The sequence below is a fragment of the Exiguobacterium sp. s28 genome (assembly GCF_018618135.1).
GTDB lineage: Bacteria > Bacillota > Bacilli > Exiguobacteriales > Exiguobacteriaceae > Exiguobacterium > Exiguobacterium mexicanum_A.
Genome location: NZ_JACSLL010000005.1, coordinates 113,375 through 171,045 on the forward strand (window position 1 = coordinate 113,375; position 57,671 = coordinate 171,045).

At 53.4% G+C, this 57,671-nt stretch carries 55 protein-coding genes, 1 tRNA gene and 2 riboswitches; of the genes, 21 read left to right on the top strand and 35 right to left on the bottom strand.

What is annotated here, in order from left to right; all coding sequences use genetic code 11:
- Window positions 1-38: 38 nt before the first annotated feature.
- Window positions 39-139, bottom strand: a riboswitch (TPP riboswitch).
- A 62-nt stretch (window positions 140-201) separates the two neighbouring features.
- From KNP78_RS07645 to KNP78_RS07665, 5 genes are all read right to left on the bottom strand, one after another.
- Window positions 202-1,395, bottom strand: a complete 1,194-nt coding sequence (locus tag KNP78_RS07645; RefSeq protein WP_214823564.1) for a GTP-binding protein — start codon at window positions 1,393-1,395, stop codon at window positions 202-204.
- A 102-nt stretch (window positions 1,396-1,497) separates the two neighbouring features.
- Window positions 1,498-1,761, bottom strand: coding sequence for a hypothetical protein (locus tag KNP78_RS07650; protein WP_034777704.1), 264 nt, complete (start codon window positions 1,759-1,761; stop codon window positions 1,498-1,500).
- Window positions 1,762-1,773: 12 nt separating this feature from the next.
- A complete protein-coding gene (locus KNP78_RS07655; protein WP_034777705.1) occupies window positions 1,774-2,655 on the bottom strand; it encodes an SMP-30/gluconolactonase/LRE family protein in 882 nt (293 codons plus the stop codon).
- Window positions 2,656-2,827: 172 nt separating this feature from the next.
- The gene (gene rlmN / locus KNP78_RS07660) at window positions 2,828-3,889 is read right to left on the bottom strand and encodes a dual-specificity RNA methyltransferase RlmN (RefSeq protein WP_034777707.1); all 1,062 of its coding nucleotides are present in this window, start codon (window positions 3,887-3,889) and stop codon (window positions 2,828-2,830) included.
- Window positions 3,890-3,958: 69 nt separating this feature from the next.
- On the bottom strand, window positions 3,959-5,362 hold the full coding sequence (locus KNP78_RS07665) for an amidase family protein (protein ID WP_251128490.1): 1,404 nt from the start codon (window positions 5,360-5,362) through the stop codon (window positions 3,959-3,961).
- A 111-nt stretch (window positions 5,363-5,473) separates the two neighbouring features.
- On the opposite strand from KNP78_RS07665, the gene KNP78_RS07670 reads away from it, so the two are divergent.
- On the top strand, window positions 5,474-5,635 hold the full coding sequence (locus KNP78_RS07670; RefSeq protein ID WP_034777709.1) for a hypothetical protein: 162 nt from the start codon (window positions 5,474-5,476) through the stop codon (window positions 5,633-5,635).
- Between the two features lie 44 nt (window positions 5,636-5,679).
- Window positions 5,680-5,780: riboswitch (SAM riboswitch) on the top strand.
- A 63-nt stretch (window positions 5,781-5,843) separates the two neighbouring features.
- The gene (gene msrA, locus KNP78_RS07675; RefSeq protein ID WP_034777710.1) at window positions 5,844-6,356 is read left to right on the top strand and encodes a peptide-methionine (S)-S-oxide reductase MsrA; all 513 of its coding nucleotides are present in this window, start codon (window positions 5,844-5,846) and stop codon (window positions 6,354-6,356) included.
- 28 nt (window positions 6,357-6,384) lie between these two features.
- On the opposite strand, the gene KNP78_RS07680 is transcribed toward msrA, so the two are convergent.
- The gene (locus KNP78_RS07680; RefSeq protein WP_034777713.1) at window positions 6,385-7,248 is read right to left on the bottom strand and encodes a GRP family sugar transporter; all 864 of its coding nucleotides are present in this window, start codon (window positions 7,246-7,248) and stop codon (window positions 6,385-6,387) included.
- A 133-nt stretch (window positions 7,249-7,381) separates the two neighbouring features.
- Here KNP78_RS07680 and KNP78_RS07685 point away from each other — a divergent pair.
- The 3 genes from KNP78_RS07685 (at window position 7,382) to KNP78_RS07695 (ending at window position 8,534) form a co-directional block, all read left to right on the top strand.
- Window positions 7,382-7,454 (top strand) — tRNA-Ala (locus tag KNP78_RS07685).
- Between the two features lie 114 nt (window positions 7,455-7,568).
- Entirely contained in the window at window positions 7,569-7,901 is a 333-nt protein-coding gene (locus KNP78_RS07690; protein WP_034777716.1) for a four-helix bundle copper-binding protein, read from the top strand.
- Window positions 7,902-7,967: 66 nt separating this feature from the next.
- The gene (locus KNP78_RS07695) at window positions 7,968-8,534 is read left to right on the top strand and encodes a 3'-5' exonuclease (RefSeq protein WP_214707664.1); all 567 of its coding nucleotides are present in this window, start codon (window positions 7,968-7,970) and stop codon (window positions 8,532-8,534) included.
- 43 nt (window positions 8,535-8,577) lie between these two features.
- Here the strand turns inward: KNP78_RS07695 and KNP78_RS07700 are convergent, their stop codons facing one another.
- From KNP78_RS07700 to KNP78_RS07720, 5 genes are all read right to left on the bottom strand, one after another.
- Window positions 8,578-9,636 carry a bifunctional glycosyltransferase family 2/GtrA family protein gene (locus KNP78_RS07700; RefSeq protein ID WP_214763172.1) on the bottom strand — a complete coding sequence of 353 codons (1,059 nt, stop codon included), beginning with the start codon at window positions 9,634-9,636 and terminating at the stop codon, window positions 8,578-8,580.
- 102 nt (window positions 9,637-9,738) lie between these two features.
- The gene (locus tag KNP78_RS07705; protein WP_034777723.1) at window positions 9,739-10,728 is read right to left on the bottom strand and encodes a sodium:calcium antiporter; all 990 of its coding nucleotides are present in this window, start codon (window positions 10,726-10,728) and stop codon (window positions 9,739-9,741) included.
- A 215-nt stretch (window positions 10,729-10,943) separates the two neighbouring features.
- Window positions 10,944-11,792 carry an HD domain-containing protein gene (locus KNP78_RS07710; protein ID WP_371819199.1) on the bottom strand — a complete coding sequence of 283 codons (849 nt, stop codon included), beginning with the start codon at window positions 11,790-11,792 and terminating at the stop codon, window positions 10,944-10,946.
- A 111-nt stretch (window positions 11,793-11,903) separates the two neighbouring features.
- Complete coding sequence (locus tag KNP78_RS07715; protein WP_214823565.1) at window positions 11,904-12,608, bottom strand: SDR family NAD(P)-dependent oxidoreductase; 705 nt, start codon at window positions 12,606-12,608, stop codon at window positions 11,904-11,906.
- Between the two features lie 52 nt (window positions 12,609-12,660).
- Window positions 12,661-13,206, bottom strand: coding sequence for a glycerol-3-phosphate responsive antiterminator (locus KNP78_RS07720; RefSeq protein ID WP_214823584.1), 546 nt, complete (start codon window positions 13,204-13,206; stop codon window positions 12,661-12,663).
- A gap of 127 nt (window positions 13,207-13,333) precedes the next feature.
- On the opposite strand from KNP78_RS07720, the gene KNP78_RS07725 reads away from it, so the two are divergent.
- Both KNP78_RS07725 and KNP78_RS07730 read left to right on the top strand, forming a co-directional pair.
- On the top strand, window positions 13,334-13,753 hold the full coding sequence (locus KNP78_RS07725) for a GNAT family N-acetyltransferase (protein WP_034777729.1): 420 nt from the start codon (window positions 13,334-13,336) through the stop codon (window positions 13,751-13,753).
- Window positions 13,754-13,790: 37 nt separating this feature from the next.
- Window positions 13,791-14,969 (top strand): cation:proton antiporter, encoded by a 1,179-nt coding sequence (locus KNP78_RS07730; protein ID WP_214823566.1) that lies wholly within the window; start codon window positions 13,791-13,793, stop codon window positions 14,967-14,969.
- A gap of 45 nt (window positions 14,970-15,014) precedes the next feature.
- On the opposite strand, the gene KNP78_RS07735 is transcribed toward KNP78_RS07730, so the two are convergent.
- Window positions 15,015-15,644, bottom strand: coding sequence for a DedA family protein (locus KNP78_RS07735; RefSeq protein WP_214823567.1), 630 nt, complete (start codon window positions 15,642-15,644; stop codon window positions 15,015-15,017).
- A gap of 103 nt (window positions 15,645-15,747) precedes the next feature.
- Here KNP78_RS07735 and KNP78_RS07740 point away from each other — a divergent pair, with 103 nt between their 5' ends.
- From KNP78_RS07740 to KNP78_RS07770, 7 genes are all read left to right on the top strand, one after another.
- The gene (locus tag KNP78_RS07740; RefSeq protein WP_214823568.1) at window positions 15,748-16,305 is read left to right on the top strand and encodes a DNA-3-methyladenine glycosylase I; all 558 of its coding nucleotides are present in this window, start codon (window positions 15,748-15,750) and stop codon (window positions 16,303-16,305) included.
- A 123-nt stretch (window positions 16,306-16,428) separates the two neighbouring features.
- A complete protein-coding gene (gene putP / locus KNP78_RS07745) occupies window positions 16,429-17,916 on the top strand; it encodes a sodium/proline symporter PutP (protein WP_214823569.1) in 1,488 nt (495 codons plus the stop codon).
- 125 nt (window positions 17,917-18,041) lie between these two features.
- The gene (locus KNP78_RS07750) at window positions 18,042-19,190 is read left to right on the top strand and encodes a CapA family protein (protein WP_251128491.1); all 1,149 of its coding nucleotides are present in this window, start codon (window positions 18,042-18,044) and stop codon (window positions 19,188-19,190) included.
- A 127-nt stretch (window positions 19,191-19,317) separates the two neighbouring features.
- On the top strand, window positions 19,318-20,529 hold the full coding sequence (locus tag KNP78_RS07755) for an argininosuccinate synthase (protein ID WP_029595378.1): 1,212 nt from the start codon (window positions 19,318-19,320) through the stop codon (window positions 20,527-20,529).
- Window positions 20,522-21,904 carry an argininosuccinate lyase gene (gene argH / locus KNP78_RS07760; protein ID WP_214823570.1) on the top strand — a complete coding sequence of 461 codons (1,383 nt, stop codon included), beginning with the start codon at window positions 20,522-20,524 and terminating at the stop codon, window positions 21,902-21,904. The genes KNP78_RS07755 and argH overlap by 8 nt, the downstream gene beginning before the upstream one ends.
- Before the next feature lie 112 nt (window positions 21,905-22,016).
- A complete protein-coding gene (locus tag KNP78_RS07765) occupies window positions 22,017-22,547 on the top strand; it encodes a biotin transporter BioY (protein ID WP_214823571.1) in 531 nt (176 codons plus the stop codon).
- Window positions 22,548-22,610: 63 nt separating this feature from the next.
- Window positions 22,611-22,805 (top strand): hypothetical protein, encoded by a 195-nt coding sequence (locus tag KNP78_RS07770; protein WP_034777742.1) that lies wholly within the window; start codon window positions 22,611-22,613, stop codon window positions 22,803-22,805.
- Between the two features lie 135 nt (window positions 22,806-22,940).
- On the opposite strand, the gene KNP78_RS07775 is transcribed toward KNP78_RS07770, so the two are convergent.
- The 5 genes from KNP78_RS07775 to KNP78_RS07795 form a co-directional block, all read right to left on the bottom strand.
- On the bottom strand, window positions 22,941-23,789 hold the full coding sequence (locus tag KNP78_RS07775; RefSeq protein ID WP_131435199.1) for a sulfite exporter TauE/SafE family protein: 849 nt from the start codon (window positions 23,787-23,789) through the stop codon (window positions 22,941-22,943).
- Window positions 23,790-23,860: 71 nt separating this feature from the next.
- Window positions 23,861-24,748 carry an alpha/beta hydrolase gene (locus KNP78_RS07780; RefSeq protein WP_052090130.1) on the bottom strand — a complete coding sequence of 296 codons (888 nt, stop codon included), beginning with the start codon at window positions 24,746-24,748 and terminating at the stop codon, window positions 23,861-23,863.
- A 40-nt stretch (window positions 24,749-24,788) separates the two neighbouring features.
- Window positions 24,789-25,571, bottom strand: coding sequence for an AAC(3) family N-acetyltransferase (locus KNP78_RS07785; RefSeq protein ID WP_214823572.1), 783 nt, complete (start codon window positions 25,569-25,571; stop codon window positions 24,789-24,791).
- A gap of 5 nt (window positions 25,572-25,576) precedes the next feature.
- A complete protein-coding gene (locus tag KNP78_RS07790; protein WP_214823573.1) occupies window positions 25,577-28,588 on the bottom strand; it encodes an SbcC/MukB-like Walker B domain-containing protein in 3,012 nt (1,003 codons plus the stop codon).
- A complete protein-coding gene (locus KNP78_RS07795; RefSeq protein WP_214823574.1) occupies window positions 28,585-29,691 on the bottom strand; it encodes an exonuclease SbcCD subunit D in 1,107 nt (368 codons plus the stop codon). The genes KNP78_RS07790 and KNP78_RS07795 overlap by 4 nt, the downstream gene beginning before the upstream one ends.
- 105 nt (window positions 29,692-29,796) lie before the next feature.
- Here KNP78_RS07795 and KNP78_RS07800 point away from each other — a divergent pair, with 105 nt between their 5' ends.
- From KNP78_RS07800 to KNP78_RS07810, 3 genes are read left to right on the top strand one after another with little or no spacing between them, the layout of a single operon-like run.
- Window positions 29,797-31,530, top strand: coding sequence for an ABC transporter ATP-binding protein (locus KNP78_RS07800; protein ID WP_214823575.1), 1,734 nt, complete (start codon window positions 29,797-29,799; stop codon window positions 31,528-31,530).
- Window positions 31,527-32,399 (top strand): NAD(P)-dependent oxidoreductase, encoded by an 873-nt coding sequence (locus KNP78_RS07805; protein ID WP_034777753.1) that lies wholly within the window; start codon window positions 31,527-31,529, stop codon window positions 32,397-32,399. The genes KNP78_RS07800 and KNP78_RS07805 overlap by 4 nt, the downstream gene beginning before the upstream one ends.
- Before the next feature lie 46 nt (window positions 32,400-32,445).
- Entirely contained in the window at window positions 32,446-32,679 is a 234-nt protein-coding gene (locus KNP78_RS07810; RefSeq protein ID WP_052090131.1) for a DUF2188 domain-containing protein, read from the top strand.
- 19 nt (window positions 32,680-32,698) lie between these two features.
- Here KNP78_RS07810 and KNP78_RS07815 read toward each other — a convergent pair whose 3' ends face one another.
- From KNP78_RS07815 to KNP78_RS07870, 12 genes are all read right to left on the bottom strand, one after another.
- Window positions 32,699-33,346 (bottom strand): DUF975 family protein, encoded by a 648-nt coding sequence (locus KNP78_RS07815; RefSeq protein ID WP_034777756.1) that lies wholly within the window; start codon window positions 33,344-33,346, stop codon window positions 32,699-32,701.
- 59 nt (window positions 33,347-33,405) lie between these two features.
- On the bottom strand, window positions 33,406-34,068 hold the full coding sequence (locus KNP78_RS07820; RefSeq protein ID WP_214711314.1) for a copper homeostasis protein CutC: 663 nt from the start codon (window positions 34,066-34,068) through the stop codon (window positions 33,406-33,408).
- 16 nt (window positions 34,069-34,084) lie between these two features.
- Entirely contained in the window at window positions 34,085-34,855 is a 771-nt protein-coding gene (locus KNP78_RS07825; protein ID WP_034777760.1) for a DeoR/GlpR family DNA-binding transcription regulator, read from the bottom strand.
- 246 nt (window positions 34,856-35,101) lie between these two features.
- Window positions 35,102-35,716, bottom strand: coding sequence for a glycerol-3-phosphate 1-O-acyltransferase PlsY (plsY, locus tag KNP78_RS07830; RefSeq protein ID WP_371743412.1), 615 nt, complete (start codon window positions 35,714-35,716; stop codon window positions 35,102-35,104).
- 11 nt (window positions 35,717-35,727) lie between these two features.
- A complete protein-coding gene (locus KNP78_RS07835; RefSeq protein ID WP_214753215.1) occupies window positions 35,728-36,624 on the bottom strand; it encodes a M15 family metallopeptidase in 897 nt (298 codons plus the stop codon).
- A 75-nt stretch (window positions 36,625-36,699) separates the two neighbouring features.
- Window positions 36,700-37,119 carry an acyl-CoA thioesterase gene (locus tag KNP78_RS07840; protein WP_034777763.1) on the bottom strand — a complete coding sequence of 140 codons (420 nt, stop codon included), beginning with the start codon at window positions 37,117-37,119 and terminating at the stop codon, window positions 36,700-36,702.
- A gap of 30 nt (window positions 37,120-37,149) precedes the next feature.
- Window positions 37,150-39,411: an AAA family ATPase gene (locus tag KNP78_RS07845; protein WP_214823576.1), complete on the bottom strand. Its 2,262-nt coding sequence runs from the start codon at window positions 39,409-39,411 to the stop codon at window positions 37,150-37,152.
- Between the two features lie 57 nt (window positions 39,412-39,468).
- On the bottom strand, window positions 39,469-40,152 hold the full coding sequence (locus tag KNP78_RS07850) for a hypothetical protein (RefSeq protein ID WP_034777768.1): 684 nt from the start codon (window positions 40,150-40,152) through the stop codon (window positions 39,469-39,471).
- Between the two features lie 102 nt (window positions 40,153-40,254).
- Window positions 40,255-41,820 (bottom strand): BCCT family transporter, encoded by a 1,566-nt coding sequence (locus KNP78_RS07855; protein WP_214797548.1) that lies wholly within the window; start codon window positions 41,818-41,820, stop codon window positions 40,255-40,257.
- A gap of 126 nt (window positions 41,821-41,946) precedes the next feature.
- Complete coding sequence (locus KNP78_RS07860) at window positions 41,947-42,435, bottom strand: DUF3939 domain-containing protein (protein ID WP_084592824.1); 489 nt, start codon at window positions 42,433-42,435, stop codon at window positions 41,947-41,949.
- A gap of 107 nt (window positions 42,436-42,542) precedes the next feature.
- Window positions 42,543-45,257 carry an aconitate hydratase AcnA gene (gene acnA, locus KNP78_RS07865; RefSeq protein WP_214797549.1) on the bottom strand — a complete coding sequence of 905 codons (2,715 nt, stop codon included), beginning with the start codon at window positions 45,255-45,257 and terminating at the stop codon, window positions 42,543-42,545.
- A gap of 193 nt (window positions 45,258-45,450) precedes the next feature.
- Window positions 45,451-47,046, bottom strand: coding sequence for a peptide chain release factor 3 (locus KNP78_RS07870; RefSeq protein WP_034777779.1), 1,596 nt, complete (start codon window positions 47,044-47,046; stop codon window positions 45,451-45,453).
- A gap of 193 nt (window positions 47,047-47,239) precedes the next feature.
- On the opposite strand from KNP78_RS07870, the gene KNP78_RS07875 reads away from it, so the two are divergent.
- From KNP78_RS07875 to KNP78_RS07885, 3 genes are all read left to right on the top strand, one after another.
- A complete protein-coding gene (locus KNP78_RS07875) occupies window positions 47,240-47,671 on the top strand; it encodes a DUF2621 family protein (protein WP_034777781.1) in 432 nt (143 codons plus the stop codon).
- A 295-nt stretch (window positions 47,672-47,966) separates the two neighbouring features.
- Window positions 47,967-48,299: a DUF485 domain-containing protein gene (locus tag KNP78_RS07880; RefSeq protein ID WP_214797550.1), complete on the top strand. Its 333-nt coding sequence runs from the start codon at window positions 47,967-47,969 to the stop codon at window positions 48,297-48,299.
- Window positions 48,296-49,858, top strand: a complete 1,563-nt coding sequence (locus KNP78_RS07885) for a solute symporter family protein (protein ID WP_138859341.1) — start codon at window positions 48,296-48,298, stop codon at window positions 49,856-49,858. Before KNP78_RS07880 ends, KNP78_RS07885 begins: the two co-directional genes overlap by 4 nt.
- Before the next feature lie 34 nt (window positions 49,859-49,892).
- Here the strand turns inward: KNP78_RS07885 and KNP78_RS07890 are convergent, their stop codons facing one another.
- Complete coding sequence (locus tag KNP78_RS07890) at window positions 49,893-50,345, bottom strand: CcdC family protein (RefSeq protein WP_034779932.1); 453 nt, start codon at window positions 50,343-50,345, stop codon at window positions 49,893-49,895.
- Window positions 50,346-50,365: 20 nt separating this feature from the next.
- Complete coding sequence (locus tag KNP78_RS07895; protein WP_114166290.1) at window positions 50,366-51,064, bottom strand: cytochrome c biogenesis CcdA family protein; 699 nt, start codon at window positions 51,062-51,064, stop codon at window positions 50,366-50,368.
- 192 nt (window positions 51,065-51,256) lie between these two features.
- On the opposite strand from KNP78_RS07895, the gene KNP78_RS07900 reads away from it, so the two are divergent.
- Window positions 51,257-51,436 carry an aspartyl-phosphate phosphatase Spo0E family protein gene (locus tag KNP78_RS07900; RefSeq protein WP_034777785.1) on the top strand — a complete coding sequence of 60 codons (180 nt, stop codon included), beginning with the start codon at window positions 51,257-51,259 and terminating at the stop codon, window positions 51,434-51,436.
- 83 nt (window positions 51,437-51,519) lie between these two features.
- On the opposite strand, the gene KNP78_RS07905 is transcribed toward KNP78_RS07900, so the two are convergent.
- The 4 genes from KNP78_RS07905 to tkt form a co-directional block, all read right to left on the bottom strand.
- On the bottom strand, window positions 51,520-53,283 hold the full coding sequence (locus tag KNP78_RS07905) for an ABC transporter ATP-binding protein (protein ID WP_214763194.1): 1,764 nt from the start codon (window positions 53,281-53,283) through the stop codon (window positions 51,520-51,522).
- Window positions 53,273-55,027 (bottom strand): ABC transporter transmembrane domain-containing protein, encoded by a 1,755-nt coding sequence (locus KNP78_RS07910; RefSeq protein ID WP_214763582.1) that lies wholly within the window; start codon window positions 55,025-55,027, stop codon window positions 53,273-53,275. The genes KNP78_RS07905 and KNP78_RS07910 overlap by 11 nt, the downstream gene beginning before the upstream one ends.
- Window positions 55,028-55,156: 129 nt before the next feature.
- The gene (locus tag KNP78_RS07915) at window positions 55,157-55,387 is read right to left on the bottom strand and encodes a YneF family protein (protein ID WP_021067584.1); all 231 of its coding nucleotides are present in this window, start codon (window positions 55,385-55,387) and stop codon (window positions 55,157-55,159) included.
- A gap of 123 nt (window positions 55,388-55,510) precedes the next feature.
- Window positions 55,511-57,502 (bottom strand): transketolase, encoded by a 1,992-nt coding sequence (gene tkt / locus KNP78_RS07920; protein WP_214823577.1) that lies wholly within the window; start codon window positions 57,500-57,502, stop codon window positions 55,511-55,513.
- Between the last annotated feature and the right edge of the window lie 169 nt (window positions 57,503-57,671).

The window sequence follows — 57,671 nt, forward strand, 5'->3', positions numbered from 1 at the left end:
CCATGAGAATGCGGCCACTCGTCCAATTTTAATCCATTAGAAAAAGTGCCACACTTCCTCACGCCGGTATTACCCGGATCGAGTCATAAGGGATTGGAGCCATGCTCACATCTCAGCCGAAGCACCCCTAGTGTAGTCCAATGTATGCGGTTGTTCATGCAAGAATCAGTATAGACGACCACTTTCATTTTGTAAACGGTCTTATGAGAACGTGACGACCTCGTTCCCCGGAAGTGTGTCCCGGAGCGTCGACCAATCCAGCGCCATCTCCTCATCTGTCAGCAGACAGTGATCGAGCTCTTGTTCGATGATGGCTCGATCCATCCGCTGCCCGATCAAGACGAGCTCCGTCTGTCGGTCACCGTACGGTTCGACATAGTCGGCGGCGAGTTCCGGTTCGGCCGCGAACATGTGACGACGCTCATCTTCCGGAAGCGTCGCGAGCCAGCGCCCGGCATGTTCGAGCGTCGAGGCGTAGCCCGCTTGTGAAAACAGACAGGCGAGGTCGTTCCGGGAAGCAATCCATAAGAACCCTTTCGCGCGGACGATTTCTTCCGGAAACGCCTCGATCCAGGCATGGAGACGCTCCGGGTGGAACGGCCGACGCCGACGATAGACGAATGAACTGATGCCGTATTCTTCCGTCTCCGGCGTGTGCACATCTGTCTCAAGTTCTTGAATCCACCCGGCCGCATGCATCGCCTGTTCGAAATCGAACAAATTGACATCCAACAGCTCGGTCAATTCCACGTTCGCATGGACAGACGTCAACAGCTTCGCGGTTGGGTTGAGCGCCTTCAACAGTCCGGTCATCTCGCCGAGTTCGGTCTCGGTCACGCGATCCGCCTTGTTCAAGACGATGATATCGGCGAATTCGACTTGGTCGACGAGCAAGTCGACGACTTCGCGGACGTCCGTCGCCTCGATCGCCTGCTTGCGTTCATGGAGCGACTCGCCCGAGTTGAAATCTGTTAAGAACCGAAACGCATCGACGACGGTCACCATCGCATCGATATAGACTCGGCTCGTCAAATCGATGCCGAGGGCGTCATCGGCATATGTAAACGTTTGGGCGACCGGGATCGGCTCTGAGATCCCGGACGACTCGATGATGATTCCGTCGAGGTCCCGGTCGTTCGCAAGCTCTGTTACCGCCTCGAGCAGGTCCTCACGGAGCGTGCAACAGATGCAGCCGTTCGATAGTTCGACCAACTTTTCGTCCGTCCTCGAAAAACCGCCCTGTTCAATCAATCGCTCATCGATATTCAACTCGCTCATGTCGTTGACGATGACGGCGTATTTCTTGCCCGTCCGATTGTACAATATGTGGTTCAATAGTGTCGTCTTACCGCTTCCTAAATAACCGGACAGCACGGTGACCGGGATTCGTCTCATTCTACCCACTCCTAAATCGTAATGATTACTTTTTAGATAATGACGGGTCGGTGACGTCTTGTCAAGAAAAAAACACGCCCGTTTCCGGACGTGTTCTCCTGCCTATTCCTCTAACGCCTTGCGTTCGGCCTCTGAGCGTGGATAGGCGTTCGCCTGCCATTCGGCTCGATAAATCGAGTCGAGCTGGGTCAGACCGACCTCATCCGCGTCCTTGTCGGCATCCACACTCGGCGTCTCATCCCACCGCGGATTCAAATACGTATGATCGTCTTCCCGGTTCGCCTCCAACAGCTTTTGAATCCCGACCCGGGCGACCGCCGCGAGCGCCAAACCGATTCCCGCACGAACGAGCAATCGTTTTACCATCTTCGTACCTCCTTATCGACCAAACCGATAGAGCGGCATCCCTTTCACATCTGTATCAATTTTAAAGACCGAACCTGCGTCCGGATGGGCCTCGAGCGCCGCGTCATCCATTCCTTCGCGCGCCGTCGTGATCGCAAGTTGTTTCAAGTCATCACCGACGAAACAGCATGACGTGACGTTCGGGGCCGGCACGAGCACCTCGAGCACTTTTTCACCCGTCTTCGGGTTCCAGCGCGAGACGCGTCCGCCCGCGAAGTGGGCAATCCATAAAAAGCCGTCCTCATCGGATGTCATGCCGTCCGGGAATCCTTCCTCATCTTTGAAATCGATGACGACTTCCCCATCCCCGAGTGTTCCTGTTTTCAAGTCGAACGGGTATTTGCGGACCGTCTCGGTCGGTGTATCGATATGGTAGAACGTCGAGTGGTCCGGAGACCATGTCAGACCGTTCGACAGCGTCAGTTCACTGAGCATGACCTCGGTCGTGCCGTCACGGTTCAAGCGATAGAGCGTCGCCTCGTTCTCCTCGTCGTTGAGATGAAGCGTCCCGGCAAAGATTCGTCCGTACGGGTCGGCCTTTCCGTCGTTGAAGCGAAGATCCCCTTCCGGGTCATCGAGTTCGACGAGTTTATCGAGTCGCTTCGATCCCTCGTCCCATTCATAGATGCCGTCTTTCAAGCCGACGACGACGCCGTCTGTCACTTTCGGGACCGCAAACCCGATCTGTTGTCCCATATCGAACGATGACAGCTCGTCTTCCTTTTCGTCGTACCACCAAAGTGTGTGTCCTTCGATGTCGACCCAATAGAACCGTTTCAGTTCAGCATCCCAACACGGGCCTTCCCCAAGTGTATTTCTGACTCGAATCCATAACGCAGCGTTTACTGTCTCCATTGAATTGCCTCCACTCTCTACATTGATTTCAACTGACTATTCCCTGAGCGGACGAGGTCTATTCAAGATTTTTCAAAATCGTTCCGCAGAGTTAGGGGCGATGTCCGTCTTTCCTTCACCGGAGCGGCTCTATGAAAAAAACTCCTTGAATCATTCGATTCAAGGAGTCCACTTATTTCGCACCTTCGACGTTCATATGTTTACTGCGCAACTGGCCGCATGCCGCATCGATGTCAGTCCCGTGCTCAAGGCGGACACCGGTGTTGATGCCACGCTTCTTCAAGACATCATAGAACGCCATGATGTCCTCCGAGGTACTGCGCTCGTATTGGATATGCTCGTTGACCGGGTTATACGGGATCAAGTTGACGTACGACTTGTCCTTAATATCGTCGATGAGCGCCGCCAATTCCTCGGCGTGCTCCGGTAAATCGTTCACTTTCGACAGGAGAATATATTCGAACGTGATTCGTTTGTTCGTCTTCTCGACGTAATACCGGATGGCCGGCATGAGCTTGTCGAGCGGGAACGCCCGGTTGATTTTCATGATTTGCGTCCGCAGCGCGTCGTTCGGCGCATGGAGCGACAGCGCCAAGTTGATGCGCAAATCGAGGTCCGCGAACTTGTAAATCTTGTCGGCGAGTCCGCTCGTCGAGACGTTGATTTTACGCGGCGCGATCGCGAGACCGCGCTCGTCCTTGACGACACGCAGGAAGTCGACCAAGTTGTCAAAGTTATCGAACGGTTCGCCGATCCCCATGACGACGATATGGCTGACCCGGGCCCCTTCGCCGACTTCGTCCAAGTAGTGTTGAACGGTCATGATTTGTTCGACGACTTCGCCCGCCGTCAAATCACGTGTCTTCTTCAAGAGACCGCTCGCACAGAAGCTGCAGCCGATATTGCACCCGACCTGCGTTGTCACACAGACCGAACGGCCGTACTTATGTCGCATGAGCACAGTCTCGATATAGTGCCCGTCGTGTAGTTTAAGTAAAAATTTGACCGTCCCGTCGCCCGCCTCTTGTTTGACGAACAGGTCTTGCGTCGAGATGACGTATTCGGCGGCGATCGCCTCACGCACCTCAGCCCGTACCGAGATGTCCTCGATTTGTTTCACTCGGTCGATGTAGAGCGAGTCCCAGATTTGTCTCGCATGGAAGGCGCTGTATCCCCAAGAGACACACGCTTCTGTCAGCTGATCGAACGTCAGCCCGTATATAGATGGTTTCATTGCTATCTGTCCTTTCTTCAATCCGCATACGTACCATTGTAGCGGACGTGGACGACGGGTGCAACGTTCTTATAACGGTGGAACGGGACGCGAAATATGTCGCTCGAACGCATACGCCAGACGGATCAAGTCACGTTCGGCATAACTCGTCCCGGTGAACGATAGGCCGAACGGCGCCCCACTCGCTTTCAAGCGATATGGGATCGTGATGGTCGGATGCCCGGCTTTTGCCGCCATGTCATAGTTCAAATCGTGAGGCAAGACGAGCGCGTGCAACTGCTGTTCGTTTAATAGGCGGTCGAGTCCGTCCGTCTTGGCGTCACGCACGTCATCGAGCCGGCGCGTCAAATAGGCCGCCTCGATGAGACGTCCCGACAATCTTTCCGCTTTCTCGAACGTCTTTTGTCCGTGCGGGATCGTCTCAGGATGTCTGTTGTTCCAGTCCATCAAATCCGACAACGTCTCGTACGGGAGCGTCGTCGTGGCCAGGTACGCCTCGATCCCGAGTTTGAACTCGTGGTACAAAATATCGCCTTGGTCGAGTGTATCATGGGCGGGCAGTTCGACTTCGACAAGGTCGATGCCGCTCTGTTTCAACAGCTCGGTCGTCTCACCGTATAATGCTTGTTCTTCTGTTGATAAATCAGCTTTGACGATCCCGACACGCATCCCGACCGCTTGGCGCTCGTCGAGGCACGTCCGATACGGCGGACCGGCCGGGAGGTTGAGTGTCGCCGGGTCCGCCGGGTCTTCCCCTACCATCACCTCAAGTGCCCTTACCGCGTCTTCGAGCGTTCGTGCCATCGGTCCCGCCGTGTCTTGCGACCGCGAGATCGGGATGATGCCACTCCGACTGATGAGGCCGACGGTCGGTTTGATGCCGACGATGCCATTGTGCACGCTCGGATGGATGATGGAGCCGCTCGTCTCGCTACCGACAGCGAGCAGTGTCAGGTTCGCTGCAACCGCAGAGGCCGAACCTGAGCTCGAACCTCCGACATCGAGCTTATCCCCATATGGATTGAGCGTCTGCCCACCGACACCGCTCCAGCCGTTCGGCATGCCCTCGGTCAAAAAGTTGGCCCATTCGGACAAGTTCGCTTTCCCGAGGATGATGGCCCCGCTCGCTCGCAGGTTTTGGACGAGATGGGCGTCCCGGCCTGCGAAGTGATGCGCGAGGACGACGGCCCCGGCCGTCGTCTTCATGAGTCCGGCTGTCTCGACATTGTCTTTGATCAGCACCGGGATGCCGAGTAGCGGCAAGCGTAGCCCGCGACGAAATGCCCGGTCAGCCGACTCTGCCTCGAACAAGGCGTCCGGGTTCACTTGAATGACCGCCTTCAGTTTGTCGTTAAACTGGGCGATCCGGGTCAAATAATAGGCCGTCACGTCACGCGCCGTAATTGTTCCTTCTTTATATCCGCGATGGGCGGTTTCGATATCGAGTTCCATAAAATCAAATGTGTCAGTCATATTGATTCCTCCTTTGGTCACTCGATGGTATTCGCTATCGACACATGATTTCCTGTTTTCGTTCGCCAACGAATGTGTAACTTGGTACACTGAAAGAAAAAGGAGGTTACTATGAACCGTTCGTACGTACTCGTCTTATTGTCCGTCTTTGCCTTGTTCTTCTTACAGTTATATGCCGGGGACGCCCCGTATACGTTACCGCTCTCCATCGTGCTCGTCATCCTGATTCTCGGTGCCACCTTGCTCCAACTACGGCGCAAGCCAAACCGTTGACGCCGCTTCAAATCTGATGGTATGATGCTGTCACCAACTACATATCGATATCTTGAGTGAACGAGAGACCTGGCTCTATGACTTCACAGCAACCTGCTACGGCAAGGTGCTACTACCAGCAAGGCGATTGCCTTGGCCGATATGACAGAGCGCTCATGTCGATGACATGGGCGCTTTTTTTGGGAATGAACATGAGGGGGACTTATTAATGGAAAAAGCAACATTCGCAGGCGGCTGTTTTTGGTGCATGGTGACGCCGTTCGAGGAACAACCTGGCATCGAGTCGATCGTATCAGGTTATACGGGAGGTCACGTCGACGATCCGACGTATGAACAAGTGAAGACAGGGACGACAGGACACTATGAGGTCGTCGAGATCACGTTCGACCCGACGCTGTTCGCTTACGAGCGACTGCTCGAACTGTATTGGATTCAGACCGATCCGACCGATGACGGCGGTCAATTCCAAGACCGAGGCAGTCAATATGCGCCGGCCATCTTCTATCATACGGAAGAACAACGTGTGAAAGCAGAGCAGAGTCGCGACGCGCTCGCGGCGAGCGGACGTTTCCAACAGCCGATCGTCACGAAGATCTTACCGGCTGACACGTTCTATCCGGCCGAGGAGTACCATCAAGACTTCCATAAAAAAAATCCGGCCCACTATAAAGAGGACCGGAAAAAATCTGGGCGTGACGCATTCATCGAACAAGCCTGGTAAGCGAAAGACGGGTCGTCTGACCCGTCTTTTAGCTTTTGGCGATTCCGAGCATGAATCCGGCCACGACAATGAGGCCGATACCCATAAAGACGAAGACACGTTCTTTCGTCGTCTTCTCTTCTTTTAATAGATAGATCCCGCCGAGCGTCGCCACGACGACGTTCAATTGCGACAAGGCGAATGACGTCGCGATTCCGACTTCACCGCTCGACACGAACAGCCCGAAGTTCCCGATCCCCCAGGCGATCCCGGCCAAGATGTTTTTGAACGTCTTCGGATCGAACTTCTTCACATCTTTCTCACGCAGGCTGAACAACAGCGCCGCGACGAACATCCCGACCGACTGTGGCAATATCGCCGTGATCCCGTCGACCTCGAAATAGTTCGTCAGGACGGCGTACGTCACGTAACCGATACTCGACACGAGCAGAACGAGCAAGCCTTTCTTCAAGGCGCCGCTGCTGTCGCCGTCTTTGTTCTGCTGATACGACGTCAACGCAGCCCCAATCACGATGAGAACGAGCGCCGAAAATCCGAGCCATAGTTCGGTCGTCGTTTTCCAGTCTCCGAGGACGATGACACCGAACAACGATGTACCGAGAAGCTGCATGCCGGTGCTGATCGGCATCGCCTTCGAGACACTTAAAATTTGAAACGATTGGAACTGTAAATATTGTCCGAGTGCCCAAAACGCGCCGGAGATGAATCCGGTCACGATTGCGAGCGTCGTGAACCCGGGATTGAACACGAGTGCGATAATGACCGCCATCACCATCGCCCCGATTGTCGTCCCGATCAACTGTTGAATCGGCTTCCCGCCGACCTTTGAGACGATGAGCGGGATGCTCCCCCACATCAAGGCAGGTAAGAGTGCGAGTAAAATCATTTCCATACATGACACCTGCTTTCGTAATATAACATCATTTGTGATTTTCCCACGTTCAGTGCTGATTAAACTTTGTTCAAAAAAATTAAAAATAGCCATTGCCAAATGTTTTACTAGGATGATATAATAATCTTCGAACGGGGCATTAGCTCAGCTGGGAGAGCGCCACGCTGGCAGCGTGGAGGTCAGCGGTTCGAGCCCGCTATGCTCCATTATTGAAGTCACCACTCATTTGAGGGGTGACTTTTTTGCGTTGCCGCTCGGTTTAACTCATCCGCTAGCGGGTAATGATTGTAAGACATCATTATTCTAAAGGGGGACTTATCATGGACCGAGCCTCTGTCGAAGAGACCATTTTAGCCGTCATCGACTGTATGCGGGCAAGCAATCATTGTTTCTCAAAATGCTTACAAGAAGAAGACTTGTTGATGGTCGCCGAGTGTATCCGGCTGACGAAAGAATGTTCGGAAGTGTGTGCACTCGCCTTGAACGCGCTCGAGACCGATTCGGCTTTCACCAAACCGATTGGTGCACTCTGCGCCCAGGTGTGTGACACGTGCGCCGTCGAATGTGGCCGCCACTTGCACGACCATTGCCAACGCTGTGCCGAAGCATGTCTCCGCTGTGCCGAAGCATGCCGCAACCTCGTGGCCGCATAATCGCTTTTTAGTCTAACGATATGTTAGACTTTTTTTATACTTGTTTTTACGAGAAAGGGATCAATTATGCCACATTCAATTCTTGCCATCGACGTCGAGACGGCGAACCGCGATAGTCGCAGCATCTGCTCTGTCGGCTGGAGCCTGCTCGTCGACGGTGAAATCATCGAAACGAACCAACTGCTCGTCAATCCGGAGGAAGACTTCGATGCCGGCAATATCCGGGTCCACGGCATCCGGCCGAGCGATGTCTGGGACGCCCCAGCGTTACCCGAGGTGCTCGAACAGCTCTATCCGACGCTGCGGGATGTCGATCTCGTCATGGCACACAACGCTTCGTTCGATATGGGCGCGTTCAAGAAAGCGATCGCCAAATACGATTTATATACGTTTCCGACGATCGAGTACGGCTGTACCGTCAAGTTGTCGAGAAAACTGTATCCAGGTCTGCCGAATCACAAGCTGAACACGATGGCGGAATATTTGAACGTCCCGTTCATCCACCACGATGCGGCTGAAGATGCTCGCGTCTGTGCCCTGCTCATGCGCGACATGATGCAGAAGACCGGGATCCATGATCCGCGTGAACTGCACCGGTACACATCGGTCAAGCTCGGAAAACTCGCTTATTGAACGATATCCATGCCAGACAGGCCAAGACACACGTCTTGGCCTGTTAGCGTTTAAAGATCCATTTTTTCTGGACATAATAACTGACGACGAACAAGAAGCTGTCGACGAACACTTTGATCCACACCTCACCGTCGCGGATGACATAGAACAGCGCATAGACGAGACCGGCCGACAGCGCCATCTGCAATCCGACGAGACCGAAGTATTTCGGCATCGCCCGCTTCGCCTTCGAATGGAACACAATTTTCCGATTGACGAAATAATTGAACAGCGATGACAGGATACGGGCCACGACCGTCGCAATCAAGACGTGCGTCGTCTCGAACCACGGATTCAACAAATAGACGAACAAGGCATAGAACCCGATGTCTAACAGAAATGATGCGACCGATGATAATGAATAGGCCAAAAACATGCGATAGATAAGAATCGAGTCGATCACCGGCCGGAAATGGGACGAGGCGTTTTCTGCCACATAGACGGTTTGAATTGGTGTCTGATGAATCGGGACTTGCAATCGTTTCGTGAACGTCAACATGTTCATCTCGAACTCATAACGGTTCCCCGGCACATCAAGCAATTGTTCCGCATACCGCAGCGGAATCGCCCGAAGGCCGGTTTGGGTGTCTTTCAGACGAAGACCGCTGCCGAGCAACATGACGCCGCGCGTCATCTGATTTCCGAATCGGCTCCGGAACGGGATATCGGACCCTGAAAAGTCGCGGCAGCCCATAATCAAATGATGAGGCCAACGTATGCCTTCTTCATACAGCTTCAAGACGTCAGTCGGCAGATGTTGCCCATCCGCATCGACCGTGATGACCCCGTTCGTTCTAGGGAAATGCTGAACGACATGTCGAATCCCGGTTTTCAACGCCGCCCCCTTCCCTTGATTCCGGGTATGCTCGAGCACCGTGACCCATTTTCCGACCTCGTCAAAAATCGGACGGGACGTCTCGGCACTCCCATCGTTCACGACGAACAGATGGACGAACCCTTCTTCTTTCAACTCCCGGACCAGTGTGACGAGCGCTTGATCGGGATTATATGCTGGGATTAATATGACGTAATCATCAAGACGTTCCACGGAATGCATTTGCATCGCCACCCCTCCTTCCCTCCTTCTATACCCAAGTGAGTGAAAAGTGATTCCTCGAACCGCCTCAAACAAAAAACACGATGTCCGAGGACACCGTGTGGTCGATCAACCGATGAAGATGAAGTAAGACGACGCGAAATAGACGAGGACGACGAGCACGGACGGCAAGACGTAGCGGAACTTCGACGTGACATCTTTTCGAAGGACACTGTACATGACCAAGACCGACAAGATCGTGATCCCGATCGCCGTCACCAAGTGTGACGTGGACACATCCGCCAAAATCGAACCGCCTCGGTAGAAGACATCCGACATCGCGATGATGAGCATATTGAAGATGTTACTCCCCAAAATCGAACCGAACGCCAAGTTGACGTTTCCAAGCTTCAAGGCGACGAAGACGGCGACCGCTTCTGGGAGCGACGTCGAGGCCGCGATCAAGAAACTGCCGACAAAGCTCGAACCGAGTCCGGTCACGACGGCGATTTGGTCACCTAACACTGAAAGCGCCGTTCCGGCCGCCATGATGACGAGAGCGGCGATGATGAAGCCGATGACCGCGCGTTTAATCGGAATTGAGTCAGTGACGCTGACACCGACCTCTTGCTCGACTTCCCGTTCTGTCGTAGGTTCTTTTGGACGTTGTCCGATATAGTAAATCCCAACCGCGTACAACCCTGCAATCAATAAGGCATCGATACCGATCCCGAGAATCGTGAAGTCGATGCGGATGACGAGTGCGAGCATCGTCACGAGCGTCAACATCAAACCGAGACTCGCCGTGTAGAGGTGATCCCGACTTGCTTCGTTAAATAGACGCTTCTGACGATAATACAAGTCAAACATCGCCAAGATAAAGATGTTGAACAAGTTCGAGCCGAGCATGTTCCCGATGGCGATATCCGGGTTATTGATCATGACGGCCGATACGCTCGTCGTTACTTCCGGAAGCGATGTCGCTCCGGCAAGCAACACGGTCCCGACGAGCATGCCGCTCATCGTCGACTTCTCGCTGATGACGTCGGCATACGTCGATAGTTTGATGGCAGCATACACGGTGAGTGCTGCGGCCAAGATGAAGTAAATAAATACCATATTTCTGTGTCTCCCCTTTTTCAAAAAATCAAAAAAGACCTTTTTATGGACGCCGAAGAAGCATCCATAAAAAGGTCTCGCGGACTTGGATCAGAAGCTCGATGGACCGAGTGCGTTGCACCGTAGTGACGATCCATCGACCACATTCGTGGTCGCTACTCCCCTTCTTATGTTCACGATGAATATATCACGTTTAAGGTCACTTGACAATCATTTCACTCAAGCCACGCGACGATCTCGTCCGACTGCAATGCCATTCGATACGATAATTCATCGATCGCTTGGAGTGCCGGGAGCGACAAGCGTTCCCACAGTCCTGCTTCTTTCAATTGAGCCGACAAGGCGTCGAGCTCGGGTTGGTTGACCTCGGTCCCGTGACGATATCCTTCGCGCATCGTCTCGTTCAGCTCGAAAGCGGTCTGACAAAGCGTCGTCGTCTCTTGAAGCCACTCCTCTTCACGGAACCCATGTTTGATGACACCGAACAACTTCTCTAACTTCTCGGTCCGCCCTTCTTCGACTCCGTAAAACAACAAGTTCATTTCCGTCTCGAACGCTTCGATGAGCGTCGTCGTCTGCGCGAACGGCTTCAACGCATGGAGCAGTTCATGATAATACCAGGATTGGTCGCGGAGCGGCCGATTGAAACGGTCCCATACTTGTTTGCCGGCAGACTCGACGTCGAGACGAATCGAACGCAGATTATGTAGCTTGTCCGCGGCCAAGAGTGCGACTTCATCATACTGCATCGTCCGCACATGCTGAATCGTCATCCGTTTGCGTTCTTCCCACGACTGGTGTTTCCCCGGCTCGGACACAGCCTTGACTAGACGTGTCACTTCATATCCAAATCGTTCACTCAGTTCATCAGGTGTCGTCAACGTATCTTCGAGCAAGTCGTGGAGCAGACCCGCCACGACGACCGGGACGGGTTGCCGATCTTCGACGAGCAACATGGAGACGGCCACAGGATGGGTCAAGTAAGGAATATTCGTTCCTTTTCGAAACTGTCCGTCGTGACGGACGGCCGCGAAACGGAGTGCCTCCTCGATGATTTGATGCACGACGCTTCCTCCTTCGCTAGTTTCAATGTACTCCCCATCCTATACCCGTCACTAGGCCTTTACACGCATATCGGTTGTTAAAATATAGGGTAATGGTCCCAGTTTCTTGATTCAAGCTTCGTAAATCATCTTTTTCGTCATGCCCCCATCAACGATCAAATTATGCCCGTTGACGAAATCGTTTTTCTCGTCAATCAAATAAGAGACGGCGCGGACGATATCCTCCGGTGTCCCGACACGTCCTGACGGATGCTGCGCGTGATCGATATCACGAAGGGCTTCATCCGAGGTATGGATCCATCCGGGACTGACCGCATTCACCGTGATTGGTCGTTCAGCCAAAGAGACCGCCATCGACTGGGTCAACGAAACGATCCCGCCTTTTGAGGCGCCGTATGCTTCCCAATCAGCCTCGTTCTGAAGCGCGCGGGTCGAGGCCACGTTGATGATGCGGCCGAAATCAGCCCCTTCGTTCAACGTCAAGAAAGCTTTCGAGCAAGCGAACGTCCCGACGAGGTTAACATCGATCACGCGTTTGAACGTCTCGACGTCGAGTTCGGTCATCGGTTTGACGAGCGAGGATACGCCACCATTATTGATAAGCACATGGGCGGTGCCGACTTCTTGATGAATTACTTTGAATACGCGGTTCACATCCTCATGATCCCCCAAATCCATCTGATGGAACGTCACTCCTTCAAGTTGTGGGTCTTGCCCGATATCGAGTCCGACAACACGATATGTCGTGCTAAAATGGCGGGCCAGTTCCCGCCCGATTCCTTGGCTGACACCGGTTATAATCATCGTCTGTTTCATTGTCATCCCTCCTGGACAGTAGAATACCCTGATTGCATGAAAATGAGTCCTATCAGTTCGTCCAAAGTGTTTGGTCAGACGTCGTCACGACGGTCGCACCTGCCTCAAGGGCGGCCTCGATTTCTTCAGACGACGAGATCAAGCCGCCGGCGAAGACTGGAATATTTGTCGCTTCTTTCACGCACCGGATATATTTCGGGACGAGACCTGGTAATACCTCAATATAATCCGGTTGAGTGCGGTTGATGAGGCGATAACTCTTCTCGAGCGAACTCGAATCGATTAAAAACAGACGCTGCACCGTTTTAACTTGCTTTTGTTTCGCTTTTAAAATGACACTGCCTTTCGTCGAGATGATTCCATACGGTCGAAACGTCTGACACACATATTCGGTCGCATATTCATCCGCCTTCAGACCTTGAATCAAATCGAGATGGACGAACACTTGCTTGTCATGGGCCGCTAGTAACTGAAACACGGCATCAAGCCGGGCCACATGTACTTCAAGCAAGACTCCAACTTTGAATGGCCCTCTCACAAATGTCTCGAGGTCTTTCATGTCTCGGAGAGCAGGCAAAATCGTTTGACCTTCAATCATTCCCACACAACCTTTCTCCATTCCAGTTTCTCTCATTATCTGTACAACGTCATCCGGAAATCAAGGTTTACCGATTCAATATAGCGGGAAAATAATTTTAACTTATGCGCAGAGAGGGAGTAGTGACATGGTGAATGAAGTAGATGTACGGATTGAGACACCGACACCTGAGGAGCATCAACGCCTTCGCGTCAAAGCAGGCATGCCGAAGCGTTCCGACTCAGGCACGGTGAAAGGGCTCGCTAACACGTTATACGGCGTTTGTTTATATAAAGACGACACGATGGTCGGGATGGGACGTGTCGTCGGGGACGGCGGCATGGTGTTTCATCTCGTCGATATTGTCGTCGATCCCGAGTGTCAAGGCCTTGGGCTTGGTAAATTGATCATGGAACGATTGATGGATTGGATCTTACAGGAAGCAGACGAGACGGCCATCATTAGTCTGATCGCTGACATTCCGGCAGACGGCCTGTATCGCCAGTTCGGATTTGACTATTCTCGTCCCGAATCGGTCGGGATGGAATATCAATGGAGTGAAAACTGATGGTGAAGCAATCCTTCCCTTTTTTAGGGGGTGACGTATGGACGTATTCAATGTAATCGTATTCCTCGGATTGGCACTCACCGTGATCTCGGTGCTCAGTTTGCTTATCGAGCGGTTGTTCTTTCCTAGTATCCTCGCTTTCATTGCAATCGGCGTCGCGGTCGGCTTCTTTTGGAACGGGAATGAGGTCTTCAAAATCGCCGGGGAAATCGGGATTATTCTGTTATTCTTTCTACTCGGTTTAAAGTTTCCGCTGAGCGAGCTCGTCAAGCGAATGAAACAAGTGTGGAAAGCAGGCGTCCTAGATGTCCTTCTCGCCTTCGGGGTCACGATTGGAATCGCTTTGTTGTTTGGTCTCGACTTCTCACAAGCATTTTTGATCGGTGCCGTCCTCTATGCGACGAGTTCGTCGATTTCGGCGAAACTTCTCGAGCGACATTCTGAAAAACATGAAGATGTGAAAGAGTTCGTACTGGCGCTCCTTATCTTCGAAGACATTTTCGCCCCGCTCATTTTGACCGTGGCCCCGTTCATCATCCAAGACGAACCGATCGCTTTCACGGACATCGGGAAAGTGTTCGCCGGATTTCTGATTTTCGGAGTGCTCCTCTTCATCGGGTCTCGTTTCGTTTTGAACCGACAGCGGTTCGTCAAACATTTGTTGCGACAAGATGATGCGAGTATCGGTTTGATTGGATTGATTCTATTTTTCGCCGGGATTGGCATGGTGTTCGGCCTGTCCGAGATCCTCGGGGCATTCATCGCCGGAATCATGCTTGCGGGCATCCACGATGTGCGGCCGTTGAAACGATTGACCGTACCCGTTCGCGACTTGTTCTTGCCGATTTTCTTCATCTCGTTCGGGATCTCCATCAATCTCGATCAAGGGGTCATCGTCAATGCCCTCTTCTTCGTCCTGATCGTTTGGGGCGTGTTATCGAAGTGGATCGTCGGACGCGTCGGGGGTCGCATGTATGGCTTGACGCGGGTGCAGGCGAACGAGGCCGGCTTCTCACTCGCCCCGCGTGGCGAGTTCTCGATTTTGTTCACCGCCCTATCGAACGGAGCGATCAACTTATTTGTCGGTCTCTATATTTTCGTCTCGGCCATCGTCGGCATCGTCTTGTTCCGCTTCTCTGAGATTCTTGCTAACAAGACGGAGGAAAAACTTGAGAAAGTACTTCCCGATGAGACAAAAAATAAAGAAGATCAATGATAGAACACAAAGGAGGACCTTCGCGTGAAGGTCCTCCTTTGTTCGTCAAAATGATGATGCTTGTTTCGACTGTTTTTTCTTGCGTTTCTTGCGCCAGATGAAAAAGACAATCAGACCGACGGCTAATAATCCATAAATTGCGTACGAATACACATCTAAATATCGTAAAATCGATTCCCAATTCTCACCGACCCGGATGCCGATATAAATGAGAATCGTGTTCCAAATGACCGTGCCGGCCGTACTGAGCAACAAGAACTTCAGAAACGGCATATTCGACATGCCCGCCGGTAACGAGATCAAGCTTCGGACGACGGGCATCAATCGTCCAAAGAACACCATCCAGCCCCCATATTTGTCGAACCAAGCATCCGCCCGTCGAACGTCCGCGATATCGAGTCGAATCCATTTCCCGTATTTCTTCGTCCACTTCTCAATCTGTTCGACATCAAGATAGAGACCGATGCCGTATAACAAAACGGCTCCTAAAATGGCACCGGCTGTCGCAGCGAAAATGACGAGCGGGACGTTCAAATCAGTCTTCACGGCAAAGAATCCACCGAACAAGAGCACGACCTCTGATGGAATCGGCGGGAACACATTTTCAATAAAGATCATGAACGCGATACCGAAATAACCGAACTGTTCAATGACCTGGATCATCCACTCTCTCATATCGTTCAACCTCCAATATCCCCTATTATACCCGTCACCTCACTTCAAAAACCGTCCCGACGTGCTAAAATGAAGTACTTGAACGAAAGCGAGGAAAACAATAATGACCGAACCGACACGTTGCCCTTGGTGCGGCACGGATCCCATGTACGTCCGTTATCACGACGAGGAATGGGGCAAACCCGTCCACGACGATCAGAAGCACTTTGAATGTTTGACCCTTGAGAGCGCCCAGGCGGGACTCAGTTGGATCACGATTTTACGAAAACGCGACAATTACCGGGAAGCCTACGCCAACTTCGACGTCGAGACCGTTGCTGCGTTTGACGAAACGGATGTTGAACGGTTGCTGGCCAATCCCGGTATCGTCCGGAACCGCCGAAAAATTGAGGCGTCAATCAATAACGCCAAGCGCTTCATCGAGATTCAACAAGAGTTCGGCACGTTCGATGCCTACATCTGGTCGTTCATCGACAATACGGTGATCAACAACCAATGGGCGGCCAATGACGACATCCCCGCCACGACCGAACTGTCTCATCAGATCAGCAAGGATTTGAAGCGGCGCGGGTTCAAATTTTTAGGACCGACGACCGTCTATGCCCATCTGCAGGCGACCGGACTCGTCAATGACCACTTGACCTCTTGCTTCGCTAAATAATTTGATTATTTGGTCAATCTTTCAATAAAATCGTGCACTTGATTCAGTTTTGTGACAAAATTTTGACATGGTGCATACCATAAACATTGAAAGCGTTTTCATTATGATTGAGGGGGATGTTTTATGAACGGGATTTTAATATCCATCACCGTTTACATGGCGCTCATGGTACTACTCGGCGTCATCGCCTATCGGCGGACGGAGAGCATCGGCGACTATATGCTCGGAGGGCGCGGACTCGGTCCCGCCGTCGCGGCCTTGTCGGCAGGTGCTTCCGACATGAGTGGTTGGCTGTTGATGGGACTACCGGGGGCGATGTTCGCGACCGGGCTCTCGAGCGGATGGATCGTCATCGGGTTGACGATCGGCGCGTACTTGAACTGGTTGCTCGTCGCACCTCGCTTGCGGACGTACTCATATTTGTCCGAGGATGCCATCACGATTCCAGATTTTTTCGAGAAACGTTATAAAGATTCACGCGGCACGTTGCGGACGTTCTCGGCGGCTGTGACACTCATCTTTTTCACCCTCTATGCCACGAGCGGATTCGTGGCCGGCGGCCGGTTATTCAATGCCGTCTTCGGAATTGAGTTCGGGACGGGCGTCTTGATTTTGGCTTCTATCATTATCATCTATACGTTCATCGGAGGATTTTTGGCGGTCAGTTGGACGGATTTCGTTCAAGGGTTGATCATGTTGTTCGCCCTCATCCTCGTCCCGGCCATCGCCATCACGGCGACCGACGGGGTGAGCGCCGCCTTCCAGACGATCGGTGATATCGATGAGGCGCTGCTTGATCCGCTGACCGGTCAGTCGCTCATCGGCATCGTCTCGCTATTCGCCTGGGGGCTCGGTTACTTCGGGCAACCGCACATCATCGTCCGTTTTATGGCCATCGAGAAGTTACAGGACATCAAGAAGGCACGACGGATCGGCATCTCATGGATGCTGTTCACCGTCGTCGGCGCGATGGCGACCGGGCTGTTCGGACTCGCCTATTATACGCAGCGCGGACTTGAGATCGATAACCCAGAAAACATTTTTATTAATTTATCTGATTTATTATTCGTCGATCTCATCACCGGCGTCTTGCTTGCGGCGTTGCTCGCTGCCATCATGTCGACCATCTCGTCACAGCTCCTCGTCTCGTCGAGTGCTGCGACGACCGACTTCTATCAGAAGTTCTTCCGAAGAGACGCCGGCGACCGTGAGCTCGTCATGGTCGGCCGGATCACGGTCATCCTCGTGTCGCTCATCTCGATTTGGCTCGCGTTCGGGGCGGACGATACGATCTTGAACTTGGTCGGTTACGCCTGGGCCGGCTTCGGCTCGTCGTTCGGACCACTCATCCTGTTCAGCCTGTTCTGGAAACGGACGACGCGACAAGGGGCGCTCGCCGGTATGCTCGTCGGGGCATTCATCGTCATCGTCTGGAAAAACTTTGCCGCCGATTGGTTCGGGACCGTCGGTGAGCTCTATGAGATGATTCCAGCGTTCTTCTTGTCGAGCCTCGCCATTTATGTCGTCAGTCTGATGACACCACCACCGAGCTCGACGATTACGAACGAGTTCGAGGAAATGGAACACATCTTGAAGACAGAACGGATTTAACGATCGAAGTGCCATGCTACTATAGCCTGGCACTTTTTCTTGTTGCCTAACAAGGAAATTGACAGTTTATAGCGAATGGTACATATAGATCAATTTGTATCATAAGAAAGGAAGTGACTCGTCCCTTGAAACGAGTAATCCCGTATAAACAAGCCATATTGACCTTGCCCCTCCTCTTTCTATTCGGCTGTGCGACCGCCGAAGTCGAGACGTCTACGGAGCAAACGGAGACCCCGGCACCAGAGACCGAGGCGGAGGAGCCGGCACCTGTTCCGGAAGAGCCAGAACCAGTCGTGACGACGACGTCCGTCTATGCGATTGGCGATATCTTGTTACACGATAGCGTATATAATGCCGCCAAGAGCGGGGACGGCTATGACTTCACTGCCGCCTTCGAACCGATCGCCCCGATTTTGACCGAGGCCGATATTGCCATCGCCAACCAAGAGAGCATGATTGGTGGCAGTGAGATCGGCTTATCGAGCTACCCGGCCTTCAACAGTCCGTATGAGGTCGGTGATGCGCTCCAAAACGCTGGCATCGACCTGGTGACGACGGCGAACAACCATACGCTCGATCGAGGTGTCACGGCCATCGAGAATTCGATTGCCCACTGGAACGAGATCGGCATGCCATATACTGGTTCGTTCTTATCGGAAGCGGACAAGGCTGAGATTCGGACGTTGACGAAGAATGATATCTCGTTCGCGTTTCTCGCCTACACGTATGGCACGAACGGGGTCGTTCCGAAACAACCGTACCATGTCAACTACATCGATCTCGAGGCAATGAAGCCTGAGATTGAAGCGGCCGAACAAGCAGCCGACCTCACCGTCGTCTCGCTCCATTTCGGGAATGAATATGAGATACTCCCGAACGAGGCACAACAGACACTCGTCCAAGAGCTGTCTGACCTCGGGGTCGATCTCATCATCGGCCATCACCCCCACGTCCTCCAACCGGTCGCTTGGGTGGACGGCGCTGAAGGCAACCGAACGTTCGTCGCCTACTCGCTCGGCAACTTCCTGTCCGGCCAACAAGGGGACGATCGCAATACGGGTGGCATCGTCGGCATCGATGTCGTCAAGACCGTCGAGGCGGATGAGACGACGTTCGAACTCGCCAATCCGATGTTCTATCCGACGTTCACCCGGCGCTCTAGTGCTGACGGACCGTTCGAGGTCGTGCCGTTACAGACGGCAAAACCCGAGTTGTTCGATGCCACGAGCGAACATATGTCGCAATGGATGCCAGAGCTCGAAATCGTTCAATGAAGGATCACTTTCACAAGTGATTCTTTTTTTTTTGCCAAAAAAGGTTGCTTTACATGAAATCATCCGTTAGACTAAGTCGTATATTTATAAATACAGATGAATAATTATGTATAAGGGGTGTAAGGAAATGAAACAAAAACTCGTATTAGCTTATTCAGGTGGACTTGACACATCGGTCGCAATCAAATGGTTAGATGAACAGGGATATGACGTCATCGCCTGCTGTTTGAACGTGGGAGAAGGGAAAGACCTGGAGCGCATTCAACAGAAGGCACTCAAAGTCGGGGCCGTCAAATCGGTCGTCATCGATGCGGTCGATGAATTCGTCAACGATTTCGCCCGTTACTCGATGCAGGCACATACAATGTATGAAGGCGTCTATCCACTCGTCTCTGCCCTATCGCGGCCGCTCATCTCGAAGAAGCTAGTCGAGGTCGCGCAAGCCGAAGGTGCCATCGCCGTCGCTCACGGGTGCACGGGGAAAGGGAATGACCAAGTCCGGTTCGAGGTGTCGATTCATGCGCTCGACCCGTCGCTTGAAATCATCGCGCCGGTCCGGGAGTGGAAATGGTCACGGGAAGAAGAAATCGCCTATGCGGCCGAGCACGGTATCCCGATTCCGATCGTCCAAGAAGAGCCGTTCTCGATCGACCAAAACATTTGGGGCCGGGCCGTCGAATGCGGCATTCTTGAGGACCCATGGGCCGCTCCACCGGCGAGCGCTTATGAATTGACGGCACAGCTCGAAGACACTCCAAACGAACCGACGTATGTTGAAATCGAGTTCAACGCCGGCGTACCAGTCGCCATCAATGGACAAGCAGCGACGTTCACAGCCATTCTCGAGCAGTTGAATATCGTCGCCGGGGCTCACGGTATCGGGAAAATCGACCATATCGAAAACCGGGTCGTCGGGATCAAATCGCGGGAAGTGTACGAAGCACCGGGTGCGATGACGCTCATCACGGCACACCAAGCGCTCGAGGCGCTCACACTCGTCCGGGAAGTCGCCCACTTCAAACCAATCGTCGAACAGAAATTGACGGAGACGATCTACAACGGTCTCTGGTACTCGCCACTGACGAAAGCGCTTCTCGCCTTCATCGATGAGACGCAACAGACCGTGACCGGTACGGTCCGGATGAAACTGTTCAAAGGACAAGCCATCGTCGACGGACGGAAGTCGCCGATCTCGCTCTATGACGAACATCTCGCGACGTACACGTCGGCCGACACGTTCGACCAACAAGCCGCCGTCGGTTTCATCAAGTTATGGGGACTGCCGACGAAAGTGCAAGCGGAAGTGCTCGCAGAGAAAGGAACGATGGTGCATGAGTAAACTATGGGGCGGCCGGTTCGAACAGACGGCCAGTGAATGGGTCGACGAGTTCGGGGCCTCGATTCATTTCGACGCCCAGCTCGTGTTAGAAGATATTGAAGGGAGCATCGCCCACGTGACGATGCTCGGGGAGCAGCACATTTTGACGGCGGACGAAGTCGCGCAAATCGTCGCGGGGTTGAAGACGCTAGCCAAGAAGGCACAAGCGGACGAATTGACGTTCAACGTCTTCCATGAAGACATCCATATGAACCTCGAGGCCCTCTTGCATGAAGAAATCGGCCCGGTCGCTGGCAAGATGCACACGGCGCGGAGCCGGAACGACCAAGTCGCGACGGATATGCACCTGTATTTGAAACGCCGCGTCCTCGAGACGATTGACGGAATCGAGGCCGTGCAGACGGCGCTCTATGACCACGCCGCTCAAAACGTCGAGTCGATCATGCCGGGTTATACACACTTGCAACGGGCCCAGCCGGTCTCGCTCGCCCACCACTTGCTCGCGTACTTCTGGATGCTCGAGCGCGACAAGGAGCGCTTCAGTGACAGCTTGAAACGGATTGACATGAGCCCGCTCGGAGCGGGTGCCCTGGCTGGGACGACATTCCCAATCGATCGTCATCGCTCGGCCGAGTTGCTCGGTTTCGCCCAAGTCTATCCGAACAGTCTGGACGCCGTCAGCGACCGTGACTTCATCTTAGAGTTCTTGTCGAATGCGTCGCTGCTCATGATGCACTTGTCACGGTTCTGCGAGGAGTTGATCCTTTGGAGCAGCGAAGAGTATCGGTTCATCACGATCTCTGACGTGTTCTCTACGGGATCGAGCATGATGCCTCAGAAGAAGAACCCGGACATGGCCGAACTCGTCCGCGGAAAGTCAGGTCGCGTCGTCGGCAATCTGATGGGACTTTTGACGATTATGAAGGGACTCCCACTCGCCTATAACAAGGACCTGCAGGAAGATAAGGAAGGCATGTTCGACACCGTCAAGACGGTTCAGGGCAGTCTCAGCATCATGGCCGGTATGATTCAAGACATGACGTTCCACACGGAAACGATGAAGCAAGCGACCGAACGCGATTTCTCGAACGCGACCGAACTCGCCGATTATTTGACGGCAAAAGGGATGCCGTTCCGTGAGGCCCATGAAGTGACGGGCACGCTCGTCCGGTATTGTATCGACCAGCGTCTGTATTTATCAGAATTACCGATCGAGACGTACCAAGCCCACTCTGAATTGGTTGAAGCGGATGTGTACGAGGCACTCTCGCCGGTGACGGCCGTCAAACGCCGCAACAGTTACGGCGGGACGGGCTTTGACTCAGTTCGGATTCAACTGACAGAAGCGAAAGAGAACCTACCGACACATGCGTAAACGATGAGGACCTGGTCAATTTGCGACCAGGTCCTCATTTTTCTACTTGTCAGACGAAAAAAATGATGTTAACCTAACTTTAGTCAACGTTAACAGAAAAGGGGTTTACATATTGAAAATTCATGATTTGACACAAGTTGCCATCGGTGCCGCCTTGCTTGCGAGCATCGGCTCCATCGCCATCCCGATCGGCCCCGTTCCGATCACCCTTCAAATGCTCGGCATCATGACGGTCGCTTCCGTGCTCGGCGCCAAAAAAGGCGGTCTTGCCGTCGTCGTCTACTTATTGCTCGGCTTGATCGGTCTACCCGTCTTAAGTGGTTCGGGCGGGCTCGCCCCGTTCGTCGGTCCGACGGTCGGTTACTTGATCGCCTTCCCGATCGCCGCCTTTTTGATCGGTTGGTTCTCGGAACGACATCGTACGTTCCCCGCCCTCGTCGCTTATAACATCCTGATCGGACTCGGCTTCGTCTATGTAGTCGGCAGTCTCGGTCTCCAAGCCGTGTTCGGACTGACGTTCATCGATGCACTCAAAGTGAATATCCCGTTCATCCTCGGTGACTTGATTAAAGCAGTGTTAGCTGCGGGCATCGCCTACAAAGTCTCAACGAACCCGCAAATGCGCAGAACCCTCGCCTCGTGAAGGTTCAAACGTTTCATCGGATAGAAGAGGTGGAACGTATATAGTATGGAAGGGGGTGTCCTGATGAGCGATTCAACGTTTAAAAAGCGCTTGATGAAAGCGACCCATATCCATCGCTCCCCGAAAGGACAGCGTCGCGGGAAAGACGAGCCGCAACGTGAAAAACGCGACACCGAGGCGTTCGAACGACGGTTGCGTGAAGCGAAGAGCAAAGTCGGAGAGATTCAAGAGAACATTGACCATATCGCCAGACGTTAACACCCTGTCCTCGGACAGGGTTTTTTGATGCGCTTCAGCACACGTTATACCGATGGTGATGTTTATATGTAGGATATATCATGCTCCGACTATCCCTATAAGAAAGACCCTCGTCCTGTAGACGAGGGTCGATCATCACTTCGAACGCGGCCGGATAAACAGCGCGACAATGAACGAGAGCGCGAGGACGACGAGTAGTCCGAGCGAGATGTCGTTGAAGCCGAGCAAGTTGAGTCCGACGCTGATGGCGACAGCGACATAGAAGCCACCGAGCGCCTTTTTGACGAGTTGCGAACTGAACCGTTGCAACTGCTTCGCCCCGATCGGTGAGCCAATCATCGCCCCGGCGATGAGCGCGAGACCATGCCAATAGTTTGCATCGGCCCCGGCGACGGCATAGTTGATGACGCCCGAGACGACGATAAGGAACGCCGCGGCGATACTCGTCCCGACGGCTCGTTTCATCTCGGTATTGAGCAGTTTGACTTGAAGCGGTGTCAATACGAATCCGCCGCTGACACCCATGAGTGACGAGATGAACCCGCCGAACAACCCGATAAAACCGAGGCGTGGGACCGACTCCGAGCCGACACTTCCTTCTTCATGTTGCTTCGACCGGAAGAACGAGACGGCAAAGTACGTCAGTAGCGCGATGTAGGCGAGCGAGATGACCGGCTTCGCACCGTCGAGCGTCTCAAGGTAGAACACGAGCGGCGTCGCCACCCACGTCCCGACGACACCGAAGGCGCCAATCATGAGGGCATGTTTCGGATTGACGTTCTTTAATTTAAGATGAGAGATCGTACCGGCCGTGGTCGACCCGAGCGTGAGCATCAGACTGAGCGCGATGGCCGCACTCGCCTCGTATCCGAAGACGAGTAGCAGCGGCGTGAGTAAGATCCCGCCCCCGATGCCGAAGAATCCGCTCAAAATCCCGATGAGCGTTCCGAGCAGTAGAAACGATAGTAATGCTGTGACATCCATGAAAAAACCTTCTTTCTTTCCTTTTCATAATTAATCATAACAAAAAAGGAGCGCTTTATGGCGCCCCTCGTTTATAATACCTTCTCTAAAAATCCGAATACTTTTTGACGATACTCGGTTTGGAACGAGCGATGCGACTGCACGTGCCCATCATTCTCGGTCACCCACAGTTCGACTTCCTCCCCGGCCTCGGCCAATTGTTCACTCTCGCTCACAGGGATGGCATCATCGCCTTCACTATGAATCAACAACACCGGTGCCTCGATTTGAGCGATATCGTCAATCGGCTTGACCACATCGGCATCGAGACCTGTGAACCACGGCGTCACCGTCATGATGACCGGTGTGAACGGAAAGTTCGGTAAATCGCTCCATACAGGCAAGTTTGTCTCGAGGTAGCCCCGGAGGTCACTGAACGGACTATCGGCGATCACAGCGGCCACGTCGGTCTCATCAGCCGCAGACAACGCCGTCGCCGCGCCCATCGACACCCCGTATAAGACGATCGGACCGTCCGAGCGTTCTTTCGCATAGGCGATTGCGGAAGCGAGGTCCGCTTGTTCTTTCGCCCCGACCGTCACACGGTCACCTTCCGAGATGCCTGACCCCCGAAAATCGAACGTCAGGAACTGATATCCTTGTTCATGAAACTCCGGAATCAATTCTTTGAGCGGCAAATCGGACTGCTCGCGGTTCTTCCCATAACCATGTGCGAACACGATCGTTGCGCGCGGTGTCGGGTGCGGGATCCACCACCCGTACAAATCGTGACCATCCTCGGCTTCGATGGTCACATTCTCGTATTTGACACCTAACGTCTTCGGCGTATACGTCAACGTCTCACGTTCGGGCGACGTCAACTGATCGCCGATGTGGGCCGAGATGCCCACGACGGCGAGAAACACGATGAGAAGCAACACACCGGTCGCAATCCCTATATATTTAACCCAACGATTCATCGCACTGCCCCTCTCCATTGTCCACTTGCTTTCAGTTGACTCATCGGAGCCAACTCCGTAAAGCGATTAACGCATGTTGTACCGGTCCCCATGTCTCAGACGGAATGACGTAACACGTCGCCTCCGCAATGTGAAACGTCGTCACATCGGCACGTCGGACGATATTTTCACCGATTGGACCGAACGGGTCACTGTTGACATCCGTATGGTCGAATGTCTTCCACACCCGCGCCCCGTCCTCATAAAGCGCGCACCCAAACGACTTCACCGGTCCGTCAATTCCATACTCGGCATAATGCCATAACGTCGTCGCATCGAGCGGTGAACCGAGATGTAGGATTTTTGCATTACGCTCGATCATGCGTTCGATTGGCGAACCCGGCCCAAAACCGACTTCAAGTGTATGTCCTGCCACGATCTCCTCGGCACCATTCCCCCACGCAGCGACCGACCACATCGGATGATCGCTCCGAAACACGTTCGGATACGTACGGAACAGTTCCGGGACACGGCCCATGCCTCGAGTCGGTGTCTTTTCCTGGTCATACGCCGGCATTTCCTCCCGGATCGTTGGCCACCACTCGACTGGGACGGGTGGGGCTTCCCATTCAGCCGGGTCTGAATTATCACTGCTCTGGGTCGCCATCATGATCAGCCCGTCCGGACCGACCGTATCTTGGAGCGCCTCGATGACGGTCTGAGCCCCGCCACATACCCATCCGAGCTTTGATAAGGACGTGTGGACGAATAGGGTGTCCCCCGGCTTGACGCCGGCACCCTGTAAGTGGGCAACTAAACTTGTTTTCGTTTCGATATGTTTCATCGGATTCACTCCACGATGAGCTGGATCGTCGACCCGCTCCTTGATTTTTTGACTTCAATCCGGGCGTCGACCCGGTCCTTCAATTCCTGAACGTGACTGATGACCCCGACGAGCCGCCCGCTCGATTGGAGCGACATGAGAAGCTCGATCGCTTGGTCGAGCGATTCAGCGTCGAGTGTCCCGAACCCCTCATCGATGAGCATCGTCTCAAGGCTGACCCCGCCACTCAGTTGCTGGACGACTTCGGCGAGTCCAAGGGCGAGCGACAATGATGCTTTGAACCCTTCCCCACCAGACAAGTTTTGGACGCGGCGTGACTGACCCGTATAGGCGTCAAAGACTAATAGTTCGAGACCGGACTTGGCATTTCCTCTCGCCGTCTCGATTTTCCGCTCCAATTGGAACTGTCCGCTCGTCATTTGATCGAGATGGACGTTGGCCGCATGGAGAATTTGATCGAAGAACGCCGTCTGCACGTACGTCTCGAACGTCAACTTTTGCGGATTCAGTCCTCGACCGGTGTCGGCGATCAATTTGACCGTCTCCAGATTCCGTTGATCCTCATCCGTCTTCTCCCGGAGCGCGTTCCATTCGGCTACGATGTGACGATGACGTTTCAATTGCCCGTCCGCCGTCACGAGTTGTTCGGACAGCGCTTCGAACGAACGGTTCTCCTCGTGCAACTTCTCCTGGAGCCGTTCAAGGTCTGGTCGCGGACGGTCCCCGATTTTATCGTTCAGCGCCTTGACGGCGTGTTCGAGCCGAACACCTTCCTCCAGCTCGGTCGCTTGGCGTTCGCGCAGCTCGGGCAGTTGCTCGACGCGCACGCGATACTCCTTGAACACAACTTCAGTCAACTCAATCTTCTCGAGAGCAGCCTCCAGTTCAGCCGTCGCTTCGGAAAGACGAACATGCTCGAACTCGAGTTGTTCACCAAGGAGACGGAGTCGCTCCGCTTCCCCCCACTTCAATCGATTCAATTCTTCAAGCCGACGTTCATACGTCCCCACGTTTCGTTCGATGTGAGTGAGTCGCGTCGCGAGCTGATTCCGCTCGGCCTGCAACATTTCTAACGTCGTCCCATCCGGTTGACGCATCGACTGAAGCTGCTCTTGGACGGTTTGGAGCTGTTCGAACAACTTCTGTCGTTCATCTGCCTGCACACGCTTCGCCGTCTCGAGTTGCTTCAATTCGGTCGTGGTCGCGCGCAAGAGACGCTCCATCCGTTGTCGTTCTTCGGCTTCTTGACGCAACTGCCGAACGCGGGCGTCTTGGTGTTGCATCGCAGCGTCAGCCGCACCATCGAGCTTCAATTCAAGTCGAGCGAGATCACGTTCACGGATCAGCTCATCGAGTTGGCGTTTGAGCGCCCGATAATCCGCCCGTGCTTCATGTAGCTCAGCCTCGATCCGTTTCAGCGTCTCGATGGCTGAGCGATGACTGGCTTGGTCGATGGACGTCCCCGTTCGCTCGACGTGTCCGTGGGTCAATGAACCGCAGACCGGACAAGGTTCCCCCGCTTCGAGTTGCTCGCGCAGCGTGTCGGCCATGAGCGCATGCTCGGCCTCGACGAATTGGTCGACTTGCTTCGTCTGGGCAGTGAATTGTCGCTGGACTTCCTTCCCGTTGCGTTCACAGGCACCGAGTCGTTCCGTGACCTCTGCCACTTTCGCCTCGAGCCGAACCTGGTGTTGGAGCTGACTATACAGCCGTTCGGCCTCGACGAGTTGGTCTGGGGCCGGTGCGTGTTCCAGCTTAGCCTCAAGTTCGCCTTCAGTCGCTTGGAGCTCCTTGAGACGCGCTTCTTCTGAGAACAGGCTGAGCGGCTCCAACTGGCGTTTCAAGTCATCCCGACGTCTCGTGGCCCGGTGCCATTCGTCGACATAGGGCAACATCTCGTCAATCGCATTGACGCGACTTGTGGCTTGATCTGCCTCCTGGCGCATGGTCGTGATGGCTTCTGCTTCTGCCTTCAACTCTTCCAGCTGTCTCGTGTAGCCTTCGTCTCGTTGACGGGATACATCGCGTTCACGGGTCAATCGTTCGATGTCGTGACGCACCGTTTCGGTACGTTGATAGAGCGGGTTGACGCTTGCCACTTGTTCAAGTCGTTGAATGAGCGTCTGGCGTTCTTCGCGCTCCTGTGCCGCTTCGCGGAATGCTTGGAGCGCGGTCGCGCGCACGTCCCGCTCTTCCATCAACTCGGCGAGCGTGGTCGCCTGATTCACTTCTCGACGCAGCGCCTCGAGCCGTTCTTCACCAGTCCGGCGTTGTGCCTGTAGCGAGTCCCTCGCCGCCAAGAGCCGCTCCTCCCGGGCGTCGAGCCACGTCACGATTTCAGGCAAGTTACGGGTCGACATGTCCTCGACGGCCTCGTCTTCAAGTTCCAACAGTTTTAAGCGCGTCGTCTCGACCGCCCATTCGACTCGTTTGCGGTATTTGCCGTAACGTTCGATCCAATCTTCCTGAAAGGCACGGTACGCCTCCGTCTTGAAGATCGATTGCAGAATCTGTTGCTTCTTCGTTGAATCGGAATCGAGGAGCTGACGGAACTGGTTCTGCGGCAACAGCAAGATTTGGCTGAACTGCTCATAGCTCAGTTGCAACAACGATTCAATCGTCTGTTCGACGTCGTTCACTTTCGTCGCAATCGGTTTCCAAGCGTCTTTCCATTCGTAGAGCACCGCCTCGTGCGGGATTGGCGTCTTATTTTTCGGGTGCGGCTGTTGTGGTTGGCGGACAATCCGATATCGTTCGTCGCGAATCGTGAACGAAAAGTCGATCTCGGTCTTTCGCTCCGGGTCCGCATATTGGCTTCGGAAATCGCTGGCGTTTCGGAGCGTCCCACTCGCCCGGCCGTACAGCGCGAACGTCATCGCGTCAAAAATCGTCGTCTTCCCGGCACCGGTCCGGCCGCTGATGACGAACATCGAACGGCCTTCAAGCTGCGTAAAATCGATTTGTTCTGTCTCGGCGTAAGGACCGAAGGCGGTGATGGTCAATTGTTCCGGTCTCAAATCGATTCCTCCCCTTCTAAGAAGCGTTGCACCGTCGCATCGGCATCGCGGCCGTGGACGGCTTTAAAGAAGTCCATATATACATCCTCGACCGATTGCCGTTCGAGCTTCTCCCGTTCGAAGCGGGACGTCTGGTCTTGGCGACGAAACAACTCAAGTTCGAGGTGTAAGATGTTCGGATAGACGGTCCGCAACTTCGCCATCGGGTCGAATAACGCACGTTCATCGGTCAAGACGATTTTTAAATAGTCGTCGACGGCCTCGTCTTGATAAAACGACGGGTCGAGCAGCTCGTTCAGCGTCCCGGTCAAGATGCGCAAGTCACGGCGCGCCTGGAGTGGACGACGTAGACGTGTCCACGTCCCGTCCCATTCGATGACGTCGACCGATTTCACATGCGTCGCCTCGGAGAACGAATATTTCATGAGCGACCCGCTGTACGCGATCCGGTCGTCGCGAATGGCGTCACGGTTATGCAGGTGTCCGAGCGCCGTATAGCCGAACGGCGCGTATAGTGCTTTGGCGACTTGCCCGGCCGTCCCGACGGACAGTTGCCGTTCGGAGTCGGTCTCGAGTCCGCCGGCGACGAAACTGTGGCCGACGGCGACCGCTCGTGCGTCGATCGTCCCGTAAGAGTCGACGACTGCGGCGAGTGCGTCATGGTGAGTCCGAATCGACTCGTCGCCGAACGCGTAACGGATGCGCGCCGGCTCGAGGAACGGCATCAAATAAAACGGGATGTCGTTCACGACAATCGGCCCTGTTCCCGGGTCATATTTCCCGACGATATGGAGACCGACTTTCGTCAACAGTTTGGAGCTGTATTGGAGCCGCTCGGCCGAATCGTGATTGCCGGCGATGGCGAGCACGGGGATGCCCCGCTCGAGGACGAGCGCACGCCACATCTCATCGAGCAGATCGACGGCCTCGACGGGCGGCACGGCACGGTCGTATAAATCACCGGCGACGACGATGGCATCAGGCTTCTCCTCGTCGACGATGTGTAAAAATGATTCAAATAATATATGTTGTTGTTCTTCTGTCATATGGCGACCGTGGACAATCTTTCCTAAATGCCAATCGGCCGTATGTATCCATTTCATGCGACTTCACCTCTAATTCCATTCTAGCATTATTCCGGTGTACGATTCGACGTCTTGACACTTGTTTTCGAAACAGCGAAAGTTAAAAGGAAAGGGGGACGTATCATGGAGTCCACATCCACATGGCAAGCTTTTCTGCGCTTGTTCCGCGTCGCTCGACCACCGAAAGGTCTGTTCATCGGCGCTGTATTGATTTCGTTGCTCCAAGCGATGGCGTCACTCGCCATCCCGCTCATCTTGCAACGCGTCGTCGACAATTGGAGCGAGGCCGCGCTTGACGCCCGTCTCGTCACCATCTTCGTCATCGCGTTTCTGATTCAAGTTATCTCGAGCGCGATTTCGATCTATTGGTTACATATCGTCGGACAACGCGTCGTCGCCAACCTGCGGACGACGTTATGGGAGCATCTCGTCGCGCTCCCGATTCCGTTCTATGACGGCGTCAAATCGGGGGATCTCGTCTCGCGGCTCAGCAATGACACGACGACGTTGCAGCAGCTCTTGTCCGAACAGAGCGTCCGCTTGTTGACGTCGTTTGTCTCGGTCATCGGCGCCGTCGGCATCTTGTTCACACTCGATTGGCAGATGACGCTCGTCATCTTGTTCTCGGTGCCGACGACACTCTTGATTGTCATCCCGCTCGGGCGTAAACTTCGGAAAATCGCCAAGGCGACCCAACATGAGCTCGGTGACTTGTCCGGGTTTTTCGCCGAACTGCTTGGGGAGATTCGGCTCGTCAAATCACAGGCGACCGAATCCGTCGAGGTCGCAGAAGGAAAACGACGCATCGAGCGTCTCTTCGGCCTCGGTGTGCGCGAGGGACGGATTCAAGCGATCTTGATTCCGCTCTTGAACGTCACGTTGACGGCGATGCTGATCGCCATTCTCGGCTTCGGGGCTTATCGCGTCTCGACCGGTGCCCTGTCGACCGGTTCGTTGCTCGCGTTCATGCTGTACTTGTTCCAAATCATCACGCCGCTCATCACGATGACGGAGTTTATCACCCGGCTTCAAAAAGCACGCGGGGCGACCGAAAGAATCTCGGAACTGCTCGCCATCGAGCCGGAACCATACACGGCTGAGCCGTCGACGATTCGACAGTCGTCGCTCTCGTTCGAGGGCCTGACGTTCCGTTATGGCGACCAGCCTGTGATTGACGACGTGTCCCTCATTGTCCCGTTCGGTGCCACGACAGCCATCGTCGGACGCAGCGGTGCCGGCAAGACGACACTGTTTGCCCTCGTCGAGCAGTTCTACCTTCCGTCGAGCGGTCACATCTATTACGGGGACCGGGATATCTCAACCTACGGCCGCAACGAATGGCGGCAAGTCATCGGCTACGTCGCCCAAGATTCGCCCGTCCTATCCGGGACGGTGCGGCAAAATATCTTGTACGGCTTGACCCGGACAGCGACCGAGGACGAGATTCGACGAGCCTGCGACATGGCCAACGCCTGGTCGTTCATCGAGTCGATGCCGGACGGGCTCGATACAGAGATCGGTGAGCGCGGCGTCCGCTTGTCGGGTGGTCAACGACAACGACTCGCCATTGCCCGGGCGCTGTTACGCGACCCGCAAATCTTATTGCTCGACGAGGCGACATCAAGTCTCGACTCGGAATCTGAGCGTGTCGTCCAAGAAGCGCTCGACCGGCTCATGAAAGGCCGGACGACGCTCGTCATCGCCCACCGCCTTTCGACCGTCCAACATGCCGACCAAATCGTCGTGCTCGAGGACGGCGGCATCAGCGGGCTCGGGACGCACCAAGAATTGCTTCGGGACAACAAACTCTATGAACGACTCGTGAAACAACAACTTTTAGGAGGCAATCAATTATGAAGACAATCGGATTTATCGGACTCGGTGTGATGGGTCAATCGATGGTCAGAAACTTAATGAAGGCGGGATTCGAAGTCCAAGCGTATACGCGGACGAAAGAGAAGGCGGCTGATTTATTGGCGGAAGGTGTCCGCTGGTGTGATTCGGTCGAAGCCGTCTGTCAAAACGCCGATGCCGTCATCACCATCGTTGGCTACCCGTCTGACGTCGAGAGCCTTTATTTCGGGGACGGTATGATTTTGCAGTCGGCCGAGCCGGGAACGCTCGTGATCGATATGACGACGTCTTCGCCGACGCTTGCCGAACGTATCGCTGAGGCGGCAATCGATCGCAGCTTACTCCCGCTCGACGCACCGGTCACGGGTGGCGATGTCGGTGCGAAGAACGGGACGTTGTCGATTCTCGTCGGTGGCGGCGAATACGCCTTCACGAAGGCACGACCGCTGTTCGAGGCGATGGGCCAATCGATCGAACGGATGGGCTATGCCGGGAGTGGCCAATATGGAAAGCTCGCCAATCAAATCGCAATCGCCGGCATCATGATGGGCAACGCCGAGATGCTCGCCTTTGCGAAACAAGCCGGGCTCAATCCCGATCAACTGCGCCAGACGATCCGAGGCGGCGCAGCCGGCAGCTGGACGCTCGAGAACCTTGTCCCGCGGATGATCATCGAGGACTACGCTCCTGGTTTCTTCATCAAACATTTCATCAAAGATATGAAACTTGCCCTCGAGAGCGCAGACCAGTTGAATATCAAACTGCCGAGCCTCGAGTTGGCGCATAAGCTGTACTCGATCCTCGAAGAGAACGGCTACGGCGAGAACGGGACGCAGGCGCTCATCGAATACTACATGCACCAGGACGTTTGAATCGGCTCGCTCGTGGAATTAGTAGTACAGAAGGGAGCGATGTAAGATGCCATGGAATATGAAAGATTATCCGGAATCACTGAAAAACTTCGACCCGCTCGTCAAAAAGAAAGCCATTGATATCGCCAACGCCTTGCTCGCCCAAGGCTACTCCGATCAAAAGGCGATTCCGATCGCCACGGAACAAGCGAAAAAATGGCATGAACATGCCTCAAAAGAAGAGAAAGACGAGTTCCGTGACGCTCCCGACCCACAAAAGTCGGATCGGCACGGGACATAAAAACAACCGGTCGGCTCATTCAGCCGACCGGTTGTTCGTTTGCTTCTGTTTCTGCCTTGATTTCGACGTACAGTCCGGCGAGCGCCGTGTTGATATAAGGTTGCACGAAGATATAGGCCAATCCGCCGGTGAATAAGACGAGCACATACCAACCGATGAAACTCGCATATAGACGAAGCATCGTGCGCTTGTGTCCAAACATGAGACGGCGGCTTTCACGCATCGCGCCGAAAGCGGATAGTTCCGGGCGGTCCCGTAGGACGAACGGGACGATCCGATACGTCAAATAGAACCAGATTCCCGGCACGATCAAGAACAGCATGAGCACGTTCAAGCCGAGATAAAAGACGGCATAATACGTGACGGCACGCATGTAATCTTTGAGCGAACCGAACGCTTCGAACAGCAGACCGAACGACGGTTTCTCGGCTTTCGCGATGTCGAGGAATACCCAGTTGCGGCCAAGTTCTAGCGGAGCGAGCAAGACGGTCGCGGTGTATAGCAAACCGATCGAGACGAACAGGATGCTCGGGTCGGTCGATTCTAAATCGAGCTGCGTCGTGATGACCGCTTGAACGAGCATCGTTGCCACGACCGCAAGGAGCGAGATGCCCCAGTTCCCGGACAACATCCGAAGGGCAAATTGTTTATAGACTGATGATTGCATGACTTCACCTACTGTATCGTTTTTTTCATTATAGCAAAAAAACAGTCATCCGACTGTTTTTAGCGTGTCATCGTTTCCTTGATGGCGTTGAACTTCTGCTCATCTAGCTGTCCATCGGTCCTTACACCACTACCGACATGGACAAAGTCAATGCCTAATCGGTCGACGAGTTGGGACACGTTGTCCGCCGTGATCCCAGCGCCTGGAAGGATGTTCATTTCCGCGACGTCGTGCATCGCGCTCAACCGCTCTAAGCCCTCTAATGCCGTCGCTTGACCGCCAGATGTCAGCACATGGTCCACTTCAGGGAAATCATTCAACACGGTGATAGCGTCCATCAAATCGACCGCGTCATCAATGGCCCGATGGAACGTCAATGCCATCTCGCCCTTATGTTTAATCACTTCCCCGAGCAGTGCCTCATCGATGCGCCCGTCATTCGTCAAAGCACCGAACACGATGCCATCGGCTCCGAGCTCACGACACAGACCGACGTCTGCCAAAATCGTCTCCGCGTCCGCTTCATCATAGACGAATGAGTCTGCATGCGGACGAATCATGACGTGGACCGGAATCGTCGCTTGTTCGAGCACGTTTCGAATCGTCCCGAAACTCGGTGTCGTCCCGCCAGCTCGCATATCCGCAATCAATTCGAGACGGTCCGCCCCGTAACGCTCTGCCTGTTTCGCTTCTTTCAATGTGGTCACGATCACTTCAATCATGTCTTCTGCCTCCTTATTAAGGTGCGAAGCGCCATTCGACCTCGTGCTCCGCTAACGCACGTTTCCAATCTGCGGGCTCCGGGAAATCCGAGATGATTGTCGTCACCTTGGAAAAATCGGAGACCCGATACCGCTTTTGTTGGTTGAACTGGGTATGGTCGGCCAGTAGAAAACATTGTCTACTTTGGTCGAGTACCGCTTGCGTCACGGTCGAGAGACCGTGAGCATCACACGTCAAACCGAGCGAGGGATCGACCCCCTCGACAGAGAAAATCGCCATGTCAAACATGTACGTCTTTAACTGCTGCAAGACGTGTTCGCCGACGGTGACGAGATGCTTCGGATCAATCGTGCCGCCGAGCAGTTGGATGTCCCCCGTGAAGACGCCTTTGGCCCGTTGCTCGAAGAGCGCCTTTGCCGCCATGAGTGACGGTGTGACGACCGTCAAATTTCGTCCGCGAAGTCTCGCGGCGACTTGTTCCGGGGCGACCCCATGACCGATGTAAAGGAGGGTATCATCCTCGACGAGCTGAAACGCCGTATAGGCGATGCGACGAATCCCGTCCATGTTTGAAATCATCATCGGTTGGAACGATACGCTTTGATGCAGCACCGCCCCGCCATACACCCGTTTGATGCGATGTTCTTTTTCAAGTTCTTCTAAGTAGCGGCGGATCGACTCCCCAGAGACGTTCAACCGTTCAATCAACTCACTCGTCTTCACTTTGCCTTCTCGTTCAATCCATTCCACAATCTTTTGCTTACGTTCTTCTCCAATTAAAGACACTTCCCTGCCTCCTCCGCAAATATCGCTTCCTTTCTCAGTGTAGCGAACGGATGTAAATTTAACGTAAACAGAGAGTAAAGAACGGGCAAATCCAACAGATTTTTCGCTCATTTCGACGAAAATCAACAGAAATCCACAAAAAAGACAGTCGAACGTTGACGTCTTGCTTTCAATCCCGAGCGCATCTCATGAAAATGACCGACCTTCTCTCCGTGTCCTCCGAGAGCTTGCCGGTCATCGAAACATTCATTTTCGTTTTTGGAACAGTGGTACTTTCGGTTCAGTGCCGGAGCGAATCCGCTGCCAGTTCGTGCGGTGTTTGATGATGATGAACAAGGCGAGCGGAACGATGACGATGAGCGGCAGCCAATCTTTCGCGATGACACCATACGTGACGACGGTCACGAGCCCCACGGCTGCGGCAGCCATCGAAGATAGCGATACCATCTTCGAGACGAACAGCGTCACGAGGAACGTCCCGACGACGACGACGAAAAACCATGGGAACGCCGCGAGCAGAACGCCCGCACTCGTCGCCACCGATTTTCCGCCTTTGAACTTGGCAAACACCGGATACGAATGACCGATGATGGCCGGGATCCCGGCGAGGAGCAAGCTCATCTCGCTCCCGAAGAGGAGCGGTAATAGCGCTGCGACCAACCCTTTACCCATATCCCCGAGCAGAACGAGCGTGCCGGCTTTTTTGCCGAGCACACGGAACGTGTTCGTCGTGCCCAAATTCCCACTCCCATGCTCCCGGACGTCGACCTTATAGCCGAGTTTTCCGACGATAAGAGCAAACGGAATCGCACCGAGTAAATAGCTGATTAAAATGATGATGATTTCTGTCATGTAAGGCATCGCAATTCCCCTTAATCCATTAATTGCTCGAGATAGTGCTCAAGCGGGACGTTCGCCTTGTGGACGTCCGTCGCATGCTCTACCCCGATATAGCGTAAGTGCCACGGTTCGTACATATAACCGGTTTCGGCCTCATATGCACGTTGATAACGGACGATGAATCCGTACGTGTGGGCATTGTCGGCCAACCACTTGCCCTCTTTCGTCTGTTCTAGACTTTGTGTCAATTGATAGCCGACCGAGGCGCTCGAAACATCGATGGCGAGCCCGGTCTGATGTTCCGAGTGTCCTGGTGGTGCCGAATATTTCATCGCCTGTTCTTTCCCGTCCCGTGCGACATAGTTATTGAACAGTTGCACTTGATAATCGTAGGAACGGAACGCACTCGTCCCTTTTAACTCAATGTCGGCCGCTTTCGCGCCCGTCATGAGCTTCTCGATGGCCTGTGCCGCTTCTTTACGAAGCATCTTCCGCTCCCCGGTCGCCGATTCGACGAAATCGATATTCGCCGTCACGAGATCGGCTGGTTTATAGCCCGCTGGCAAGGCGATTTGCTTATTGACAAGGATGAGTGTGTCGAGCTTCAAATTCGCCGTCCCATTCTGTTCAAGCGGTTCGCTCGGCGCTTCAGTCGGCTCCTCTACAGGAGGCGCCTCGGCAACCGGCACTTCTTCTTCAGGCTGATCCTCGGAAGGCTCTTCCGCTGTCGGTTCCTCCGTTTCCGGAGTCGGTTGTTCTGCTTGCTCGTCTTCTTTATCCGTCGGCGTTTCGGCCGGAGTTTCTGTTTGTTGTTCGGTTTCGGCCGGTTTGTTCTCGGCTTCTTCCGTTTTGCTTTGGTCGCTTGTGGTACAGCCCACTAATGTGAGCGTCAAGGCGCAGCACACCATCAGCATAGATGGTTTTCGCATGCGATCTTCCCCTTTCATTGTACAAAAAATACCGTCAAGATATGATACCATACTGACGGTACAAAAGAACCACTGTTATAAGACGGGACTCATGACGCGCATATACATGTCATGCCACTCAGGAAACTCACGATCGAGTCGAATCGGTTTGAAGTCACCGCGTTTGACGACGACATGTGTCGTCTTCGCCGAACCGACGAGATGACCGTTTTGATCAGTCAACTCATAACCATAGACCGTCCGGACCTTCGAATAACTATCGACCCAAACTCGTACGTGGACTGTATCTCCGTACGTCACGCTCTTCTTATAATCGACCGAGACGTTCGTCACTGGGGAAACAAATCCAGCTTCCTCCATGTCTTTATATTCGACCCCGAGCTGGCGCAACAATTCGGTGCGTGCCATTTCAAGATATACTAAATAGTTTGCATGATAGACGATGCCCATCATGTCGGTCTCCTGATAGCGGACCGGAATCTGAATCGTATGCATTGAATCGTCCTCACTTTCAACTTGATTATATTATAACTTGGTCTTAATATCTACTTCTAAAATCTGATTCAATTCACTGTCTTGTGACGATGCTTCGATCAAACGATACGATTGTCTCGCGATCGCTTCATCGATCAACGATAGGGCCGTCCGTGCATTCGGTCGGTCGATTTCTTTTAGACGGTCAAGGAGTGCCTGACTGACATCTTCATCACACGTATAGCCGAATTTTGCGGCATACTTCTTGGCGATATCGACGATCTGTTCAAGCGAGTAGTCCTCGAAGTGAATCGTCCGCTTGATCCGGCTGTTGAGCCCTGGGTTTGAGTTGATCAGGCGACGCATCGGCGCCTCATAGCCCGCCATCACGACGACGAGGTTGTCTCCATGCTTTGGCATCTCGTCAACGAGCGTATCAATCGCTTCGCGCCCGTAGTCGTTCGGCCCTCCATTCAGGCTGTATGCCTCATCGATCAACAACACGCCACCGAGTGCATCGCGAATCGCGGCTTTCGTTTTTTGTGCCGTTTGCCCGACATAGCCGCTGACGAGATCGGCCCGGCTGACGACTTTCAAATGTCCGCGTTTTAAATATCCTGTCTTCTTCAAAAGCTGGGCGTACAGGTGGGCGAACGTCGTTTTTCCGGTCCCGCTGTTCCCGACGAGGGCGGCATGGAGCTGGACGGGTGCCGTCTTCAACCCGAGTTCACGCCGACGCTTCTGAATCGTGACGAGTGCCTCGATCTCGCGCAGTTGACGTTTCGCCTCATCCATCCCGACCAAATCGTCGAGTGTCGGACCGGACGTATCCTCGGTCGCATCCATATCAAAATCGACTTCTGTCAGGAGGGCCATCTCGTCGAGTGGGGCATCGGCACCAAATCGCGACCCTTTCTTGAACATGGCGTCGAGTAGAATGTTGTGCACCGTCCGCGCGTTGCCGAACGTCGCGTCGACCCGTTCCCGGTCGATTCGCGCAATCAAGGCGCGCTTCGCTTCGACCGTCAGGACGTAGTTGTTCTCCGCCGCCACTTTTTCACCGATGGCGACGAGTTCGTCATCACTGTAATTCGGGAGCTCGTAATGGTTGGATTCCGGGAAGCGGGAACGAAGTCCTGGGTTCGCAAGCAGAAAATGACGCATTTCTTCCGGGTAACCGGCGAGAATCACGACAAATTTTCCCGCATACTCCCCGCTCGTCATCGCGGCGACGAGCGTGTCGATGGCTGCTTGTCCATAGTCACTCCCACTCGCATCTTGACGTTTCAAGGCATACGCCTCGTCGATGAATAAGACACCGCCCTCGGCTTCCTTCACCTTGTTCATGACTTGTTCTTCCGTTTGACCGACGAACGCACCGACGAGACTCGACCGGTCCGCCTCGACGACATCGGGACGTGCGAGCAGACCGAGCTCGAAATAAATCTCGGCCATGAGACGCGCGAGCGTCGTCTTGCCGGTCCCTGGATTGCCGGTGAACACGAGATGGAGTGAAGGTTGGTGTTTGGACGAGAACCCCGCTTTCTCACGCTCTTTCTGGAACAACAAGAACCGATACCATGCTTTGACACGTTGCTTCACGTCAGACAAGCCAATCATCGACTCAAGCGACTCAATCGCACTCGACCGTGTCGCTTCAGTTTGTTCTGGTAACAATGCAACAATCGCGTCGAGTCGTTCCTTGACGAGACCGACTCGTTGGCCGAAGCGGTGAAACGCCTCGCGGCTGAAATAATTCCCTTGCATCGACGCCAAGAGTGAGGCTGTGTCGTCTTCGAGCGCGGCCACTTCTTGCATCGCTTCGATGACGACGATGAACAGACGTTCGAGTTGCCCTTTAAACTCCGAGTCCCGTAAATCAGATTTGGCGCGGTCAATCTCATCGTGAAGCTGCTCGAGATGTTCGAGCAACTCGGATGTCTTCGACTCATATTCGGTCAATATTTGAACTTTCATCGACGCGTAATCCGTCTCACGCAGCTTCGGCCACTCGACATGCAGCTGTTGCTTGTGGCGCCGCAAAAAATCATACAATTGACTGACACGAAGGGCTGGCGGCAAAGCACCGAGCGACTCCAACTCTTTCACCCAACGAGTTAACAGCGGGTCGATCGACTGACGGTGCTGTAACCGTCTCGTCGCGAGTAGTGTCAGTGTGCGAATCAATTCTTGGCGATGCCCGGTCGCGCGTGACCAATGGGCGTAAGACAGGAGAGCCGCTTCATCGACGCGCCCACCTTCTTCCCAAGCCGTCAAATCGGTTTGGACTTGCTCCAAGGTGATCTGTTTCATAATATTCTCCTTTTTAGACGACAAAGGAGCCGACGTCTCAGTCTGCTCCTCGCCGGATTATCGTGATTCAAAAGAAGTCATGCGAATCGAATGGAACAACTTTCCGTTGTTACGCGACTCGGCGGCGAGCAGGATTCGCTCGTTCGCATCGACGTAATAGGTCACCGCTTCTTCATTCTCATCTTCACTGAAAATCGATGGATACTTCTCGACCCATTCCGCTGGGACGGCTTCCGGTGTTTCTTTCTTGACGAACGCTTGTGCCGTACGACCGATGATATCGACATCGCCTTCGCTCGAGCCAAGTGTTCCGTCGTCTAGCCATTTACGAATCTGTTCGTTCGTCGCCCTCGACAAGAACGGGTGCGGGGCGACCGCGCCTGAACTTGTCTCTTGGCTGTTCGTCTCATCGCCGTCCGGATTGAACTCACGATAGACGGTCCCATCCCACTCAGCACGGGCGCCGACGTTCGGTCCCTCTACGACCTCGGACACGAAGTGCCCGTCTTCGTCATATGTCACTTTATATTCACGAACTTCTAGCGTCTCCCCGTCCTCAGGCAACTTTTTTTCTTCATAGCCGATGACCACAGACGTATAGAAAGGCTCGGCCCGATTGGTGCGGCCGTCGTCGTCATTTAAATTGGTGACCAAATAAAAGTTATAGGCGAGCAGGGCGCCGACAATGAGAATACCTGCAAAAATCACCCAACTCAATCGCTTCTTTACGTGTTGTTTCATAGAATGCCCTCCCAATCTTCTTCACTTACTATCCTACACTAGCGAGAGGGTCCTGCAAAACATTAACCACTAAAAAAGGCCTCCGTATGGAGACCTTTCAACTTATCCGAGTTTATCTTCTTCGTCTTTATACGCTTCAATCCACTTGTCCCGCTCGTCCGGTTCGTCGGCCAAGTCCTTGAACAAGGCGACGATCATCAGAATCAAGACAAAGATGAACGGGAAGGCGACGAGAATCGCGACCGCTTGCAGCGCTCCGAGCCCACCTGCATATAAGAGGACGGCAGCGATTGAAGATTGGATAAAGCCCCAAATCAACTTGATGCGCATCGGCGGGATCAGTTTACCGTTTGTCGTCAGCATTCCGAGCACGTAGGTGGCCGAATCCGCCGACGTAATGAAGAACGTCGAGATTAAGAAAATGGCCACGATACTGAGTACCGTCCCAAATCCGCCGAACGTCTCGAACAAGGCGAACAACCCGACTTCCGTCCCGATTTCGTTGACTTGGTCGATCAGTGCTGCGCCGCCGAACAAGTCAGCCCAGATCGCCGATCCACCGAAGACAGAGAACCAAAGTAGACCGAACGATGTCGGAACGAGTAGAATCCCGATGATGAACTCACGAATTGTACGTCCTTTTGAGACGCGGGCGATAAAGGTTCCGACGAATGGTGACCAAGAGATCCACCATGCCCAATAGAAAATCGTCCAACCGTTGATCCATTCCCGTTCGACAGGCTCAAATGCACCCGTACGGAAACTCATCGACGGCAACTGTTGCAAATATGTCCCGATCGTCTGTGTGAACAAATCGAGAATGAACGCGCTCGGTCCGGCCACCAGTGTTGCTCCAAGCAAGACGATGGCAAGGAAGATGTTCGTGTTACTTAAAATCCGAATCCCTTTCTCGAGACCCGTCGAAGCGCTAATCATGTATAGCACTGTCACGACAGCGATGATGATAAATTGTGTCGAGAACGCGTTCGGCACTCCTGGAATCAAGTAATGCAGACCACCAGCGATTTGCTGGGCCCCGAATCCGAGCGAAGTAGCGACACCGAAAGCGGTCGCAATGACGGCCAAAATATCAACGGTCTGTTTGACCGGACGTTCATAGCGGTCATTGACGAGCGATCCGATCGTCTCTCCGATCGTCGCCGGACGACCTTTGCGGAACGTCGAGTAAGCGATGGCGAGCGCGATCATCGCATAAATCGCCCACGGGTGGAAGCCCCAATGGAAGAATGAATAACGCATCGCAGTGCGCGCATCGCCTTCCGGCGTCGGCGACTCAAACGGTGGTGCATGGAAATGCGACAACGGTTCTGCTGCCCCCCAGAAGATGAGGCCAATCCCCATTCCGGCACTGAACAACATGGCGAACCATGTCAAATAGCTGAATTCTGGTCGGTCCGTATCTTTGCCGAGTCGAATCGAACCAAATCTCGAAAAAATTAGAAAGACGGCGACGAGTAAAATCCCAGTCGCGCTGAGCAAATAAAACCAACCCATCCCGTTCGAGAGCCAACCTTGTAACTTCGTCGTCACGTTCAAGAGACTCGCGTTACCGAGGAGGCGCTCAGGGAAGATACCCCAAATCGTGAACAAGACCGTAATGATGGCTGAAACGAGGAAAACGGTCGTCACTTGGCTTTTTCTTTCCATAATCTCACTCCTATTCAATTTTCTTATTTTCATATACGTTTTCCACCGTAACATAGTTTATAAACCCGACTCAACCCCTCGGCGTGTAATCGCGCCGCTGACAAAAAGAGTGACGATTCGGTTTCGTCACTCTTGCGGCTTCGGTTCTAGCGAGACGATCAATGTCTCGTCCACGACGTAATAAGGCCGTTTCGGCAACACTTTTAAATACCCGCCTTCACGTAATCGTGTCAAATCAAGTTGTAACGTCTGTTGGAATTTTCGGAGCGGTAATTTTTTTTCTTGTTCGAAATATAAATCGAGCGCCCGCTGGACTTGATCCATCTCATAGACCACTTCCCGTTCAGTTTCGGGAACGATGTGAAACGTCTCTTTGGACATGTAAAATCGCTGCCTCGGTTTGCCGGGTAAATGTTTCTTCAAACGCGCAAGGTCGATCTCCTGTGCTTCATCGAGGAGCACCGTCCGATTGACGCCTTTCGGCAACGTCTGCTCATACTCGTGGATCGCCTCTCGCAACTGAGGAAGCGTGATGTCGACTTCCTGTTCCGTCACTTCCTCTTTTTGCGTCAGCCGTTGCCACCAGTTTTTGCCTGATTTCGTTTGTCGCTCCATACACTCCCCCCTCTCCCCATTCTCTTCCCGATATCGTGCACCGTCTCACCTTATATTCGCACATTCACTAAAAAAACCTTCCTTTTTTCAAAGGAAGGTCAGTTGGCTTATTTCAATTTGTTACGGAGGACCATTTGCAAGATTCCACCGTGACGGTAGTAATCGATCTCGACTTCAGAATCGAAGCGGGCGACAACTTTGAATTCAGTCACCGTACCGTTCTCATGAGTCGCTTTGACGTTCAGGATATCACGTGGGCGGACCGATTCGTCGACTTGGATGTCGATCGCCTCTTCGCCTGTGAGTCCGAGTGAGTCCGCTGACTCTCCGTCCATGAACTGGAGCGGCAAGACGCCCATCATGACGAGGTTCGAGCGGTGAATCCGTTCGAAGCTTTGCGCGATGACGGCACGGATGCCGAGCAAGTTCGTTCCTTTGGCTGCCCAGTCACGTGACGAGCCCATTCCGTAGTCGTTCCCAGCGAAGACGACGAGGCCTGTGCCCTGCTCTTTATACTTCATGGCCGCATCGTACATCGGCATGATTTCGCCCGTCGGCCAGTACGTCGTGAAGCCGCCTTCAGTGCCTGGTGCGACTTGGTTACGAATACGGATGTTCGCGAACGTACCGCGCATCATGACTTCGTGGTTTCCGCGGCGTGAGCCGTACGAGTTGAAGTCGAGCGGTGCGACACCTTTTGATTGAAGGTATTGGCCAGCTGGTGTCGTTTTCGAGAATGCTCCGGCTGGTGAGATGTGGTCGGTCGTGACCGAATCAGCAAACTTCCCGATGACGCGGAGTCCGTTCAACGCATGGACGACGCCCGCTTCCGGCTCGAGGTTTTCGAAGAATGGCGGGTTTTGGATATACGTTGAATCGTCCGAGAAGTCATACAAGTTGCCTTCTGGCACGTCGAGGGCGTTCCAACGCTCGTTCCCTGTGAACACCGTGTCGTACTCTTTACGGAACGCTTCCGGTGAGACGACGTCTTGAACGACCATCTTGATTTCATCGTTTGATGGCCAGATGTCTTTGAAGAAGACCTCGTTGCCATCTTTGTCCGTTCCGAACGACTCGTTCATGATGTCGAAGTTGACCGATCCGGCGAGCGCGTACGCGACGACGAGTGGCGGTGACGCCAAGAAGTTCGCTTTCACGAGCGGGTGGACACGGCCTTCGAAGTTACGGTTCCCCGAGAGGACCGACGAGACGAGCAAATCGTTCGATGTGATCGCTTCTTCGACTTCGCGGTCGAGTGGACCCGAGTTTCCGATACAAGTCGTACATCCGTAACCGACGGTGTTGAAACCGAGTTGGTCGAGATACGGCGTGAGACCGGCTTTATCGAGGTAATCGGTAACGACTTTCGAGCCTGGTGCGAGCGACGTCTTCACGAATTTCGGAACCGTGAGACCGCGTTCGACGGCTTTCTTCGCGACAAGTCCTGCTCCGACCATGACGTATGGGTTCGACGTGTTCGTACAACTTGTGATCGCTGCGATTGCCACGTCACCTGTACGCATGTCGACAGCGCCGTCCGTGTAGTTGACAGCTGCCGTCTTCTCAAGCTCGGCTTTTTCAAGACCAAAACCGCTGTGTCCGGCTGGTGCTGTCACGCTGTCGACGAACGCCGTCTGAAGGTCTGACAAGTTGATCCGGTCTTGTGGACGTTTCGGTCCAGCGAGCGACGGCTCTACTTTCGACAAGTCGAGCGTGAGCGTTTTCGTGAACGACGGGTCGGCCTGGTCTGGCGTATAGAACAAGTCGTTCGCTTTCGAGTAGGCTTCGACGAGGTCGATCAATTCTTCTGGGCGACCTGTCGTGCGCATGTAGTTGAGCGTCTCTGTATCGACTGGGAAGAAGCCACATGTCGCACCATATTCAGGTGCCATGTTGGCGATTGTCGCCCGGTCCGAGAGCGGCATCGTGTGAAGCGACGGTCCGAAGAACTCGACGAACTTGCCGACGACTTTCTCGTTACGGAGCATCTCTGTGACGACGAGCGCGACGTCAGTCGCTGTGACACCCGGGTTGACTTCACCGACGATTTTGACGCCGACGACGTCTGGTACCGGGAAGTAAGACGGTTGTCCGAGCATGCTCGCTTCAGCTTCGATTCCACCGACACCCCAGCCGAGGACACCGAGTCCGTTGATCATCGTCGTGTGCGAGTCCGTTCCGACGAGCGAGTCTGGATAGGCGACATTGCCCGTTCCATCGTTCTTTTCGAGCACGACCGAAGCCAAGTATTCCAAGTTGACTTGGTGGACGATCCCTGTTGCTGGCGGGACGGCACGATAGTTGTCGAACGCCGTCTGGGCCCAACGTAAGAACTTGTAGCGCTCTTCGTTACGCTCGAACTCGATGTCCATGTTTTTCATGAGTGCGCCGGCGAAACCGTACGCATCGACTTGGACCGAGTGGTCGACGACGAGGTCGACCGGGATTTCCGGGTTGATCTTGTTCGGGTCTCCGCCGAGGTCGGCCATCGCTTTACGAAGTGAAGCGAGGTCAACGACCGTCGGTACACCCGTGAAGTCCTGAAGGACGACGCGAGCCGGTTTGAACGGAACATCGATGTCTTTCGAGACTTCGGCAGTACCCCATTTAGCCAAGTTCTCGACATGTTCTTTCGTGATGGCGCGGCCATCCTGCTGGCGAAGTACAGATTCGAGCAACACACGAATCGAGTACGGAAGTCGACTAAGTTCCGTCACCCCTTCTTCTTCAAGCTTTTTGAGCCGGTAATAATCGTACGCTTTGCCATTGACCTCGAACTGCGTCCGAGATTTGAAAGCGTCTAATACGTTCGTCTGTTCCATACGATATCCCCCTTTTTGAAAGCGGCGACTTCGGCATGTGCCGTAATCGCTTACTTATCACATGTTTATCATAATACAACTATAGCGTGACGTAAAATACATTCCGTCACAAATTAGTCATAAGTAAAACTTATCAAAATCAACCAAGTCACTGAAACAAAAAAAGACGGCCCTATGAAGAGCCGTCCATCCATTATTCTGCGCCGATCTCGACGTTGACGTCGAGGGCGTCGACGAGCGTGAGCTCATCTTCATACCGTTCTTTGAAGCGATCGAACGTGAACTCGTTGGCGAACAAGAACACGGGACGCTCCCAGCGGTCCGTCACGAGCATGTTGCGTGAGTCCTGGAACGGCTTGAGCGCCTTCAATTCCTTGTCCTTCACCCAACGGGCGACGCTGTATGAGACCGGCTCCATGCGGATGTCGACGCCGTACTCATTGTTCAAGCGATACTCGAACACTTCGAATTGGAGTTGACCGACCGCACCGAGATAAATCTCGTTATACTCGTTACGGTACACTTGGATGGCTCCTTCTTGGGCGAGCTGCTCGACACCTTTGTGGAAATGTTTCGACTTGAGCGAGTTGACCGGCGAGACGCGCATAAAGAGTTCTGGTGGGAACGTCGGCAACGCCTCGAACGCGATTTTTTGTTTCGATGTCGTGATCGTATCACCGATTTGATACGTGCCCGAATCATAAATCCCGATCACGTCTCCAGCGAACGCCTTGTCGACCGTCTCCCGGTCGTTGGCCATGAGCTGTGTCGACTGGCTCAACTTGATCTTTTTGCCCGTCCGTGTGAGCGTGACGTCCATGCCGCGCTCAAAGACGCCCGAACAGATGCGAACGAAAGCGATGCGGTCGCGGTGGGCCGGGTTCATGTTCGCTTGAATCTTGAAGACGAAGCCGCTGAAGTCCTCTGACGTCGGGTCGATTGGACCGACGTTCGACTTACGTGCCTCAGGCGCCGGTGACATATCAAGGTAGTGATTCAAGAATGACGTCACCCCGAAGTCGACGAGCGCCGTCCCGAAGAAGACCGGCGTCAATTTCCCGTGCTGGATTGCATCGACGTCGATTTCATTGCCGGCACCGTCGAGAAGATCGATTTCATCTCGAAGGTTCGTCAAGTTCTCTTCCGTCAAGTGATCGGCGAGGATTGGATCATTGACCCCATCCTCGTTCAACGTGAGCGTCGCTTTGTCACCACGGAACAAGTGCACTTCGTTTTTTAAGCGATCGTATACCCCTTCGAACTGCATTCCGCTCCCGATCGGCCAAGTCACGGCGACCGAAGGCATGCCGAGCACTTCTTCAAGTTCTTCCATGAGCTCGAGCGGATCTTTCGCTTGGCGGTCAAGCTTGTTCATGAACGTGAAAATCGGAATCCCGCGCATCCGACAGACTTGGAACAATTTCTTCGTCTGCGTCTCAATCCCTTTGGCCGCATCGATGACCATGACGGCACTGTCGACCGACGTCAAGACGCGATACGTATCTTCCCCGAAATCGTTGTGTCCTGGTGTGTCCATGATCGAGACGACCTTGTCTTGATAGACGAACTGCATGACCGATGACGTGACCGAGATTCCACGTTGTTTCTCGATCTCCATCCAGTCAGATTTGGCGTGTTTAGAGTTTTTGCGGGCTTTGACCGTCCCCGCTTCACGGATGGCTCCCCCGTGAAGGAGCAATTTCTCGGTGAGCGTCGTCTTACCGGCATCCGGGTGCGAGATGATGCCGAAAATACGCCGCTTCTCAACTTCTTGTTTTAATTGGTTCATGTATGGCTCTTTCCTTTCTGAACATTACGATTTACACTGGCTCTTGCTCATTGCAACGCTATCTATTCTAACGAAGCCCACGCGTTTCGTCCATCTTTATAGTAAGGAACGGATAGCTGTAGCTTTTGTATCTCCCCCCTTTTTTGTATACTTAGCTTGAATGATCGTGAAATGACAGAACGGGGGAAAGACGATGCCAGAAAACTTGGTGATGTATTTCATTGTCTTCTGGGGATTCGTGATGATCGGATTGATGTCGATCGGCGGCTACTTCATGTTCCGCAAATTTTTAAAACGAATGCCGAAAGAAGACGGGCGCTCACTCCTCGACATCGAGGATGATTACATCGACAAGACACGCCACTTATGGACACCGGAGACGCGTACATTGCTTGATCGTCTCGTCACACCGGTACCGGAGCTGTTCCGCGACGTCGCCATCCGAAAGATTGCGGGCAAAATCGGACAGTTCGCTCTCGAGACGCGGGCCCGTGAAATGACGACCGAGCTCGTCGTCAAAGGCTATATCGCCGCGACACCGAAACGGGACCATAAATTTTTAAAAAAGGCGCTTGAAGAAGAACAAATCGACTGGAAAATGTATCAACATTATTTCCAACAATGATGAAACGAGATGCCGGCCTTGGGCTTGGCATCTTTTTTTGTCTTCACCAGTTCAACTAAGTTATACGAAACGGAAATTGTGCCATACGAATACTAAGTCCAAAGTACCTTTTTTGGACGGATTAATTATTCTTAAATACCGTTCATAATATAGACAATATTAAAAACGATTACAATAAAGTGGTATGACCAATATTAGTATAACATGCATGGGTTTTAGCAATAAAAATGGATAGCTTTTCCTTTATTTACATTTCTATAATGTACGTATCTTGATTCCAAAAGGAGGTTTTCCGATGCATGATGTCACGCACGTCACGCAAACTGACAGCACTCGCTCCGCCGAAACAATCGTCGAGAGCCCTTCATTCCACAAGTTGATGCAAGAAAAGAACCGGTTCATTGTTCCATCCATCATCTTCTCACTCATCTTTTATTTTACGTTACCAATCTCCACGAGCTACTTCACGTTCTTGAACATCGCTGTCGCCGGTGAGATCACTTGGGCCTGGGTGCTCGCCTTCGCTCAATTCTTCATGACCTGGACGTTTTGTGTCATGTATAGCCGCCGGGCCCGCCGCTTCGACGAGCTCGTCGCAGCCATCAAACAAGAGGAGGAGGGACGATGAACTGGACAGCTATTCTTCTATTCGTCGCGATTGTTGGACTCACGCTCGTCATCACATTTTTCGCCGCCCAAAAGACAAAGACCGCAAGCGACTTTTATACGGCCGACGGTGGTTTGACCGGATTCCAAAATGGTCTGGCCATCGCCGGTGATTATATGTCGGCCGCTTCATTCCTCGGGATTGCCGGGATGATTGCCCTCGCCGGGTTCGATGGGTTCTTTTACTCGATTGGTTTCCTCGTTGCCTACCTCGTCGTCCTATATTTGGTCGCCGAGCCGCTCCGTAACCTTGGAAAGTATACGATGGCCGATATGATTGCGGCACGCTTCAACAAGCCGCGCGTGCGAGGGGTTGCCGCCATGAATGCTATCGTCATCTCCATCTTTTATATGATCGCCCAACTCGTCGGCGCCGGGGCACTCATCGAGCTCTTGCTCGGCATCCCCTACACGACGAGCGTCATCGTCGTCGGAATCTTAATGACCGTCTATGTCGTTTTCGGGGGGATGACCGCGACATCATGGGTACAGATCACAAAAGCCGTCTTGTTGATGATCGGGACCGCCATCATTTCATTCCTCGTGTTCGCCCGCTTTGACTTCTCCGTCTTCACCATGTTTTCCGAGGTCAGTAAGGCGACACCGCTCGGGGAGAGCTTCTTGAACCCTGGCAACAAGTTCAAGCTCCCGCTCGATACGATTTCACTCAATTTGGCACTCGTCCTTGGGACGGCCGGTCTACCGCACATTCTCATCCGCTTCTTCACGGTCAAGGATGCACCGACGGCACGACAATCCGTCGTCTATGCGACATGGGTCATCGGTGCGTTCTACATACTGACGATCTTCCTCGGATTTGGGGCCGCCGCGTTCGTCGGATCGGACGCCATCGTCGCCGCCAACCCGGCCGGGAACATGGCCGCGCCTCTCCTCGCCCAAGTGCTCGGCGGTGACTTATTGTTCGCTTTCGTGGCCGCCATCGCCTTCGCCACGATTCTTGCCGTCGTCGCAGGACTCGTCTTATCGGCGGCCTCGGCGTTCGCCCACGACTTTTATGGTCATTTCATCCGGAAGGGCGAAGCGACCGAAAAAGAACAAGTCACAGCGGCCCGGATCGCTTCAATCGCGGTCGCACTCGTCTCGATGGGACTCGCCTTCTTCGCCCAATCGATGAACGTCGCATTTCTCGTCTCTCTCGCATTCGCTGTCGCTGCCAGCGCGAACTTGCCGGTCATTTTGTTCACGATTTATTGGAGACGGTTCAATACGGACGGAGCCGTGTTCGGCATGGTCGTCGGATTATTCTCGTCGCTTTTCCTCGTCGCCATCAGCCCGAACGTGTGGGCACCGGATGGCTCGGCAATCTTTATCGGTGAGGCGTTATTCCCGCTCACGAACCCGGGAATCGTCTCGATCCCGCTCGGCTTCCTGGCCGCCATCGTCGGGACGTACGTGACGAAGTCGGACGAAGTCGCCGGAAACTTCGAACGCATCCTCGTCAAAGCGAACACCGGGATCGATGCCGAGACGGAAGCTGCCATGACGAAAAAATCTTCATAATCGACAAAACGGCGTCCCTCGCGAGGGACGCCGTTCATGTTGAAGCGATTTGTTTATATTTTTGGTACATGGCGATGCGCCATGGGACGATCATGCCCCAGGCAATCAAATAGAACAGTCCGCCCGTCGCGAAAATATTGACTTCGTCTCCGAGAAACGCCTTCATGACCGTCCGAATCGCCAATAAGACGAAGACGACGATAAAGAACGCTTTCGAGCGGGATAAGTACACCTCACCATCACGTTTCTCGAAGTTCGATGTCTTGATGAGAAATACGCTGAAAATCAATCCGACGATTAAAGCTTCTCCGACCTCGAGCCAAGTCAATCGAAACGCCGGGACGAGAAATTGCAACATTCCGGTCGACATCGCCAAGGGCGGAATCAAGATCTTTTTAGCATTCGTCGGACGTGCTGATGCTTTGACGCGAACGAAGCTCGCAATCAGGCCCATCATTAGTGCGACGAGGGTCGATCCCCAAAATATCGACATTCGGTCAACCCCTTTTAAAATCCGGTGAATCCTACTAATTCGCTCATCCAAGCAGCGAAGCGATTCATGCCATCAAAATATAATACGACGCCGAAGGCCATCATCAAATAACCTCCGAATTTTGCCACCTTGGCACTGTTGCGCGCCAAGTATTTGATTTTCCCGACAAATCTCGCCATGATGAGGAATGGGATGGCGAAGCCGATGACGTACGCCAACATATAGCCCATCCCTTGACTCGGGTTCGAGGCCGCGAGCGCGATGACACCGGCAAGAATCGGTCCGGTACACGGGGTCCATCCCGCCGCGAATCCAATTCCAATCAATGCCGTTCCAAAGTAGCCGCTTTTACGCTCCCCTAAAGCGAGCTTTTTCTCGCGCATCATGAAACTAGGTTGCCAAAGTCCCGCCAAAAAGACGCCGAATACGAAGATGAGGATGGCACCGAACATGCGCAAACTATCCTTATATTGAATGAATACGTCGGCAATGAGCGAGGTCGACAGACCGAGCACGAGGAAGACGATCGAGAAACCAATCAAGAATGAGAACGTGTGAAACCAGGCCGTGCGTTGTCGCAGTCCCTCGCTCTTTAAATCAGAGACTGAGACCCCAGTGATATACGATAAAAAGACTGGATACAACGGTAGCGTGCACGGCGATAAAAATGATAAGACGCCCGCCCCAAATGCGAGCCAAAGTGTGACTTCCATGCGATCTTCCACCTTTCAGCCCCATTATAGCGAAAACCTTTTCAAAATGCTCGCATCTTTTTCCGAGCACCTTACATGATTGAATTTGTAATCTTTGAAATGGAAATGAAACTTGTAAACGGTAGTGTTAGATGCTAAGATTTGGATATTCTTATTAGTCAGTATCGATCTTACAACGATGGGGGAAACACCGTGGCGGTCATCACAGCTGAAAACTTACATTATGCCATTGAACAGAAACGCGATGAACTGTATGAAATCGCCTCGCAGCACAGTTGGACGTCTCCAGAAGTGATTCATGTCAGCCAAGAATTGGACAAGCTGATTACACGTCACGTCCTAGCCATACACGCTTCAGACCACATAAATTAATCGAACCAAACGGCCCGTCCTTCCTTGAAGTGGCGGGCTTTTTCCATGGAAAAAAGACACCTTGACGGTGTCTTTTTTGTAATTTATGACATCAGACGTTGGCCAGATTGAAGTTCGTACATCTTTTTGTACAGCCCATCCTGTTTTAAAAGCGCCTGATGGTTACCTCGTTCGACGATCTCACCCCGATGAAGGACGAGAATCAAGTCGGCATCTTGAATCGTCGACAGACGGTGAGCGATGGCAATCGTCGTCCGTCCCCGTCTCATCCGATCGAGGGCGAGCTGGACACGCTCCTCGGTCTCGGTGTCAATCGAACTCGTCGCCTCATCTAAAATCAAAATCTTCGGGTCACGGGCGACCGTCCGGGCGAAGGCGAGCAGTTGCCGTTCCCCGCTCGAGAATGTCGCGCCGCGCTCACCGACCGTATGTCCGTAACCGGCCTCAAGCTTCTCGACGAACGTATGAGCTTGCACGAACTCGGCCGCTTCCCGGACTTTGTCCGAGTCGATCGTCGGATTGAACAGTTTCAAGTTATCCTCGATCGTCCCTGTGAACAAAAATGGATCTTGGAGCACAAGCCCGACTTTGGCTCGGAGCTCGGCTTCCTCGAACTGCTCGATCGGATACCCGTCGATCGTGATTTGGCCTGATTGATACGGATAGAACCGGGTCAACAGGTTGATGATTGAACTCTTTCCGCTACCCGTGTGACCGACGAGGGCGACCGTCTCGCCTGGTTTGGCGACGAATGATATCTGTTTCAATACATCGACTTCCCCATCGTAGCTGAACGTGACGTTCTCGAACCGGACTTCCCCGGAGCCGATTTCGGCAGGACCGGCAAGACTCTTTCCTGGAGCCGGTTCATCCGTGTCCAAGACTTTGAAGACACGGTCCGCCGAGACGACCGCCTGTTGAAACTCGCTCAAGCGTTGCATGATGTCGAGCACCGGACGGAAGATGCGCTCGATGTAGCTGATGAAGGCATAGACGACCCCGACCTGCACTTGCTCGGTCGTCGACAAGACGCCGTAATAGCCGAGCAGTCCAATGATGGAGAAGGCGAGCAACAGCTCGATGATCGGTCGCAGCAACATGCTGTCGAGCTTCAAGTTTCGATAGCGTGCCTCTTGGTGGGCCTTGTTCGTTTCTTCGAACTGGCGGACGAGCCGCTCTTCTTGTCGGAACTGTTGAACGATTCCCATCCCGTTGATCGATTCATTCAATTGCCCGTTCAGTTGTGACAACAAGTCACGCACTTGGGCAAAATATTTTGTCGAATAGCGGCGATACGCCCAGATGATGAGCCAGAACAGCGGAACAAGGACGAGCCCCATCGTCGCGAGCGTCGGTTCGAGGATATAAAGGAACACGTACGTCCCGACCAATTGAACCGCTGACTGTACGAACGTGCTCATTACCCCGACGTACAGTTCCTTGACGGCCTCGGTGTCGTTCGTGATTCGAGAGACAAGCACTCCCGCCGGAGTTCGGTCAAAGTAGGCGAGCCGCATCCCCATCACGTGACGGAAGATATCCATCCGGATGTTTTGCACGATCTTTAAGGCAATCTTTTGGAACGAGATCGACTGCAAGTAGTCGAAGATGATCGCCGACACATGCAAGACCAAATAAACAACGAGCAAGGTGACGACCCAGTTTGTCGGATAGACGCCAGGCGTCACGAACTCATCGATGAACACTTTGATTAAGAACGGTCCTGCGAGTTTTGCGCCGGTGGCGAGCAGCAAGAACACAAAAGCGAGTACGAGCGGACGTGCGTAGCGGTTCGTGTAGGCCAATAGGCGTTTAATGACCGCCCATTCCTGAACGTCATGCTTCATGGTGGCCACCTCCTTCGACAATCGCCTCGAGTTGTTGGCGATCGTACGTGTCTTTGTACCAACCGGGCTCGCGAATCAAGTCCTGATGACGCCCGCGTTGGATGATTCGACCGTCCTCAAGGACGAGAATTTCGTCGGCATGCTCGACCGCAGACAGTCGATGCGCCACGATCAAGCGGGACTGGTCAGGGTTCCCGGTCCGGAAATGCTCGATGATCGCCTCCTCCGTCTTCGCATCGACAGCCGAGAGGGCATCGTCGAGGATCAACACGTCCGCCTCAATCATGAGGGCACGTGCGATTGAAATCCGTTGCTTCTGACCACCCGACAACGTCACACCTCGTTCCCCGACGAGCGTGGCGTATCCTTCCGGCAGCCGCATGATGTCATCATGAACCTCGGCGATTTTTGCCACCTCCATGATTTCGTCGAGTTTCGCTTCCGGTTTGCCGAATGCGATATTGTTCGCAATCGAATCGCTGAACAAGAAATGATCTTGCGGGACGACGGCAACTTTATCGAGCAGGAGTGATTTTTTCACTTGGCGAATGTTGACACCACCGATTTTGATCGTCCCATCATGTACGTCATACTCTCGTGTCAACAAGCGTACAATCGTCGTCTTACCAGAACCGGTACGGCCGACGAGTCCGAGCGTCCGTCCGCGTTCGAGGCGGAATGTGACGTCTTGCAGGACGGGCGTCTCGTCATAACGGAACGCACGAATATCCGCTTCAATCTCCGAATGGGCGAGTTTCGTCGCCGCCATCGGATCATCCTGAATCTCAGGTTTGACGGCGAGCATCCGCTCAATCCGGTCGTAAGACGCCCGCCCTCGTTCGACGATATTGAACAGCCAGCCGAACGCGAGCATCGGCCATGTGAGCAAGCCGAGATAGGCGGTGAAACTAACGATCTGTCCGATGGTCAGCTCTCCTTGTTCAATCAAATACGCGCCATAACCAATCGACAAGATATACGAGAGGCCTACAATCCCGAAGATGGTCGGGTCGTACAAGGCGTCGATTTTCGCGACACGTACGTTTTTCGCCATGACTTCGTCGGATAGCTTCTCGAACGAGTCAACGTCGCGGCCGACTTCCCCGGTCGACTTCAACACCCGGACACCGCTGACGCTCTCTTGGACTTTATCGTTCAGTTCAGAGAACGCCGCTTGGGCGACCCCGAACCGATTATGTAAGAGTTTGCCGTATCGCGTCGTCAACGCGACCATGATCGGCAGCGGCAACAATGCCACGACCGTCAACTTCCAACTGATGGTCGTCACCATCGTGATGATGACGAACGTTCCCATGGTGATGCTATCGACGAGTGTCAAAATCCCCGCACCCGCCGTCGTCGAGACGGCCTGGACATCGTTTGTCGCATGGGCCATCAAATCCCCGACCCGCGACTTCTTATAAAACCGTTGATCTAAATCGGTGAAATGACGATAGAGCTGACTCCGCAACATCCGACCGAGGCGAATCGAAGCCCCGAAGATGAAGTATCGCCAGAAGAAACGGGCCACATAGTTCCCGATCCCGACGGCCGCGAGCCCGCCGAGCAACATCCATAATAAATCTGTTCCAAGCGTTCCCCGGTTGATTTCATCGACGATTCGTCCGATGATGCGCGGCGGTATAAGTTCGAGCGCCGCGACGAACATGAGTAAGACGATGCCGAGCGCATACGTCCGCCACTCGAGCTTGAAGAACCAAGCTAGTTGTTTGAATACACGAATTGGAAACACCCCCTATGTTGTCTTGAATTCAGACTATTCTATTAGATTAGCGAAAGTTTGTTCGATTGTCTAACAAAAACTGGATGAAAAAAGCACTTTGCGGGCGCAAAGTGCTTCGGTCAATCGAGTTTATTTCTTTTCGTTCTTCATTTGAACGTTCATGGCGCGCATCACTTGGTTGACTTTCTTCTGTGACGGCTTTTGACCCATTTGCATCATCAATGTACGAATCATATCTTCGTTGATCGGTGGGTTCTGTTCGAGGTAGTTCATCATGTATTTACGAGCGATAAAGAAACCGATCGCAATACCCCCGATTAGTGCTGCCACGATAAGAAGAATCCAGAATAATGTACTCAAGGCTTAACCTCCTCTACCATATGAAACATCGTTTTTTACTATACACTATATTACGCTAATTCGCTAGTCGTCTGAAAAAAAAGTGGTGACCCAAAACTCCGGGCCACCACTGATAGTAAGCGATTAAAGTGATTTGACAGCAGCGACGACGTTGTCGACCGACATGCCATATTCTTTCATGAGGAGATCACCAGGGGCAGAGGCACCGAACTTGTCGATTCCGAGCACTTTACCGCCGAATCCGACGTATTTGTACCAACCGAGCGTCGCGCCCGCTTCGAGCGAGACACGTTTCGTGATGGACGACGGAAGGACCGATTCTTTGTATTCTGCCGATTGAGCTTCGAACAATTCCCACGAAGGCATCGAAACGACAGCCGCGTTCACGCCTTCAGCAGCGAGTGCTTCGCGTGCTTCGACGAGGACGTGTACTTCAGAACCTGTACCGAGAAGGAGGACGTCTGCCTCGCTTGAGTTGCCCGCGACGACATAGCCACCTTTAGCTGCGTCTTCAATCGACGTACCAACGAGCTCTGGCAACGCTTGACGCGTCAAGACGAGAAGTGATGGTGACGTTTTCGTCGTGATTGCTTGCTTCCAAGCCGCGATCGTCTCTTTTCCGTCAGCTGGACGGAGAACAGACAAGTTTGGCATCGCACGGAAGCTCATCAAGTGCTCGACCGGTTCGTGCGTCGGGCCATCTTCGCCGACCGCGATTGAATCGTGCGTCAAGACGAACGTTGATGGGATTCCCATGAGCGCAGCAAGTCGAACTGCCGGGCGAAGGTAATCCGAGAAGACGAAGAACGTCGCGCCGTATGGGAGGACCCCACCGTGGAGCGCCATCCCGTTGACGGCTGCTGCCATCGCGAATTCACGGACTCCGAACCAGATGTTGCGGCCGGCTGGATCTTCATCGAAGTCCGCAGCGCCTTTGATCATCGTGTTGTTCGAACCAGCGAGGTCAGCCGAGCCTCCGAAGAGAGTCGGAACCGCTTTGGCGATCGCGTTCAATACTTCACCGCTCGTTTGACGAGTCGCTTTTTTCGAACCGATTTCGAACGTCGGCAATTCGCTGTCCCAACCTTCTGGGAGCTCGTTGTTCATCGCACGTTCGAACTGGGCACCAAGTTCAGGGTGTGCTGACTTGTAAGCTTCAACGAGTTCGTTCCAGTCCGCTTCATGCTTCGCGCCTGGCTCAACGACTTTATCGTTGAACAAGTCGTATACTTCGTTCGGTACGTAGAAGTTCTCGCCTTCCCACTTGTAGAACTGCTTCGTGAGTTCAATTTCAGCTTCGCCGAGTGGCGCACCGTGTGATGCCGATTTGCCTGACTTGTTCGGTGAACCAAAGCCGATAACCGTCTTCACTTCGATGAGGGTTGGTTTCGACGTTTCAGCTTTCGCTTCGTCGATCGCTTTCGCGATTGTATCGATATCCGTACCATCTTCGACACGGATCACTTGCCAACCGTAGGCGTTGAAACGATCTTCAACGCTTTCCGAGAACGATTTGTGAAGGTCGCCGTCAAGCGAGATATCATTTGAATCGTAAAGGACGACGAGTTTGCCGAGTTTCAAATGACCAGCGAGCGAGGCAGCTTCTGCCGATACGCCTTCCATCAAGTCACCGTCTCCGCAAATCGCGTATGTGAAGTGGTCAACCACTTTGAACTCATCGCGGTTGTACGTCGCTTCCAAATGTTTCTCTGCCATTGCCATCCCGACAGCCATGGCGATCCCTTGTCCGAGCGGTCCAGTCGTCGCGTCGACACCTGCCGTGTGACGGTACTCTGGATGTCCAGGCGTTTTCGAATCCATTTGGCGGAACGATTTGAGGTCGTCCATTGAGAGATTGTAACCAGATAAGTGAAGAAGCGAGTACAAGAGCATCGAACCGTGTCCCGCTGAAAGGACGAACCGATCACGGTTGAACCAGTTCGGGTTTTTCGGGTTGTGACGCATTTTGTCCGTCCAAAGTGTGAACGCCATCGGAGCCGCACCCATCGGCATACCCGGGTGACCTGAGTTCGCTTTTTGGACCGCATCGATTGAGAGTGTCCGAATCGAGTTAATCGCTAATAATTCTTTAGTAGTTGTTTCCACTAATTTCATCCTCTCTGTTGTTAACAAAGTTTCTACCCGTCATATTTTAGCACACTCATTCGTGTGTCACAACTAATTAATTAGTATAACACATTAAATGGAATCGTTTACTTCCTTTCGTTTGAAAACGCATCAATGAGTCCCCCTGATCAACGTTCGCGTATAACAAACATGCACA

Excerpts from the sequence above, each read along its gene's own strand:
- KNP78_RS07645 (WP_214823564.1), bottom strand. The coding sequence starts at position 1,395 with ATGAGACGAATCCCGGTCACCGTGCTGTCCGGTTATTTAGGAAGCGGT.
- KNP78_RS07650 (WP_034777704.1), bottom strand. The coding sequence starts at position 1,761 with ATGGTAAAACGATTGCTCGTTCGTGCGGGAATCGGTTTGGCGCTCGCG.
- KNP78_RS07655 (WP_034777705.1), bottom strand. The coding sequence starts at position 2,655 with ATGGAGACAGTAAACGCTGCGTTATGGATTCGAGTCAGAAATACACTT.
- rlmN (WP_034777707.1), bottom strand. The coding sequence starts at position 3,889 with ATGAAACCATCTATATACGGGCTGACGTTCGATCAGCTGACAGAAGCG.
- KNP78_RS07665 (WP_251128490.1), bottom strand. The coding sequence starts at position 5,362 with ATGACTGACACATTTGATTTTATGGAACTCGATATCGAAACCGCCCAT.
- KNP78_RS07670 (WP_034777709.1), top strand. The coding sequence starts at position 5,474 with ATGAACCGTTCGTACGTACTCGTCTTATTGTCCGTCTTTGCCTTGTTC.
- msrA (WP_034777710.1), top strand. The coding sequence starts at position 5,844 with ATGGAAAAAGCAACATTCGCAGGCGGCTGTTTTTGGTGCATGGTGACG.
- KNP78_RS07680 (WP_034777713.1), bottom strand. The coding sequence starts at position 7,248 with ATGGAAATGATTTTACTCGCACTCTTACCTGCCTTGATGTGGGGGAGC.
- KNP78_RS07690 (WP_034777716.1), top strand. The coding sequence starts at position 7,569 with ATGGACCGAGCCTCTGTCGAAGAGACCATTTTAGCCGTCATCGACTGT.
- KNP78_RS07695 (WP_214707664.1), top strand. The coding sequence starts at position 7,968 with ATGCCACATTCAATTCTTGCCATCGACGTCGAGACGGCGAACCGCGAT.
- KNP78_RS07700 (WP_214763172.1), bottom strand. The coding sequence starts at position 9,636 with ATGCAAATGCATTCCGTGGAACGTCTTGATGATTACGTCATATTAATC.
- KNP78_RS07705 (WP_034777723.1), bottom strand. The coding sequence starts at position 10,728 with ATGGTATTTATTTACTTCATCTTGGCCGCAGCACTCACCGTGTATGCT.
- KNP78_RS07715 (WP_214823565.1), bottom strand. The coding sequence starts at position 12,608 with ATGAAACAGACGATGATTATAACCGGTGTCAGCCAAGGAATCGGGCGG.
- KNP78_RS07720 (WP_214823584.1), bottom strand. The coding sequence starts at position 13,206 with ATGATTGAAGGTCAAACGATTTTGCCTGCTCTCCGAGACATGAAAGAC.
- KNP78_RS07725 (WP_034777729.1), top strand. The coding sequence starts at position 13,334 with ATGGTGAATGAAGTAGATGTACGGATTGAGACACCGACACCTGAGGAG.
- KNP78_RS07730 (WP_214823566.1), top strand. The coding sequence starts at position 13,791 with ATGGACGTATTCAATGTAATCGTATTCCTCGGATTGGCACTCACCGTG.
- KNP78_RS07735 (WP_214823567.1), bottom strand. The coding sequence starts at position 15,644 with ATGAGAGAGTGGATGATCCAGGTCATTGAACAGTTCGGTTATTTCGGT.
- KNP78_RS07740 (WP_214823568.1), top strand. The coding sequence starts at position 15,748 with ATGACCGAACCGACACGTTGCCCTTGGTGCGGCACGGATCCCATGTAC.
- putP (WP_214823569.1), top strand. The coding sequence starts at position 16,429 with ATGAACGGGATTTTAATATCCATCACCGTTTACATGGCGCTCATGGTA.
- KNP78_RS07755 (WP_029595378.1), top strand. The coding sequence starts at position 19,318 with ATGAAACAAAAACTCGTATTAGCTTATTCAGGTGGACTTGACACATCG.
- argH (WP_214823570.1), top strand. The coding sequence starts at position 20,522 with ATGAGTAAACTATGGGGCGGCCGGTTCGAACAGACGGCCAGTGAATGG.
- KNP78_RS07770 (WP_034777742.1), top strand. The coding sequence starts at position 22,611 with ATGAGCGATTCAACGTTTAAAAAGCGCTTGATGAAAGCGACCCATATC.
- KNP78_RS07775 (WP_131435199.1), bottom strand. The coding sequence starts at position 23,789 with ATGGATGTCACAGCATTACTATCGTTTCTACTGCTCGGAACGCTCATC.
- KNP78_RS07780 (WP_052090130.1), bottom strand. The coding sequence starts at position 24,748 with ATGAATCGTTGGGTTAAATATATAGGGATTGCGACCGGTGTGTTGCTT.
- KNP78_RS07785 (WP_214823572.1), bottom strand. The coding sequence starts at position 25,571 with ATGAAACATATCGAAACGAAAACAAGTTTAGTTGCCCACTTACAGGGT.
- KNP78_RS07795 (WP_214823574.1), bottom strand. The coding sequence starts at position 29,691 with ATGAAATGGATACATACGGCCGATTGGCATTTAGGAAAGATTGTCCAC.
- KNP78_RS07800 (WP_214823575.1), top strand. The coding sequence starts at position 29,797 with ATGGAGTCCACATCCACATGGCAAGCTTTTCTGCGCTTGTTCCGCGTC.
- KNP78_RS07805 (WP_034777753.1), top strand. The coding sequence starts at position 31,527 with ATGAAGACAATCGGATTTATCGGACTCGGTGTGATGGGTCAATCGATG.
- KNP78_RS07810 (WP_052090131.1), top strand. The coding sequence starts at position 32,446 with ATGCCATGGAATATGAAAGATTATCCGGAATCACTGAAAAACTTCGAC.
- KNP78_RS07815 (WP_034777756.1), bottom strand. The coding sequence starts at position 33,346 with ATGCAATCATCAGTCTATAAACAATTTGCCCTTCGGATGTTGTCCGGG.
- KNP78_RS07820 (WP_214711314.1), bottom strand. The coding sequence starts at position 34,068 with ATGATTGAAGTGATCGTGACCACATTGAAAGAAGCGAAACAGGCAGAG.
- plsY (WP_371743412.1), bottom strand. The coding sequence starts at position 35,716 with ATGCCTTACATGACAGAAATCATCATCATTTTAATCAGCTATTTACTC.
- KNP78_RS07835 (WP_214753215.1), bottom strand. The coding sequence starts at position 36,624 with ATGCGAAAACCATCTATGCTGATGGTGTGCTGCGCCTTGACGCTCACA.
- KNP78_RS07840 (WP_034777763.1), bottom strand. The coding sequence starts at position 37,119 with ATGCATACGATTCAGATTCCGGTCCGCTATCAGGAGACCGACATGATG.
- KNP78_RS07845 (WP_214823576.1), bottom strand. The coding sequence starts at position 39,411 with ATGAAACAGATCACCTTGGAGCAAGTCCAAACCGATTTGACGGCTTGG.
- KNP78_RS07850 (WP_034777768.1), bottom strand. The coding sequence starts at position 40,152 with ATGAAACAACACGTAAAGAAGCGATTGAGTTGGGTGATTTTTGCAGGT.
- KNP78_RS07855 (WP_214797548.1), bottom strand. The coding sequence starts at position 41,820 with ATGGAAAGAAAAAGCCAAGTGACGACCGTTTTCCTCGTTTCAGCCATC.
- KNP78_RS07860 (WP_084592824.1), bottom strand. The coding sequence starts at position 42,435 with ATGGAGCGACAAACGAAATCAGGCAAAAACTGGTGGCAACGGCTGACG.
- acnA (WP_214797549.1), bottom strand. The coding sequence starts at position 45,257 with ATGGAACAGACGAACGTATTAGACGCTTTCAAATCTCGGACGCAGTTC.
- KNP78_RS07870 (WP_034777779.1), bottom strand. The coding sequence starts at position 47,046 with ATGAACCAATTAAAACAAGAAGTTGAGAAGCGGCGTATTTTCGGCATC.
- KNP78_RS07875 (WP_034777781.1), top strand. The coding sequence starts at position 47,240 with ATGCCAGAAAACTTGGTGATGTATTTCATTGTCTTCTGGGGATTCGTG.
- KNP78_RS07880 (WP_214797550.1), top strand. The coding sequence starts at position 47,967 with ATGCATGATGTCACGCACGTCACGCAAACTGACAGCACTCGCTCCGCC.
- KNP78_RS07885 (WP_138859341.1), top strand. The coding sequence starts at position 48,296 with ATGAACTGGACAGCTATTCTTCTATTCGTCGCGATTGTTGGACTCACG.
- KNP78_RS07895 (WP_114166290.1), bottom strand. The coding sequence starts at position 51,064 with ATGGAAGTCACACTTTGGCTCGCATTTGGGGCGGGCGTCTTATCATTT.
- KNP78_RS07905 (WP_214763194.1), bottom strand. The coding sequence starts at position 53,283 with ATGAAGCATGACGTTCAGGAATGGGCGGTCATTAAACGCCTATTGGCC.
- tkt (WP_214823577.1), bottom strand. The coding sequence starts at position 57,502 with ATGAAATTAGTGGAAACAACTACTAAAGAATTATTAGCGATTAACTCG.